Annotated in this window: 54 protein-coding genes, 1 tRNA gene and 1 pseudogene (2 of these 56 only partly in view); 31 read left to right on the top strand and 25 right to left on the bottom strand. The window is 60.5% G+C overall.

All coding sequences use genetic code 11. From position 1 onward, the window contains the following. Positions 1–299, top strand: partial view of a methylated-DNA--[protein]-cysteine S-methyltransferase gene (locus CAURI_RS13575; protein WP_010187580.1) — the 3' portion only. The gene continues 205 nt to the left of window position 1, outside the view; 299 of the gene's 504 nt are visible here — the last part of the coding sequence; its start codon lies beyond the left edge, outside the window; the stop codon is at positions 297–299. Between the two features lie 24 nt (positions 300–323). Further along, positions 324–941 (top strand): DNA-3-methyladenine glycosylase I, encoded by a 618-nt coding sequence (locus CAURI_RS04420; RefSeq protein ID WP_012714944.1) that lies wholly within the window; start codon positions 324–326, stop codon positions 939–941. 40 nt (positions 942–981) lie between these two features. On the opposite strand, the gene sepX is transcribed toward CAURI_RS04420, so the two are convergent. From sepX to CAURI_RS04400, 4 genes are all read right to left on the bottom strand, one after another. Then, positions 982–2,217, bottom strand: a complete 1,236-nt coding sequence (gene sepX / locus CAURI_RS04415; protein ID WP_010187590.1) for a divisome protein SepX/GlpR — start codon at positions 2,215–2,217, stop codon at positions 982–984. 168 nt (positions 2,218–2,385) lie between these two features. Next, positions 2,386–3,102: a GNAT family N-acetyltransferase gene (locus CAURI_RS04410; protein WP_012714943.1), complete on the bottom strand. Its 717-nt coding sequence runs from the start codon at positions 3,100–3,102 to the stop codon at positions 2,386–2,388. Positions 3,103–3,120: 18 nt separating this feature from the next. Then, on the bottom strand, positions 3,121–4,413 hold the full coding sequence (glp, locus tag CAURI_RS04405; protein ID WP_010187592.1) for a molybdotransferase-like divisome protein Glp: 1,293 nt from the start codon (positions 4,411–4,413) through the stop codon (positions 3,121–3,123). 88 nt (positions 4,414–4,501) lie between these two features. Further along, positions 4,502–5,431, bottom strand: coding sequence for a UTP--glucose-1-phosphate uridylyltransferase (locus CAURI_RS04400; RefSeq protein ID WP_010187594.1), 930 nt, complete (start codon positions 5,429–5,431; stop codon positions 4,502–4,504). A 70-nt stretch (positions 5,432–5,501) separates the two neighbouring features. Here CAURI_RS04400 and CAURI_RS04395 point away from each other — a divergent pair, with 70 nt between their 5' ends. From CAURI_RS04395 to mscL, 3 genes are all read left to right on the top strand, one after another. After that, complete coding sequence (locus CAURI_RS04395) at positions 5,502–6,068, top strand: 5-formyltetrahydrofolate cyclo-ligase (protein WP_012714941.1); 567 nt, start codon at positions 5,502–5,504, stop codon at positions 6,066–6,068. A gap of 91 nt (positions 6,069–6,159) precedes the next feature. Continuing rightward, positions 6,160–6,804 carry an SAF domain-containing protein gene (locus CAURI_RS04390; protein ID WP_010187598.1) on the top strand — a complete coding sequence of 215 codons (645 nt, stop codon included), beginning with the start codon at positions 6,160–6,162 and terminating at the stop codon, positions 6,802–6,804. A gap of 373 nt (positions 6,805–7,177) precedes the next feature. Next, positions 7,178–7,606 (top strand): large conductance mechanosensitive channel protein MscL, encoded by a 429-nt coding sequence (gene mscL, locus CAURI_RS04385; RefSeq protein WP_010187600.1) that lies wholly within the window; start codon positions 7,178–7,180, stop codon positions 7,604–7,606. Between the two features lie 97 nt (positions 7,607–7,703). Here the strand turns inward: mscL and CAURI_RS04380 are convergent, their stop codons facing one another. The 7 genes from CAURI_RS04380 to CAURI_RS04350 all read right to left on the bottom strand — a co-directional run bounded on the left by CAURI_RS04380 (position 7,704) and on the right by CAURI_RS04350 (position 13,265). Next, positions 7,704–7,964, bottom strand: coding sequence for a hypothetical protein (locus tag CAURI_RS04380; RefSeq protein ID WP_012714940.1), 261 nt, complete (start codon positions 7,962–7,964; stop codon positions 7,704–7,706). Further along, positions 7,964–8,557, bottom strand: a complete 594-nt coding sequence (locus CAURI_RS04375) for a MogA/MoaB family molybdenum cofactor biosynthesis protein (protein WP_010187605.1) — start codon at positions 8,555–8,557, stop codon at positions 7,964–7,966. Before CAURI_RS04375 ends, CAURI_RS04380 begins: the two co-directional genes overlap by 1 nt. Positions 8,558–8,666: 109 nt before the next feature. Then, positions 8,667–10,133: a S1C family serine protease gene (locus tag CAURI_RS04370; RefSeq protein ID WP_029158867.1), complete on the bottom strand. Its 1,467-nt coding sequence runs from the start codon at positions 10,131–10,133 to the stop codon at positions 8,667–8,669. A gap of 111 nt (positions 10,134–10,244) precedes the next feature. Continuing rightward, positions 10,245–11,693, bottom strand: a complete 1,449-nt coding sequence (locus CAURI_RS04365) for a sensor histidine kinase (protein WP_100067409.1) — start codon at positions 11,691–11,693, stop codon at positions 10,245–10,247. A 158-nt stretch (positions 11,694–11,851) separates the two neighbouring features. Then, complete coding sequence (locus CAURI_RS04360; protein WP_010187613.1) at positions 11,852–12,550, bottom strand: response regulator transcription factor; 699 nt, start codon at positions 12,548–12,550, stop codon at positions 11,852–11,854. A gap of 256 nt (positions 12,551–12,806) precedes the next feature. Next, positions 12,807–12,980, bottom strand: coding sequence for a 50S ribosomal protein L32 (gene rpmF / locus CAURI_RS04355; protein WP_010187615.1), 174 nt, complete (start codon positions 12,978–12,980; stop codon positions 12,807–12,809). A 15-nt stretch (positions 12,981–12,995) separates the two neighbouring features. Continuing rightward, the gene (locus CAURI_RS04350) at positions 12,996–13,265 is read right to left on the bottom strand and encodes a type B 50S ribosomal protein L31 (RefSeq protein ID WP_005530151.1); all 270 of its coding nucleotides are present in this window, start codon (positions 13,263–13,265) and stop codon (positions 12,996–12,998) included. Between the two features lie 538 nt (positions 13,266–13,803). On the opposite strand from CAURI_RS04350, the gene rpmB reads away from it, so the two are divergent. From rpmB to CAURI_RS04320, 6 genes are all read left to right on the top strand, one after another. Then, positions 13,804–14,040, top strand: coding sequence for a 50S ribosomal protein L28 (gene rpmB, locus CAURI_RS04345; RefSeq protein WP_010187623.1), 237 nt, complete (start codon positions 13,804–13,806; stop codon positions 14,038–14,040). A 2-nt stretch (positions 14,041–14,042) separates the two neighbouring features. Continuing rightward, positions 14,043–14,207 (top strand): 50S ribosomal protein L33, encoded by a 165-nt coding sequence (gene rpmG, locus CAURI_RS04340; RefSeq protein WP_010187624.1) that lies wholly within the window; start codon positions 14,043–14,045, stop codon positions 14,205–14,207. A gap of 3 nt (positions 14,208–14,210) precedes the next feature. Continuing rightward, on the top strand, positions 14,211–14,516 hold the full coding sequence (rpsN, locus tag CAURI_RS04335) for a 30S ribosomal protein S14 (RefSeq protein WP_010187625.1): 306 nt from the start codon (positions 14,211–14,213) through the stop codon (positions 14,514–14,516). A 15-nt stretch (positions 14,517–14,531) separates the two neighbouring features. After that, a complete protein-coding gene (gene rpsR, locus CAURI_RS04330) occupies positions 14,532–14,786 on the top strand; it encodes a 30S ribosomal protein S18 (RefSeq protein ID WP_010187626.1) in 255 nt (84 codons plus the stop codon). 240 nt (positions 14,787–15,026) lie between these two features. Continuing rightward, complete coding sequence (locus CAURI_RS04325) at positions 15,027–15,821, top strand: hypothetical protein (RefSeq protein WP_010187627.1); 795 nt, start codon at positions 15,027–15,029, stop codon at positions 15,819–15,821. A gap of 88 nt (positions 15,822–15,909) precedes the next feature. Further along, complete coding sequence (locus CAURI_RS04320; RefSeq protein WP_010187629.1) at positions 15,910–16,626, top strand: TetR/AcrR family transcriptional regulator; 717 nt, start codon at positions 15,910–15,912, stop codon at positions 16,624–16,626. 17 nt (positions 16,627–16,643) lie between these two features. Here the strand turns inward: CAURI_RS04320 and CAURI_RS04315 are convergent, their stop codons facing one another. Next, positions 16,644–17,324 (bottom strand): DNA-binding response regulator, encoded by a 681-nt coding sequence (locus CAURI_RS04315; protein ID WP_236660838.1) that lies wholly within the window; start codon positions 17,322–17,324, stop codon positions 16,644–16,646. 134 nt (positions 17,325–17,458) lie between these two features. After that, positions 17,459–18,781 (bottom strand): serine/threonine protein kinase, encoded by a 1,323-nt coding sequence (locus tag CAURI_RS04310; protein ID WP_010187633.1) that lies wholly within the window; start codon positions 18,779–18,781, stop codon positions 17,459–17,461. Between the two features lie 144 nt (positions 18,782–18,925). Here CAURI_RS04310 and CAURI_RS04305 point away from each other — a divergent pair, with 144 nt between their 5' ends. Beyond that, a complete protein-coding gene (locus CAURI_RS04305) occupies positions 18,926–19,594 on the top strand; it encodes a hypothetical protein (protein WP_010187635.1) in 669 nt (222 codons plus the stop codon). Between the two features lie 23 nt (positions 19,595–19,617). Here CAURI_RS04305 and CAURI_RS04300 read toward each other — a convergent pair whose 3' ends face one another. Beyond that, on the bottom strand, positions 19,618–20,544 hold the full coding sequence (locus CAURI_RS04300) for a serine hydrolase (protein ID WP_012714937.1): 927 nt from the start codon (positions 20,542–20,544) through the stop codon (positions 19,618–19,620). A gap of 32 nt (positions 20,545–20,576) precedes the next feature. Further along, entirely contained in the window at positions 20,577–21,500 is a 924-nt protein-coding gene (locus tag CAURI_RS04295) for a hypothetical protein (protein WP_010187640.1), read from the bottom strand. Between the two features lie 271 nt (positions 21,501–21,771). Between CAURI_RS04295 and CAURI_RS04290 the strand changes: the two genes are divergently transcribed. Further along, complete coding sequence (locus CAURI_RS04290; protein ID WP_010187642.1) at positions 21,772–22,605, top strand: flagellar basal body-associated FliL family protein; 834 nt, start codon at positions 21,772–21,774, stop codon at positions 22,603–22,605. Between the two features lie 225 nt (positions 22,606–22,830). Here the strand turns inward: CAURI_RS04290 and purH are convergent, their stop codons facing one another. The 3 genes from purH to CAURI_RS04275 are packed head-to-tail and all read right to left on the bottom strand — an operon-like array spanning position 22,831 to position 26,780. Next, a complete protein-coding gene (gene purH / locus CAURI_RS04285; protein ID WP_010187644.1) occupies positions 22,831–24,363 on the bottom strand; it encodes a bifunctional phosphoribosylaminoimidazolecarboxamide formyltransferase/IMP cyclohydrolase in 1,533 nt (510 codons plus the stop codon). Positions 24,364–24,402: 39 nt separating this feature from the next. Next, on the bottom strand, positions 24,403–25,008 hold the full coding sequence (purN, locus tag CAURI_RS04280; RefSeq protein WP_010187645.1) for a phosphoribosylglycinamide formyltransferase: 606 nt from the start codon (positions 25,006–25,008) through the stop codon (positions 24,403–24,405). A 41-nt stretch (positions 25,009–25,049) separates the two neighbouring features. Next, entirely contained in the window at positions 25,050–26,780 is a 1,731-nt protein-coding gene (locus tag CAURI_RS04275; RefSeq protein ID WP_012714936.1) for a cell division protein PerM, read from the bottom strand. 375 nt (positions 26,781–27,155) lie between these two features. Here CAURI_RS04275 and CAURI_RS04270 point away from each other — a divergent pair, with 375 nt between their 5' ends. The 5 genes from CAURI_RS04270 to CAURI_RS04250 all read left to right on the top strand — a co-directional run bounded on the left by CAURI_RS04270 (position 27,156) and on the right by CAURI_RS04250 (position 33,257). Then, entirely contained in the window at positions 27,156–27,908 is a 753-nt protein-coding gene (locus CAURI_RS04270) for a M23 family metallopeptidase (RefSeq protein ID WP_010187647.1), read from the top strand. Between the two features lie 253 nt (positions 27,909–28,161). Continuing rightward, the gene (locus CAURI_RS04265; RefSeq protein ID WP_010187648.1) at positions 28,162–28,704 is read left to right on the top strand and encodes a PadR family transcriptional regulator; all 543 of its coding nucleotides are present in this window, start codon (positions 28,162–28,164) and stop codon (positions 28,702–28,704) included. After that, positions 28,701–29,417 (top strand): ABC transporter ATP-binding protein, encoded by a 717-nt coding sequence (locus CAURI_RS04260; protein WP_010187649.1) that lies wholly within the window; start codon positions 28,701–28,703, stop codon positions 29,415–29,417. Before CAURI_RS04265 ends, CAURI_RS04260 begins: the two co-directional genes overlap by 4 nt. Position 29,418: 1 nt before the next feature. Beyond that, on the top strand, positions 29,419–32,115 hold the full coding sequence (locus CAURI_RS04255) for an FtsX-like permease family protein (protein ID WP_010187651.1): 2,697 nt from the start codon (positions 29,419–29,421) through the stop codon (positions 32,113–32,115). A gap of 386 nt (positions 32,116–32,501) precedes the next feature. Next, a complete protein-coding gene (locus CAURI_RS04250; RefSeq protein ID WP_010187653.1) occupies positions 32,502–33,257 on the top strand; it encodes a M23 family metallopeptidase in 756 nt (251 codons plus the stop codon). A gap of 4 nt (positions 33,258–33,261) precedes the next feature. On the opposite strand, the gene pcrA is transcribed toward CAURI_RS04250, so the two are convergent. Then, positions 33,262–35,787, bottom strand: coding sequence for a DNA helicase PcrA (pcrA, locus tag CAURI_RS04245; RefSeq protein WP_010187655.1), 2,526 nt, complete (start codon positions 35,785–35,787; stop codon positions 33,262–33,264). Positions 35,788–35,909: 122 nt separating this feature from the next. Here pcrA and CAURI_RS04240 point away from each other — a divergent pair, with 122 nt between their 5' ends. The 3 genes from CAURI_RS04240 to pgi all read left to right on the top strand — a co-directional run bounded on the left by CAURI_RS04240 (position 35,910) and on the right by pgi (position 38,969). Next, on the top strand, positions 35,910–36,272 hold the full coding sequence (locus CAURI_RS04240; protein WP_010187658.1) for a chorismate mutase: 363 nt from the start codon (positions 35,910–35,912) through the stop codon (positions 36,270–36,272). 67 nt (positions 36,273–36,339) lie between these two features. Continuing rightward, complete coding sequence (locus CAURI_RS04235) at positions 36,340–37,233, top strand: trypsin-like serine protease (RefSeq protein ID WP_010187659.1); 894 nt, start codon at positions 36,340–36,342, stop codon at positions 37,231–37,233. Positions 37,234–37,334: 101 nt separating this feature from the next. Continuing rightward, entirely contained in the window at positions 37,335–38,969 is a 1,635-nt protein-coding gene (gene pgi, locus CAURI_RS04230) for a glucose-6-phosphate isomerase (RefSeq protein WP_010187661.1), read from the top strand. Positions 38,970–39,132: 163 nt separating this feature from the next. On the opposite strand, the gene CAURI_RS04225 is transcribed toward pgi, so the two are convergent. From CAURI_RS04225 to CAURI_RS04205, 5 genes are all read right to left on the bottom strand, one after another. After that, entirely contained in the window at positions 39,133–40,200 is a 1,068-nt protein-coding gene (locus CAURI_RS04225; protein ID WP_236660839.1) for an HNH endonuclease signature motif containing protein, read from the bottom strand. 52 nt (positions 40,201–40,252) lie between these two features. Next, on the bottom strand, positions 40,253–40,666 hold the full coding sequence (locus CAURI_RS04220) for a YccF domain-containing protein (protein ID WP_010187667.1): 414 nt from the start codon (positions 40,664–40,666) through the stop codon (positions 40,253–40,255). 10 nt (positions 40,667–40,676) lie between these two features. Further along, on the bottom strand, positions 40,677–41,498 hold the full coding sequence (locus CAURI_RS04215; protein WP_010187668.1) for a DNA-formamidopyrimidine glycosylase family protein: 822 nt from the start codon (positions 41,496–41,498) through the stop codon (positions 40,677–40,679). A 27-nt stretch (positions 41,499–41,525) separates the two neighbouring features. Further along, positions 41,526–42,794: an alpha-hydroxy acid oxidase gene (locus CAURI_RS04210; protein ID WP_010187669.1), complete on the bottom strand. Its 1,269-nt coding sequence runs from the start codon at positions 42,792–42,794 to the stop codon at positions 41,526–41,528. A gap of 87 nt (positions 42,795–42,881) precedes the next feature. After that, positions 42,882–47,825 carry an Lhr family ATP-dependent helicase gene (locus tag CAURI_RS04205; protein ID WP_012714933.1) on the bottom strand — a complete coding sequence of 1,648 codons (4,944 nt, stop codon included), beginning with the start codon at positions 47,823–47,825 and terminating at the stop codon, positions 42,882–42,884. Between the two features lie 34 nt (positions 47,826–47,859). Between CAURI_RS04205 and CAURI_RS04200 the strand changes: the two genes are divergently transcribed. The 5 genes from CAURI_RS04200 to CAURI_RS04180 all read left to right on the top strand — a co-directional run bounded on the left by CAURI_RS04200 (position 47,860) and on the right by CAURI_RS04180 (position 50,442). After that, the gene (locus CAURI_RS04200; protein WP_012714932.1) at positions 47,860–48,618 is read left to right on the top strand and encodes a 3'(2'),5'-bisphosphate nucleotidase CysQ; all 759 of its coding nucleotides are present in this window, start codon (positions 47,860–47,862) and stop codon (positions 48,616–48,618) included. Positions 48,619–48,653: 35 nt separating this feature from the next. Then, positions 48,654–49,460: a thymidylate synthase gene (locus CAURI_RS04195; RefSeq protein WP_010187679.1), complete on the top strand. Its 807-nt coding sequence runs from the start codon at positions 48,654–48,656 to the stop codon at positions 49,458–49,460. After that, positions 49,460–50,005, top strand: coding sequence for a dihydrofolate reductase (locus CAURI_RS04190; RefSeq protein WP_010187686.1), 546 nt, complete (start codon positions 49,460–49,462; stop codon positions 50,003–50,005). The genes CAURI_RS04195 and CAURI_RS04190 overlap by 1 nt, the downstream gene beginning before the upstream one ends. Beyond that, positions 50,005–50,298: a mycoredoxin gene (locus CAURI_RS04185; protein ID WP_010187687.1), complete on the top strand. Its 294-nt coding sequence runs from the start codon at positions 50,005–50,007 to the stop codon at positions 50,296–50,298. Before CAURI_RS04190 ends, CAURI_RS04185 begins: the two co-directional genes overlap by 1 nt. A 71-nt stretch (positions 50,299–50,369) precedes the next feature. Continuing rightward, positions 50,370–50,442, top strand: a tRNA-Arg gene (locus CAURI_RS04180). Positions 50,443–50,463: 21 nt separating this feature from the next. Here the strand turns inward: CAURI_RS04180 and CAURI_RS13570 are convergent. Then, positions 50,464–50,741: pseudogene (locus CAURI_RS13570) on the bottom strand (IS481 family transposase); the annotation flags it as partial. 140 nt (positions 50,742–50,881) lie between these two features. On the opposite strand from CAURI_RS13570, the gene CAURI_RS04170 reads away from it, so the two are divergent. The 5 genes in view from CAURI_RS04170 to CAURI_RS04150 are tightly spaced (at most 7 nt apart) and all read left to right on the top strand, a layout consistent with a single transcriptional unit that may run on beyond the window. Next, the gene (locus tag CAURI_RS04170; RefSeq protein WP_012714931.1) at positions 50,882–51,517 is read left to right on the top strand and encodes an MptD family putative ECF transporter S component; all 636 of its coding nucleotides are present in this window, start codon (positions 50,882–50,884) and stop codon (positions 51,515–51,517) included. After that, positions 51,514–52,239, top strand: coding sequence for an energy-coupling factor transporter transmembrane component T family protein (locus CAURI_RS04165; protein ID WP_010187692.1), 726 nt, complete (start codon positions 51,514–51,516; stop codon positions 52,237–52,239). Before CAURI_RS04170 ends, CAURI_RS04165 begins: the two co-directional genes overlap by 4 nt. Continuing rightward, complete coding sequence (locus CAURI_RS04160; protein WP_012714930.1) at positions 52,236–53,705, top strand: ABC transporter ATP-binding protein; 1,470 nt, start codon at positions 52,236–52,238, stop codon at positions 53,703–53,705. Before CAURI_RS04165 ends, CAURI_RS04160 begins: the two co-directional genes overlap by 4 nt. Positions 53,706–53,712: 7 nt before the next feature. Next, positions 53,713–55,461 (top strand): ABC transporter ATP-binding protein, encoded by a 1,749-nt coding sequence (locus tag CAURI_RS04155; RefSeq protein ID WP_012714929.1) that lies wholly within the window; start codon positions 53,713–53,715, stop codon positions 55,459–55,461. After that, a protein-coding gene (locus tag CAURI_RS04150) for an ABC transporter ATP-binding protein (protein ID WP_029158873.1) crosses the window boundary here: on the top strand, positions 55,454–56,306 show its 5' portion. The gene runs 920 nt beyond the window's last position; only the first 853 of its 1,773 coding nucleotides appear in the window; its start codon is at positions 55,454–55,456; its stop codon lies beyond the right edge, outside the window. The genes CAURI_RS04155 and CAURI_RS04150 overlap by 8 nt, the downstream gene beginning before the upstream one ends.

Here is a 56,306-nt window from a genome sequence, read left to right as displayed (position 1 = left end):
CGCGGCGAGACTTCGAGCTGCTTCTCGACGTCCCTCCTTCTCCTGAAACCTTCCGCGACCGAGCACAGCGCGCGCTTCGTGATATCCCCTTCGGTGAGCACTGGACCTATTCACGCCTTGCCGCTGCGGCTGGGAGCCCCCAAGCTGCTCGCGCCGCAGGCAGTGCCTGTGCCAGCAACCCTCTGCCGATCGTGGTGCCCTGCCACCGGGTCGTACCAGCAAGCGGCGGTCTGGGGTCTTACCGCGGGGGAGTTGCTGCAAAACGGCTACTGCTGGAGCACGAAGCGGGGAACCAATGAGTAAGTTTTAGAGTCTAAAAAGGCATGACTAGTACACAAATGGCAAACGATACGAGACTTGTTTATGACGCGACAGGGCTTGGCCGCCCGGCGTGGGCAATGACTTCCCCACTGCTCAAGGAGTATTACGACACCGAATGGGGCATGCCTGTCCACGAAGAATCCGCGCTGCTGGAACGCCTCTGCCTGGAAGGCTTCCAGGCGGGGCTGAGCTGGGAGCTCGTACTGCGCAAGCGTGATGCTTTCCGCACTGCTTTCGTGGGATTTGATGCGGACCTTCTGGCCAGCTTTGGTGAGGAGGAAGTCGAGCGTTTAATGAACAATCCAGGAATTATTCGCAACCGCCTCAAAATCAACGCGGTGCTCGCTAACGCACGAGCCACGGTGGCCTTGCGCGAGCAGGGCGGGTTGGACGAATTCCTATGGAGCTTCTTGCCTGAAGAAACCATCGCGCCGGAAAGCGAAGAAGATATCCCGAAATACACAAAAGAAGCCTTGGACATGTCCAAGGCTTTGAAGAAGGCCGGGTTCAAGTTCGTCGGCCCAGTGACCTGCTTTTCCCTCATGACGGCCATCGGGATGGTGGATGCCCACCTTCTGGGCTCACATCGCCGCGGGAGCTCGGGAGTGTGGTCGGCCTAGCGCTCAGCGCGCTTAGGCACAAGACACACTCGCGTGCCACTTAACCGACTCGCCGTGCCGCGAGATCATCACGCCGCTGGCGCGGGGAAGGATGGGGGCCGTCGAAACCACCGTCGGAATCATCCTCCGAGTACACCGGAAGGTAATCAAAATCCGGGCTTTCATCATCGATTTCCAAGATGAGGGCGCCCGGCCGGCGCAGGTTTGGCGGCAGCGACTCAGCAGGATTTTCCGCGTTGCGCACACCCAGGCGCGCACGGCGCAGGTGGTAGACGCGGCGACGAAGTAGCTCCTGCTCGCGGCGTACCTGGGCGCGCAGCGCCACCAGGTAGACCGTGGTCACAACACCAGCGATGCCCGCCAACCACCAGGTCCAACCGCCCACGACGATGCCCAGGCATACCGTTGCGACCACTGCCACGGCTAGGCCAATGAGCGTGCGCTGGCGGCGCTGGTAACGCGTGGCCGAAGCCTCCTTCTCCTTCACAGGATCCCAGCCGCCGCGGCCAAGACGGCGCTGCGCAAAGGCAAGCTCTTCCGCGGAGAGCTCGGTATCGCTGCCATTGGTTTCAGCGTCCGCAGAGTTCGTTTCTGCGACATCAATGCTCTCGCCGTCAACCGCTGTGGTCTCTTCCGGCTCCGGAGCATCATCAGCGCCGTCTGTTTCCTCGGCGTTAAAGTCCTCCGGCGTCTGGCCCAGAGAGTCAATAGCTCCCGGGTACATCAAATCGACCGGAGAGGTATAGGCGTCATCCAAGCCGTAGGCATCCTCTGCGACACTAGCGTTGGCTGGAACCGTGAAAACCTCGGCAGCGTTCGATTCAACGCTCTCGATGTCATTATCGAGGTCGTGCTCTTTGTTGGCATCATGCTCAGGTTCCGCTGCTAGCTCGAAATCCTCTTCCGCATCTTCAGCCTCAACAACTTCGCCGTCAATAGTGTCGGCGACATCTGGCTGCTCGGCAGCATCAGTCGCAGCGGTCTCAACAGGGCCGGATTGTGAATCCTCGCTGACTCCTTCGGCCTCGACCAGCTCGTAGTCTGCCTCCTCAGCACCAGCCTGCGCCTCTGCCTGGGAACTCATGCGGATATCTTCCTTACCCAAGCGCGGCTTGCGACGGCCCGGCACGGAGCCGGAATCGCCTTCGAAGAGCACGCGGGTCTCTTCAAAGGCCTCACCTGTATGGCTCATCGGGCGTTGCGAACGCAAAAGCAACGGGGCGAGGATGAAGAGCCACAACACGATTACGAGAATGATCGGCACGGCAGTCATCATGCGGCTGTGTCCCACTTTCAGGGGTCGACGAAAAAGGGAATATAACTAGGCCCCTACTCTAGCCGCCCAGCCCTGGCCTGTGGGCATCAACGAGCCCATAAATTACAAGGTTGTTACTTAAGTGAAAGCAGAGGTAGTTGACCAAAATATCGACCGGTTCAGCATTGGCTAAGCACCGCTGAGGCGGCCCGTCGCGCGCAAGCGCTCGACCGCCCCGGACGCAAAATCCTCACGGTTCAGTGCCAAGAAGTGGTGATCCCTCCACGCACCGTCGATATGCAGGTTCCGGCGCAGGAAGCCCTCATCCCGAAACCCGTTGCTGTGCAGTACCTTGCCGGAAGCAGGATTCTCCGGCAGATAGGTGGCCGTCACACGATGCAGCCCTACACGGTAAAAAGCATGGTCCACGCCGAGAGCACAGGCAGCAGTAGCCACGCCAGCTCCGTGCACCGCGGAATGAACCCAATAGCCAATCCAGCATTCGCTGACCCCTCCATGCTGGATATTGCCTATGGTCAGCTGACCCCGGAACTGCCCATCGACGTCAATAACGAGCGGCACCACCGTTCCAGCGCGGGCAGAATCACGCAGAAATATCAGGTGATTCCACCATGCCGACTGCGAATGTGCCGCATCCCACGACGTCGGCAGAGTCGGCTCTACCGGTTTAAGGAAGTCCCTATCCCCGATGCGCTGGCGCCGCCAAGACTCACCGTCCCGGCGCAGCAGGGGGCGCAGGCGCACTGTCGCCCCGCGCGGGAAGACACGAGACTCTCGCAACCGGACCGCAGGCGTAGCTTCTGGCCATCCAGGATGGTCGGGGTTAACCTCACCGCTGGCGGGAGTGGAAAAGCGCCCCGCTGCGGTACCGAAAGGATCAAGCATGATGTCGGCGGTGGCCAGCTAGCTGCGTTGGGTCAGGAACAGGACGTCCACCACGTCTCCAGGGCGGATCTCTGTCACTTCCTCCGGGATGCGGATCATCGCGTTGGCCTCGGATAGTCCGGCGAGCAAATGCGCCGGCGCGCCAGCCGCGCCGCCCAGCCCTTCCACCAGATAGTCGGAGGTGTCTGCATCCCGCATGAGACGGGCACGAATATAGCCGCGGCGCCCCGGGCGGGACTCCATGTGGTTGAGCACGCGTGCGCGCACCACGCGACGCTGACCGCTGCGCTTGCCCAGGGAGAGCCGGATCAGCGGGCGCACAAAGACCTCAAAAATAACCAGCGCGGACACCGGGTTCGAGGGCAGCAAGAAGGTCGGGATGCGTTCCTCACCTAATAGCCCGAAGCCTTGGACCGAACCGGGGTGCATGGCCACGCGGGAGGTGTCCACATCCCCTAGCTCATCGAGGACCTCGCGGATCTCCTCCGAACCCGCACCACCCACGGCACCGGAAATCACCAGCACCTCACTGCGCGCCAGGTAGGTCTCCAAGGCCTCCCGCACGCGGCGCGGCTCACCGGCAGCAATGCCCACGCGGTGCACGTCCGCCCCGGCCTCCTTTGCGGCCGCCGCGAGCGAATAAGAGTTCACGTCGAAGACCTGGCCCAAGCCAGGCTCGCGGTCGACGTCGACAAGCTCCTTGCCATAGGACACGATGGTCACGCGCGGGCGCGGATAGGCCAGCACCTTCGAGCGTCCGACTGCCGCAAGCAGGCCAATTTGTGCTGGCCCCAAGATAGTTCCGGAAGACACGGCAACATCCCCGGGCTGAATGTCATCGCCCACGCGGCGCACGAAGTCTCCCGAACGCACTGGCCGGTGTGAGGTCACGCGCTTGCGGCCGCGATCGGTCCATTCGAGGGGAAGGACGGCGTCGGCAAGCGTGGGCAAAGGCGCGCCAGTATATACCCGCACCGCCTGCTTAGGCTGCAAGCGCAAAGGCTGGCGCGAGCCTGCAGGAACCTCTCCCACCACCGGAAGCGAGCGCTCAACCTCTGTCTCCGAGGCAGGAGCATCCGCATCCTCAGCGTCGTGGCGAGTGCGCGCCTTGAGGGCCTTCTCTCCCCCGACGTCCACAGCGCGCACGGCATAGCCGTCAATGGCTGCTTGCGGAAAGCCTGGAAGCGGCTGGTTTGCCTGCACCTCCTCCGCGCACTTGAGACCTAGGGCATTCGCGATGGCGATGCGTACCGGCTCAGGAGTCATCGCTGCATCAAGAATGAACGCCATCTGGTCATCGACCGAACGCATGTACCGCCTACCTTTGCTCTGGGGTATGTGGGGCCTAAAGGGATGGAAGTTACTGGAGTAGAGCTTAGCGCGCTGGGCGTGCGAAAACTTAGTCCTTCAGTCCGTTTTCTTCTTCGTAGTCCTCCACAATCTTCTTAATCGCCTTGTAGAGCGCGGGACCGTATTTCTCATCGCGCAGACCAAAGTCCACGTTGGCCGGGATATAGCCGCCCGGGTTACCCAGGTCGTGGCGCTTGCCTTGGTGGACTACGACGTGAACGGGGTGGCCTTCCTTAATGAGGAGCTCGATGGCATCGGTCAACTGCAGCTCCCCACCTTTACCTGGTTTGATGCGGCGAAGGGCGTCAAAAATCTTCCTGTCGAGCAGGTAGCGCCCAGTGGCCACGAGGTTCGAAGGTGCATCAGCTGGATCCGGCTTCTCCACCATGCCCACGACCTTCTTCACGCCCGGCGCGTTGGTGTCCTCGACATCAAACACGCCGTAGTTATAGGTCTCCTCGCGCGAGACTTCAAAAGCACACAGAACGCTGCCACCCAGGGCGGCGCGAACACGGGCCATCTCGCCCATGACGGTAGCGGGCAGGACGATGTCATCCGGCAACATGACGGCGAAGAATTCTTCGTCATCCTCCAGCACGGATTCCGCCAAGCCCACTGCGTGCCCCAGACCCAAGGGCTTTTCCTGCTCTACGGAAATTGGGTGAATCAACTGAGCAGCGCGCTTAACCTTGGCCACCTGCTCGTCTTTGCCGCGGGCGTCAAGGGTTTCAACTAGATCAGGAAACTCCTCGAAGTGCCGCATCACTTCTTGTTTGTTCGGTGCGGTAATCACCGCGAGGCGCTGGGCGCCCACGGAAGCGGCCTCTTCTGCAATAAGCTCAATACCCGGCGTATCAACGACGGGGAGCAGCTCCTTCGGCACGGTCTTGGTGGCTGGCAAAAAGCGGGTGCCCATGCCAGCAGCGGGGACAACGACCGTGGCGATCCCAGTATGGGAATCCTCGTGTGCAATAGTCATAAGTTCCACTTTACAATGCAGCCCCCGCGCTCCCGTGCTGCGCTACGCCGTCCCGCTATGATTAAAGCCTATGACGACCTCCCCCAAGGACGCCTTAAGATCCTCACTCCTTAACGCCCGCCGCGAACGCACCTCTGAACAGCGTGCTGACGACAACGCCGCGTGGTGTGCTGGTGTAAGAGAGCTCCTGACTCCCGCGATGCGGATTGCCGCCTACCACCCACTGGGCGCAGAGCCCGGCGGCCCCAACTTCGTAGAGACCGTGGCAGCGCTCTGCAAGGAAGTCTACCTGCCCATTTCCGGAAAAAACGGCGAGCTTTTGTGGACGCTGTATGTCGGGCCGGAGGCCATGCGCCCGGGGGCGCTGGGGATTGCGGAGCCTGTCGGGCAACGCCACAGTAGCGATATCTTGGCGCAACTCGATCTCATCTTGGCGCCCGCGATGGCGGTGAGTGAATCTGGCATGCGTCTCGGGAAAGGCGCCGGCTATTATGACCGCGCGCTAACACCGCTGCCCACGGGACACCCACCCGTCGTCGCGCTGGTTCATTCCACCGAGGTCCGTGAGGTTCCTTTCGAGGAGCACGACCGGCCAGTCGATGGCATCCTCACCGAGCGCGGAATGCGCTGGCTATAGCCAGCACCCTTGTCTCGCACGCTTCGTTGGCCTGCGCGCTTTCCATTGGCTTTTCGGGAACCATACGGCACCGCATGCAGTCTAAAAAATCATGAGCTTTCTTCACGTTCTGCGCACCCCAGGGCATCAACGAAGCGTTATCCTGCGCCGCGTAACCGCCGCGGTCTTGCTCGTGGCCGCAGCGGCGAGCGCACTCGCCTCTACCCGCGAGCAGCCTCGCGTGGTGGTTATGGCGCGTGACGTCGCCGCCGGGGAAACGCTAGCGCTGAGCGATGTCTCCGTGGCACGCGTCCCCTCCTCTGCTCTGCCCGCCACGGCGTTGGGGAGCAACCCGGACGATGCAGTAGGGCGTGTTCTGGTGGCAGCGGCTAGCACCGGTGAGATCCTCACCAGCACTCGGCTCCTCAGCTCGGATCTCATCGCGGATTTCGGGATGGAGGACGGCCACCTCATCCCCCTTACTCTGGCTGAGCCGGAAATTGCCCGAAACCTCCATCACGGCGATACAGTCAATATCGTCAGCACGGACGATGGCAGCGATGACATTTCTGCTCCCACTCGCGGCTCGACAATTGCGCGGGGTGCACGCGTCGTATCGGTGGGCACTGGCGAAGATGATGCGCGCACGCACACACTCCTCGTCGCCCTCCCTGCTGAGGCGGCCGAAGCCGTCGCGGCCGCTTCTCTTGCACAGCCGCTCACGGTCGTCATCGTGGGCGATCGTGCCCACAGTTAGCGTGAGCTGTGAGAATCGACGCGTTTTTATAAAAAGGTTGTTAGAGAATGTTGCCATGACACGCAAACTCTGCCTACTATATCCACATCCACTCAGGCGCTATAGTTTTTGCGTCATTCCTGCCCCATATTTTGGCGGCAACGCATGCCTTGAACGCTCAACAGTGGTCTTCTCTACTCCAGTAATTCCCCGCTTCTTGTTTAGTAAGCACTCCTACGTTTCAAGCCAAGATTCCCTCTCTACCCGGCCCCTTCTGGTTCCATTCCTGCTGGGCGCCATCCACTTGAACAACACGAGAACGCTCACCACGCGCACTGCAACGCAGGCGCGAGACTGAAGAAGCACGTACTTCCGCAGAAAAGGACACATTTCCATGCTCAAGGGCTTTAAAGATTTCATTATGCGCGGCAACGTCATCGAGCTGGCCGTAGCCGTCATCATCGGTGGAGCTTTCACCGCGATCGTTACCTCCGTCACCGATAGCCTTATCCAGCCGCTGATCAACTCCTTCGGTTCCCCGGAGGTTGCCGGCTTGGGCTTCCAGATCACCGACAACCCGAAGACCTTCGTTGACTTCGGCGCCGTAATCACCGCAATCATCAACTTCCTGATCATTGCCGCCGTGGTCTACTTCGGCATCATCGCCCCGATCAACGCCATCACCGAGCGCGCCAAGCGCCGCCAGGGTGTGGACCCGGAGGAGCCGGCTCCGACCACCGAGCAGCTGCTCGCCGAGATCCGCGACCTGATCGCTGCCGAGAACGGTGGCACCACCACCAACAAGCCGGGCTCCAACTTCTAAGTCAGAAGCGCCTAGCTTAAATCCCGCAGAGCCGGCATTGTGCCAAAGCTCTGCGGGATTTTCTTATTACTCTTTACATATCGCCCATTCCTCTGTGCTACTGCGTGGTGCCAAAATGCGGCGGCATATTCTCTCGGTAGAAGGCCTCACCGGTGGCATCATCGTCACCGCCGGGGCCCTGTGTGTCCCCGTCGAAATTCACGGTGCGCAGTTCGTCGCTACCCGCAGCAGCTGAAGCAGGCGTATGCGATGCCGGCCCGCTGGGGACATCGAAGCTGCGGTCATAATTCTCGGCGGTCGACGGGCGCTGCACTCGACGACGTCGCGGACGCGGGGAGCGTGGCGTGGGTTCGGTCATTAGACGCTGGATTTCTGCAGCTGATCAACGAGGTGATGCACCAACGGCGTCAAAGTGGCCATGCCATCGCGCACCGCCGCGCGGGACGACGCGACGTTAACGATGACCGTTGACCCAGACACTCCCGAAATACCGCGGGAGGTGCACGCATCCACCGCGCCACAAGCCTGGCCGGAAGAGCGCAACGCTTGCGCTACGCCCGGAACCATTTGGTCCAGCACCGCGCGGGTTGCCTCCGGGGTCTTATCACGCGGGCCGACTCCCGTGCCGCCAATCGTGAGCACCAGGTCTACTCCCCCGACCACGCCGGTTTCGATAGCCTGCCGGATCTTGGACTTCTTCGAGCGGACGATCACTGCACCGTCAACGGTGAACTCGGCTTCAGCCAGCAATTCACCGGCCAAGCGCGATGTGTCCTGGGCCGCTTCATCCGGGTGATCGGTGACGATCACAACGAGCGCGCGGCGCGGCGCTTGAACGCTTTGCTCTTGTTCGCTGGCAATGAGGAAGGCGTCATCGGGTTCGGTAACATCATCGAGTTCGCGTGAGGCATCGCGCCCCAACAGCTCGGTTGCGTCGGTGTTGTCTGCCACGGAGGTTCTCCTTAAAGGTGGGACGGAATCTTCCGGAAGTAGTTTCTTGAAAAGGTGTCAGGGTGCGAGGTTCACGCGGTGCTGGCGCACCGCCCAAGTATTTGTAAACTTACTCGCTTGCCAGCGTTACCTCTACCTTTCTCGCATCTTCACTGTCGCGACTCTTCACCTCGAGAGTGACGGTTGCACCAAACTCCTGGGAACGGGTTGCCGCGATCAGGGCATCAGAGCTTTCAATGAGGCGCTCATTAACGCGGGTGACCACGTCACCGGACTTCAGCCCTGCCTTATCAGCCGGGCTATCAGGTTCCACGTCGACGATTTCTGCGCCTTGGGTCTCGCTCTGCGCGCGAACCTTAACGCCCAAGGTGGGGTGCTTGACCCTGCCGTTATTGATGAGCTCATCGGCCATGCGCTTGGCAAAGTTCGAAGGAATTGCAAATCCCAAACCAATGGAACCGCCTTCGGAACTCGAGCCCCTCGACAGCGAGGCAATCATCGAGTTCATGCCAATGATGTTGCCCTCCATGTCCACCAAGGGGCCACCGGAGTTACCGGGGTTTACGGCTGCGTCGGTCTGAATAGCGTCGATCAGCGAGGACTCCCCGCCTTCCTGCGAGGCACGAACAGGGCGGTTCTTGGCTGACACAATTCCCGACGTTACCGTTGCGTTGAGCCCCAGCGGGGAACCAACGGCGACTACTTCTTGCCCCACTGCAGCAGCGTCCGAATCCCCAAACTGAAGGTAGGGCAGGTCATTGGCATCATCAATCTTGATGACGCCAACATCCGTCGTCGCATCCGACGCAACAAATGTAGCGCTATGACGCGAGCCGTCATTCATTGTCACCTCTAGGCGCCCTCCTTGGTCCGCACCGGCAACCACGTGGTGGTTGGTCAGCACATAGCCATCCGGGGAAATGATGGATCCGGAGCCCTCAGCACCACCCGAGCGGGTTATGGAGTAAATGGAGACCACTGCCGGGAGAACCTTCGACGCTACTTCTTCCACAGAGCCATCAGCCGGCTCTTGGCCGGTGCTATTTGCCACTGGCTGACGTTCCAATACTTCGTTAACGGTCGAAGTAGAAGACTTGTCCTTGCCCGCCGCGCCGACCACCGCACCGGTGACACCGCCAGCAGCGACGGCTGCGACGAGCATCATTGCCAGCGCAGTGCCCAGACCTACTTTGCGCTTATTCTTCTGATCGCGGCCCGGCTGCACGCCGTGCACGCCCGCCCCTTGTTGTCCTGCATAAGGCTGCGTCGGATTCTGCAACTGCTGGCTGCTCTGATTGGGTTGGCCGAAGCCGTAGCTCGCTCCGCCATAAGGCGCTTGCGCGCCGTAGGGAGCCTGGGAGGGTTGAGCACCAAATAAAGATCGGTTCCCCTGCCCCTGCTGGCCCCCATAAGGTGCCGGCCTGCCAGACTCCCACGAGTTAGTGCGCGGTTGATTCCAACCATTCGATTCGCTTCCCGCCGAAGATGCCTCGCCGCGCTGTTGTGCCTGCCCCCGCCCATCAGAGTTCTGCGGGTTATCCATGGGATTATCCATGTTCGAATTCCTCATATTCATGTCAGGTAGTGTGCTCTTTCAAGCTGGTGCGCATCTGTCTCTGCTCTGCCAGTGTGCTAGGAAAAGCTGTACGTTTCCTGTGCGTGCTGAACTGGGGTGATCCACCGCACGTTAACCTTGATTGAACCACCGCTCGGCAAAGATTCTGCCGCGGTCATTGTGGTTCTCCGAATGATCTCCGGAAGTCTCCTGCGGCTGTCCCGTCGCTTGTTGCGCAGTGGTCGAATCGAACTGAAACTCATTCGGATGCTCTTCCAGACCGTCCACCATGGCATCACCCTCGGTGGGATGCCCCGGCAGGATGACTTCCATGCGCGTTCCCCCATCTGCAGATTCCTTGATGGTGATGTCACCGTTGTGCCGCTCGATCACGGATTTCACGATGGCTAACCCCAACCCAGATCCCGGCATCGCTCGGGCCTCCGCGGAACGGTAGAAGCGCTCAAAGACCTTGTCGCGTTCCTCCGGGGCAATACCCGGGCCCGAGTCATCGACGCGCAGGCGCACCTTATCCTCGGCTACCTGCCGCATCGATACGCGCACGGTGCCCGTCGCCGGAGACCACTTCGCGGCATTGTCCATGAGATTAAGCGTGGCGCGGCCCAAGGCAAATGGATCCCCGTCGAGGACCCACGGGATAAACCGCACGCGGAAGTCGACGTCGGGGCGGCGGCGCTTAGCTCGGTTGAGAGAATGCTCCAAAACCTCGTGCAGCTCCACCGGCTCGGGTTCCTTTTCGGTGGCATCTTCACGCGCCAAATCCACGAGGTCACCAATCAAAGTCGACAGCTCGGACATCTGCGCCATCACGTCTTCTTCCAAATCGCGCCGGTCCTCTTCACTGATACCGAAACCGCCACCGGACTTGTTCAGCATCATGAGGAGCTCAATGGTGGTCCGCATGGACGTCAGCGGCGTTTTGAGCTCGTGTCCGGCATCGGCCACGAATTGTGATTGCTGCACACGCGCGTGTTGGAGTGCGGACAGCATTCGGTTGAAGGACACCGTCAGCTGCGACATCTCATCGTTGCTCTCTACTGCAATCGGGCGCAGATCATTGGTTTGCGTCACATAATCAGCCGCGCGCTTCAAACGAGCGATGGGTTCCATACCAGTCTTGGACACCACCAGGCCGGCAAAGACGGACAGCAAAACGCCAAAGGCCACGATGATAAGCAAAGCTGAGCCCACCGCGGAGACAATGTCTTCGGTAGGCCCCAAGTCCTTGGCCAGGACTACCGTCGCACCGCCTTCTTGGTACTTGGCCAGTACGCGCTCCCCTCCCAAAGTGCGGATGGAGCTTTCCATGGTGTCCCCATCCGACTTGAAGTCACCACCCACGGGCAATGCATCACCGTAGGAAAACGCAACCGCAGGCGGAGAGATGGAGACCCGAGTCGAGGGGTTATAGAGCTTAAATGTCGCGATCTCTTGATCGATATTCTCTACAAAGGCCGGGTCCTGAGCTTGCTGCATCAGCACATCCGCTTGTTGCATGATCTGCTTATCGACGCTCGCCGTCATCGACGCTGCAACCAACCAGTAGGTCACAAAAGTCATTACTGCTACCGCAACGGCAACAACGACACCGGTAACTAGAGAAAGGCGCCACCGAAGCGGCGCCCGCGAAGCCCAGCCGCGACGACCTGAGAGGCCCAACCGCGCAGTGGTATCTAGGGCTTCAGAAGGCACCGCGTCGGGCGCGGGCCTCCGCAGAATCACGCGATAGCCTCCCTCATGACGTAGCCAACGCCACGCACGGTGTGGATAAGACGCGGCTCGCCACTTTCTTCAGTCTTCTTACGGAGATAACCGATGTAGACCTCAAGAGCGTTTCCGGAGGTCGGGAAATCATAGCCCCATACCTCTTCCAGGATGGTATTGCGGGAGAGCACCTTGCGGGGGTTCTCCATGAGCAGGCGCAGCAGGGCAAACTCAGTGCGGGTCAGAGAAATCTGACGCTCGCCGCGGGTCACCTCACGCGTATCGGCATCGAGCTTGAGGTCCTCAAAGCTCAACTGAGTTTCGACCGGCTGCTTCTTAGCTATCGACTCCGCAGCGGCGCGGCGGACCAAGGAACGCACGCGGGCTAGCAACTCTTCCAGAGCGAAGGGCTTGGGCAGATAGTCATCGGCGCCGGCGTCAAGACCCGCAACGCGGTCAGACACTCCGTCGCGAGCCGTCAATACCAGAATGGGGCGGTCCCAACCTTCGCTGCGCAGGGTGCGGCAGACCTCCAGACCGTCCATGTTCGGCATCATCACATCGAGGATGAGAAGCTCTGGGTGCTCACTGTGCACCATCTCGACAGCCTGTACGCCATCAGCGGCCAATATGACCTCGTAGCCATTAAACTTCAGAGAGCGGCGGAGCGATTCGCGTACAGCCTGCTCGTCATCGACGACAAGAATTTTCATAATCTCAATTATGTCCTATCGGGGTCGTATTCACGAAGTAGAACCCAGTTTGTCGCCCCCTAATATTCACCCGTTAAGCACCACAATGGCCTACACGCGCGCCAAACAATTGGCCTACGCTGCACAAACCGTGGACACGACAACAAAAGGAAAAATTTCTCGCATATTAAAAATCCCCGCGAACTCACATAAAAATGTGAATTCGCGGGGCAACAGTCACGACCCTAAGACCTCAACGCTACAAGCGCCTCAGAACTTAGAACTGCTCGACGTCTACCAGGCCAAGCTTGGCAGCCTTAACCAGGCGGCGCGGAATGCGCACGGTCTGGCCGTCGATGGTGACTTCCTGGAGGGCGACATTGTCAGCCTTCCACTGGGAACGGCGAGAGTGGGTGTTCGCGCGGGACTTCTTAAACTTAGGAGTTGCCATCTTCTTCTATCCTCCTTACGCGTTCTTCTTCTTGCGGCGAGCCATTGCACCGAAGCGCTGGTTGAACTTCTCAACACGGCCAGCGGTATCCATAACGCGCTGCGCACCGGTCCAGAACGGGTGGGACTCAGCGGTCACGTCAACGACGATGAGCGGGTACTCGTTGCCGTCTTCCCACTCAACGGTGCGATCGGAGGTAGCGGTGGACTTGGTCAGGAAGGAGTGGCCGGTACCGGCGTCCTTAAAGACCACCGGGTGGTAATCCGGGTGGATGTCTTTCTTCATATGTCGATTCCCTCAGGGTTGAACTACGGGTCGGTTCCTTCCGCAACGCTTCCCTATTCGCACTATCGCGCGCCGTCGCTATGACGGCGCCCGATGACAACTGGGAGCGTGAAAGGATCGTGCCCGAGTTGGGTCTCTATACTTACAAAATTGTGCGGCTCGCGCCGACAACTCGAAATATCCTACAGGCCAGCGGCATTAAAATCGAAATCGCCGCAGGACGCAGCCCGCAGGGTGGGGTGTGAAAATCCCCCTCCTACTCCCCCGCCTGTACCTTTACCACGGAACAGCGGTCGGTTACACACAGATATCAAGCGCCAAAGCCCGCCAATATTTCAGCGGTGATTAGGTTCTACAGTCCGTGGCATGTAAGATTTCCCCTTGCTGTTGTCAAAGTAATCGTTTTACGCCCTCATCAACTGGTGTTCAACGGATATACGCCTCCTGCTCAACCTCACTTTTCGAGCGCCGCGCCTCACCGCGGAATAGGTACTCCGTTAGTCGCTTTCGATGTGGGCGGCTAGGAGAAAGAAGACCCATGTCGGCTATTTGCCAGGTAACGGGCCGCAAGCCGGAATTCGGCAAGCAGGTCTCGCACTCGCACCGCCGCACCTCGCGCCGTTGGAACCCCAACGTGCAGCGTCGTCGGTACTACCTGCCCTCTGAGGGCCGTACCATCACCCTGACCGTTTCCACCAAGGGCATGAAGATCATCGACCGCGATGGCATCGAGTCCGTCGTGGCTAAGATTCGCGCACGTGGGGAGAAGATCTAAAGATGGCACGTAATGACATCCGTCCAATCATCAAACTGAAGTCCACTGCGGGCACCGGTTACACCTACGTGACCCGTAAGAACAAGCGCAACAACCCGGATCGCATCACCTTGAAGAAGTTCGATCCGATCGTCCGCAAGCACGTCGAATTCCGCGAGGAGCGATAATTTATGGCTAAGAAGTCAAAGATCGCCAAGAACGAGCAGCGCAAGGAAATCGTCGCCCGCTACGCGGAGCGTCGCGCTGAGCTCAAGGCAATCATCAAGAACCCGAACACCCCGGACGAAGAGCGCCTCGAGGCGCAGTTCGAGCTGAACCGTCAGCCGCGCGACGCCGCCCGCGTCCGCGTCCGTAACCGCGACTCCGCTGATGGACGTCCGCGCGGTTACCTCCGCAAGTTCGGTCTGTCCCGTGTCCGTATGCGCGGCATGGCTCACCGTGGTGAGCTGCCGGGCGTTCGCAAGTCCAGCTGGTAAAGGGGTACCCATACAATGGCTGTCAAGCGTAATAATCACAAGAAGTTCCGTATGGAGCAGACCCGCCGCCCGAAGAAGAACCCGCTCAAGGCCGAGGGCATTGAGAAGGTTGACTACAAGGAGATCAAGACCCTGCGTCTGTTCATCTCCGACCGCGGCAAGATCCGCTCCCGTCGCGTCACCGGTCTGACCCCGCAGCAGCAGCGTCAGGTTGCTACTGCCGTCAAGAACGCACGCGAAATGGCTCTCCTGCCGTTCACGTCCCGCTAAACACTAGCTGGTTTCAACAGCGCACTTTTGCCGCTGTACTCGTGACACACTAGGACAGGACAAAAGAGCTTTTAGCCGCCGCCTACCTCCCCTGTTAAAAGGGGAAAGTAGGCGGCGGCTTTCGTTTTCCTACCAGCAACCTTGTGCGCCCGTATCCACCCTGCCATGTTCAGTGCGAGCGGACAGAGTGATAGATTGAAGGGCTAGAACGCCCCTGATGGAAAGGGAAATAAGGACCTTATGCCACTGCACGAATCTCTCACCGATCTCAGTGAACTCGCCACCCATTGTCATGCCCCTGCCCATGCCCGTGGCCTGCTGGAGGAGGCGCAGGACCTGCTGCGCAACGCCACGGCCCACCGCGGAGATGGAGTTGAGCTCGCTGCCTGGTTTTCTCGCGTGGTCACCGATATTGTCCGTTCTCCCGGTCTGGCGAGCCCTGTGCGGCTCACCGGCGCCGCTGCCCGCGGCGATCTTCTCCCCTCGCTCCCCATTACGTGGCTGGGCAAGGACGACCAGCTGGAGCAGATCATCACTGAAGCCGGCCTCCCCTGTGGCGCGGTGCAAGACCTAGCATCGGCGCATGCGGATGCCGGCCTCCCCCTTGGCGCGGGCGGCGAGGAGGAACTCTACGCCGCGGCAGTGTCGCAGCGGCCGGCACCGCTGAAACTCGTCGACGGTCTCCCCGACCGCTCTGCCGACGTGTCCATTCGCCTCTCCTTGCTCGCACCGGTGTCTGCCATCGCCCGCTGGGCAGCACCTGCGCCCCGCCCCACCCCAGACCGCCTTGCCATCGGCGTCGAGCGTGAACTTCTTACCTCCGCTGAAGCGGAGGGCCTGAGCCTAGCTTGGGGCACGGGCATCGCCCTAGAGTTGGGCCGGTGGTATGAGGGCGTCGATCAGCACAGCGTTGTGCTGGCTGATTTGCCGCCTTTGGACCGCACCGCCTACGGTTCGGCGTGCCGCACTGTCTCTGCTGCTATCGAATCCATCGTGACTAGGCACGGTAGTGTGGTTAGCTGTAGTGAAGACTAAGCTGTGACGATCGTCGTTCGCGGCGGGGTGTAGGATTACTAACTTGTCGTCAGTTATTACATGAATTTTATCGAAGGGAGTCCGCCTCATGGCAGGGAGCGTTGGCAGGCCACGGAAGAATAGTCCGCGCCGCCGGGGAAACACCGCGCGCGAGGAAATCCTGGATGCTTCATCCGAGCTCTTCACCACCCAGGGCTTCGCGACAACCTCCACGCACCAGATTGCCGATGCCGTCGGCATCCGGCAGGCCTCTCTGTACTACCACTTTCCTTCGAAGACGGATATCTTCCTCACTCTGCTCAATTCCACCATCGAGCCTTCGCTCGAACTCGCGGATGAGCTCGCAGCCTCAGACGCTGCACCGGCACAACGATTATGGTCACTAGTGGCCGCAGAGTCCCGCCTGCTGTTGACCTCGGCGTGGAATGTAGGCCGTCTGTATCAACTGCCGGTGGCGAACTCCCCGGAGTTCGGCGAATATCACGAGCAGCGCGACCGATTGAAGGAACACTTCCGCACTGCCGCAGCGGGGATTGTGGGCGAGGATGATCCGCGCCTCGAGCTCCCCTTCCACATCGCGCTTTCGGTCATCGAAATGCGCCCCAACGATGGCAACGCGCCATTTGATGCTTCGCAGCGCGTGCCGGAGCAGTCTGCCATGCTTGCCGACGCCGCCCTCGCAGTCCTCGGCGCCACCCCGCCTGAGAACGCCGAAGCGACCACGTTGGAGCTTCTCAAGAACCGCAACGACTCTATTTCCTCCGCTGCCGCTGCCGCGGCCGACCGGAAGAAGTCGTCTCGCTAACGGCCATAGCGTATGGCCTAGCGGCCGTGCCGGATGGCATAGTGCGCTAGGAAAGTCTTATAGGGCTTATATGCCTTTTCACCGTCTGCTCGGAGGTTATCCACAAGGCGGTCCATCTTGTGATTCGTCTTCTTTTCCGTCCACCCCAACTCCTCGGCGATCTCGCGGACCGAAGGGATATCAGCATCGGTCGAGCCCGGCTTCTTGAGGTAGCTGGCTAGCAGGCGCAGCAGCTCTTCTTGTTCATCATTGGGAACGTGGCGGGTGCGCGTGCGCTCCTCATCGACATCCTGCTCGCGTTTTGTGCGCCGCGAGTAGTTGCTGTTTTCCACGTCGATATACAACTCGTAGGGGCATTCGGGGGTCTCAAAGGTAATCCGCGACGGCCCCGGTGGTACAGCCGCTACTGAGCGAGGGCCCAAGTCGATGCGCGAAAACCCCGTGACACCGCGCAGCTCGATGCGCAATGGGATATGGCTGCCCACGTTGCAAATCATCCAGCCCTGTCCGCCGTACCACAGCTGAAACAGCTGGCGGTGCAGGCTGAGGTCCTCCTCGCCTACCCGGAAGTCACCGGCGCGGCCGACAATGACTTCTTGGCCCGGGGACATGACCATCACGCCGCCGATCAAATCATCAATACGCAGCCGCGGCCCCTGAGGAGCGTTCTGCTGTGGGAGTGGCTGTTGCGGGCTCATAGACACCTCCGTAGGGCTGGGAAACGTGCGCACATCGCCATTCATCTCGGCGAGGCGCCTTCAAACAATGTCTTTCAGTGTAGCGGCTCTCACTTTGGTTCCGCTCGCAAAGTTACTGTCCCACCCCGCTAGCGCTAGGCCACGATAGCCCACGTCACCACGAAGATGAGGATGATGACAACGACGGTCACCGTAATGATGAGGGCGTTTGAATTATCCTTCGCAGGCGGCTTGTGGTTTGCTCGCTGCGACGTGGAACGGCGTTGTACGGTGGACCCTGGCATCGCCGGCGTAACCGGTGCGGAGGGTGAGACAGTCCCCGAGGAGGCGATCGGGTTCGAAGGCGAGACGAAGCCAGTAGGCCTTGCTCGCTCCACGGACCCGAAGGACGCGGAGGGTTCCGGCCAGCGTTGGGAGGGTTGAGGATGCTGGCCAAACTGGCTCGGCTGACCGGCGCTTCCGGCATTTCGCGGCTGCTCCGGCCGTGGCGAAGGCTGCGGCGTGGGCGCGATACGCGGAGCATCGGCGGCGGGGGCCGCCGCACGCTGGGCGGGGCGGGTCTGGGAGACGTCGCCAAGCGCGGCAATGAAGTCCTTGGCCCGCGCATAGCGCTGCATGGGCACGCTGTTGAGCGCTTTGTTCAGTACGGTCTGCACTTCCGACACCACTCGGCTTGTGTCCCCTGCCAGGAGTTCGGCGAAGGCATCACTAGACAGATCCGGGATGCGCCGCTGCCCTTCCCACTCGCTGCGCGGCATCGTGTCCTTGAGGTGATGAAGAGTGAGCATCTCGAAGGCGATGAGCGCCAAGGAGTAGTCATCCGCGCGCGCCGACATATCATCATCGCCATAAGCATTGCCATTGTTCTCCGGGGCCAAGTACTTCTCAGTACCCACAATGTGACCGATTTTGGTCAGGCGCGATTGGCCCTCCTCAATGCTGATTCCGAAGTCACTCAGCACAGCCGGCGGCAAGCTGCCGGGGTTCTTGCGCAGCAGAATATTAGCGGGCTTGATGTCCCGATGCACCCACCCGGGATGCAACTCATGGTGCATATAATCCAGCGCCGAGGCAATTGGTTTGAGGTAATACACAACCTCAGCCACGCTAAATCCCCGGCCTTGGTGGGCCCGCTCACGGATAGCATGCCCCAAGGTTTTGCCGTCTATGAAGGCCATAACCATCACGTCATCTCCGCGCGGGGTGGACTCCTTGGAATAAAACTGAACTACCCCTGGGTGGCTGCCGATCTTGGTGAGTGCCTTCATTTCATTATGGAAACGGGCGCGGGAGGCTTCATCACGGACATCATCCAGCAGCACCTTGACGGCGAGTTCACGGGAAAGGTCCGGATCCGTGGCATGAAAGACCTGCCCCATGCCGCCTTCACCCAGCAGGTACACGTTGGTGTAGCGCTTCTGCTGGGTCAGCCATTGCACGAAGTAGGAATTAGTCACTGCCCCATTGGACCATATGCACTGGGCAGCATGATGTTGCCATGTCCCATCGCCCCCAAATGGAGGGTACTTAAGCGCGGTTCCGTCCAGTGCTGCAAGGCCGGTTATGCTACGTGTTGTTCTCTACCGTTTTCCAAGGACCCTATGACGACCCCAGGATTTGGCACTAACCATCACGAGCATAAGACCCCTACGCCGGTGTCGGGCCAGTCTCACCAGCCCCAATCGGAGCAGCGCAACCTCGTTCCGATCATCTGCGCGATCGCAATTCTTATTGCGCTGGTGATTGCAGGCCTCGTAATCTGGTACGACGTCCGCTCCACCAGCCAACAAACGCCCAACACCAGCGACACCTCGGAGCAGACAGCCCCTCAGGAGGAGGCTGCCGCCCCGGAGGAGACTGCTACACAGGAAGATGGAGAAGCAGACGAAGCAGAAGCACCGAGCGAGCAGGCTCCAGGAACATCAGTGAGTGCCGGGGCTGCCGACGTCCCAGAGGGGCTCACTGCTGCCGGATGGTCCGATTACCCTGAGGCACGCTGCCAACAGGGTGAGGATATGATCTTCGCCGCCCATGGCACCGATCCCGATTCACACATCGTGATCTGTGAGAAACAGGACTCTCTCTTCTACCGCGGTGTCTGGTCCAGCGGCGCTGCCTTTGGCCCGGCGCGCGGTGAAGGTGACTCCTTCAGCGCCACGATTCTTGATCCAACCAGCGGGGACGACACCGGCTCCGTGCTGAACATTCGCGGCACGGACTATGACATCGACGGCGAGGCCGGCGAATTCGAGGACTATTGGCCGCGCTAGCGCCTTTACATCGCTCGTGCTTCTTAAACAGCGCCCTGCTGGCATCGCGCATCGGGCCAGTCGACCTCTGCGGTGGCCAGTTGTTTGACCACACGGCTCAGCATCTGCTGCGCTTCGCCGTAATCGCCGGAAGGCGCTGCGGCATAGATCGCCACCGCCACCGTGTGCCCGCCTAGGGTGATTAATCCCATCTGGCGGGCTTCATAGGAGCCCTCCTCGGCCGGCCCCCAGCCGCCTTTCATCACCGCGCCTTCTAAAGCCCGAAGACCATAGTTCTGCGCGGGATCCGGCTGTCCCATGGCTGCAAGGATCGGATCCGCGCCTTCGTGGCACCCCAGCGCGGCGATGAATTCTGCTTGCTCAGACACCGACCACTGTGTTTGGCCGAAGGCGCTAAAACCGGGGCGCGGTGGCGTAGCGGGGACCTCAGTTGTGCCAATGATGGCCTGGGTGGCTTGTGCGGCTTGTTCTCCCCCGCCGAGGGCCTCCCAGAGAGAATCGGCCGCGGCGTTATCGGAATAGGTGATCGCCCGGGATACGGTATCGGGATCCGCCACCCCAGCGCGTTCGGCGGCGATGGCCAACGGGACTTTCACGGTGGACCACGCAGGCAGCGGGCCGGTGTTGCCAGCCGCTGCGACGGTTCCTGAGCCGGCCACCGCGATCCCGGTACCGGGGTTGTCTGCAGCGATGGCGTCGACAGCTTCCTGAAGGTCGGTAGCATTAATCACGGTTGGTTCCTTGTCGAGGGCTGAATCAGCGGCGGGTCCATCAGATACCTCTGCCCCGGAATCAGGCAGCGTGGGCTGTGGGCTGCTCGCCGGAGTGCTGGTCTCAGGTGTGGAGACATCACCAATGGTGCAGGCGCTTAGCGACGCCCCCGCAATCCCCACCAGCGCTGCTAGTACTGCCATCCGGCGCCGCAGCTGTGCGGGGCTGTGACGTCGCATTGCTACCTGTTTCATTGTTGACCGCCTGAGCATTAGAGGATGAGCACAACCGCGTTGTTGCCGCCGGTACAGGTGACAAATTCACCGTTGTCGGAACAATCCATGGTGTAGGTGATCTCGGTGACTGGGCTGTAGGCCTTAATGGTGGCATCAAACTCGTGGGTTTCCACGTAGTGCTTGACGTACTCATCGCGCACAACGTTGGCGAAGGATTCCGTCGTTACCACTGTTCCACGGTAGACACTGTTGAAGTTGCCACCCGGTTCGTTGTTGCGCGCGGCGTCGTTCGCCGGAATCGCCCCCTCCGGCAAGTCCGGGTACTCGGGGCGCTTGTGAGACTGCGAGGTCGTCGTGGTCTGTTCTGTCGTTTCTTCAGAGTTCTCCTCGCTCCCCGCGCTCTCTGCGTCTTCCTGTGCACTCTCATTCTGCTCGGTGAGTTGCGCGGTGGTCAGGGGCGAGCCGGCTTGAGAATGTGAGTCGGCATGTTTGAAGAAAAAAATGTAGGCCAGCGCGGCCATAACGAGGACGACCGCCAGGATCAGCACGGCGATAAGCACAAACTTGCCGGAGTTGGAGGAGCTGCCACGTCCGCTGCTCTCCTGAGAATAGCCAGCGGGGTACCCTGCTGGCTGCTGGTCATACTGTCCGCTACCGTCCTGCGGCACCTGCTGGGACGCGAAGTGCTGCGTCTGGAACTGCTGTTGCTGGCCGTACTGGCCTGATGCACCGGAGGCGGCAAAAGGGTTCGAGTAATTGCGCTCGCCGGAGTGCGCATAACTCTGATTGTTTCCCGTGTTCTGCGGGTAGCTCTGGGGCGGCAGGGGACGCTGTTGCGTTAGCGGCGCTTCAAAGTCCGCGGTTTCCGGGTGGGTATCTTTACGGGAAGGCTGCGGCTGGCCGCTATTTCCCTGCGGGTACTGTGCGCCGAATCCATGGTTGCGATCTGAGTCAGTCACCGAAGCCTCCGTAGATCTAGACGTTCTGGTTATGCCGTATAGGCGTTTTCTATCTTTCTTATCTTTGCACAGCTACCACGATTGCGGTGAGGTTCGTGCATCGTGCTTCATTCACGACGCCGTGTTTCCACGACTTTTCTGATTCTGATGGGGAGTATTCCCACGAGTTTGCATCTCTGCCCGCGCGGACAGCGGTGGAGGGTTTAGATTATTAGAGGTATCTCAAAGCTCTATCTCCCCTGTGCACGGAAAGGTTGTTATTCTCCCAGCCATGACGTTTCCTACCGGCCCTTCGGGCACTCCGCCACGCAATTCCGGTTCCTCCGGCTTCGGTTCACCCGCTCCGGGGTTTGGCCACCCCGGCGCCCCCGGCGGTGCTAACGGCCCACACCAGTCCGGCCCGGGCGGTTCTCCGAGCGGGTTCGGCAACACTCCGCCGTTTGGTGGGCAATCTGCTAGCCCCAGCTCACAGCCTTTCGGCGGGAGCGCTCCAACTCCGCCGAGTCCACCTCAACCCACCACGTACACCGCTCCACAACCGCCGAAGGGCACAGGTCGTTTCAGCGGTGCCATCGCCGCGCTGATTGCTCTGCTCGTCATCCTCGCGGTCATTCTCGGCGTCGGTGCATGGTTTATCTGGGGACGCGAGTCGTCCGGCTCAAGCCACACCGCTGCATCCTCCGAACCGACCTCAACAGCTACGCTTCCGGGAACTCCTCTTGCCACCAGCGGCCGTATCGATACTGACCTGGAGGCTGACGGCGTGGTCATTGCCCGCACCTTCTTCCCGGATTCCTATGTCTCGCGCTCCGGCAGCACTAACATCGCTGATGTGCAGCTGGCCGAAAGCCATAGCCAACTCAACGCGGTCTTTGGTTTCAGCGATGACCGGGAGAATACTGATGTTGCCAGCGCCACCGTTACCGTCAACGGAGCTGACGGTGCTGAGCTGGCTTCCTTCGAGGTCCCGGCAGAGGAGGCTCTCGAGATGCCCATCAACATCGCAGACCACCAAGCCCTGCGCTTTACTTTTACGTATAAGGACGCCAACGGCAATCCTGCGGACAACACTGGCTTCGCGGTGGCTTCCCTCCACGCGCAGTAGCGCACACCCGACGGCCCCTCGCGCGGTAGCGCCAAAGCTGCCCTAGTTGCCAAAGTTATAGCCTCTGACTGCAGTGGCGGCGCATAACTTCGTCGTTTAGGGCAGTTACTGCCCTCTAGGGAAAGCTGCCATATATACGAAAGCCGCCTCCTTCCCCGCGCGGCGAAACAGCAACGGCGAAGAGAGACGGCTGCGCGCTGCCTACGGCAGCGGGCTATCCAGGATTTAGTGGAAGAAGTGGCGGGTTCCCGTGAAGTACATGGTCACCCCTGCCTTCTTAGCGGCCTCGATGACTTCCTCATCGCGGATGGAACCACCTGGCTGCACCACGGCCTTCACGCCGGCTTCAAGGAGAACCTCCAGGCCATCGGCAAACGGGAAGAAAGCATCGGAAGCAGCAAAGGAACCTTCGGCGCGGTTGGCGCCGTCGGCCAGCGTGTTAGCACGCTCCACCGCGAGCTTGGCGGAATCGACGCGGTTGACCTGGCCCATACCGACACCCACGGTGGCGTTGTCCTTGGCCAGCAGGATGGCGTTGGACTTCACCGCGCGCACGGAACGCCAAGCGAATTCGAGCTGCGCCAAGTCGGACTCGTTCAACGCCTCACCCGCAGCCAGCGTCCAATTGGCCGGGTTATCGCCCTCTGCCTGGTAGGTATCCGGCTCTTGGGTGAGCATGCCACCGGAGATGTACTTAACTTCCTCCTTGGGCGCTTCATGCTCTGCCTGCAGCACGCGCAGGTTCTTCTTGGCTTTGAGAACTTCGATGGCGCCCTCCTCGTAAGACGGAGCCACAATGACCTCAGTGAAGATCTCCTTGACCTGCTCGGCCATCTCGACGGTGACCTCGCGGTTCACCGCGATGACTCCGCCGAAGGCAGACATTGGATCGCAGGCGTGTGCTGCGCGGTGGGCAGCCGCGATGGACTCCTCAGACACCGCGATGCCGCACGGGTTGGCGTGCTTGATGATGGCCACGCACGGGCGCTCATGATCCCAGGCAGCGCGCCAGGCGGCGTCAGCATCCTGGTAGTTGTTGTAGCTCATCTCCTTGCCGTTGAACTGCTTCGCATTGGCCAAACCAGTGGTACCGATGCGGGTCACGGTCGCGGACTGGTGGGAATTCTCGCCGTAGCGCAGCGGAGTGGTCACGTCACCGTCGCTGAGCTGATCGACGAACCATGCGGACACCGCGGCGTCGTAATCAGCGGTGTGCAGGAAGGCATCGCGGGCGAGGCCGCGACGCTCTTCCAAGGTGAAGCCACCGTTGGCCACAGCGTCAGCCACATCACCGTAGCGGGCTGGATCCACGACGACTGCGACGGACGGATGATTCTTCGCGGCAGCGCGCACCATGGATGGACCACCGATATCGATCTGCTCCACGCAGCCATCAAAGTCCGCGCCGGAAGCCACAGTCTCGCGGAAGGGGTACAGGTTGACTACGACGAGCTGGAAGGGCTCTACCTCCAGCTCCTCCAATTGCTTCAGGTGGTCCTCCTTGCGGGTATCCGCGAGGATTCCTGCATGCACGCGCGGGTGCAGGGTCTTTACGCGGCCTTCGAGGCACTCCGGGAAGCCGGTGAGCTTCTCGACGGGCGTGACATCAATGCCCAAGTCCGCGATCTTCTTCGCGGTGGAACCGGTGGAAACGATCTCCACGCCAGCGTTATCAAGTGCCCGGGCAAGGTCTTCCAGACCGGTCTTGTCATAAACGCTAATTAGCGCGCGCTTGATGTTCTTAGGATCTTCGCTCATGGTACGGGGACTTAAGCCTTCCTTGCGGTAATGAGATAGTTAGAGCTGAATGCTGAGCGTCTCGCCCTCCACGCGCATCGCGCGGAGAACATCGACGATAAGTTCTCTTTCGACCACTTTGATGCGCTCGTGCAAACTGGCTTCATCATCCTCTGGCAGGACCCGGACGGGTTCCTGGGCAATGATGGAGCCGGTATCGACACCAGCATCAACGAAATGGACAGTCGAGCCTGTGACTTTGGCGCCATAAGCCAGCGCATCGCGCACGCCATGCGCGCCTTTGAAGGCAGGCAAGAGCGCAGGGTGAGTATTGATGGTGCGACCTTCGAAGCGATCCAGAAAATCCTTACCCAGGATCTTCATAAAACCTGCGGAAACAACAACGTCTGGTTGCGCAGTATCCACTGCGGCAACCAGACGCTTATTCCAATCGGTGCGGTCAGCACCCATCTCTACGACCTCGGTGGCAATTCCCGCCGCCTGCGCGCGCTCAATGCCTTGGCAAGGCACGTCCGCGATGACTTTCACGACGCTGTAGTGCTCATCCTGGCCATCCAAGATGGCCTGCAATAAAGAGCCGGTTCCAGAAACCAGAACCACGACGTTGAGGCGGGCAGTAGCAGCGGGCTGATGCGGTGTAGTCACGCGCTACAGCCTAGCCGCTACCGCTGCGAACCGGGGAATTTTCACTCTTTAACGGAACCTTCAGGCTCTTCGCTCTCCTCTGTTTCTGGAGCGCGCTCCGCATCGCCGTCTTCATCCGCTACTGCTTCGTCCTCGACTTCAGCTTGGGTGTCGACGTCAACATCGCCCGTTTCCACGATTTCTGCATCACTCACATCAGCCTCAGGCACAGCCTCCGTCTCAGCGTCAGCCTCTACTTCGGGATCGGCTTCCTCCGTGTCAGTCTTCGCCTCGACATCAGCCTCGTCCTCGGTGTCGGCGTCTATGTCGGTATCGGTGTCGGTATCGACACCGATGTCGTCGTCAAGCGCTGCCTGTTCCTGCTCGTGCTCTTCCTGAGCGGCGCTGGTGGAGTCCTCAGTGACCTCCTCAACGTCCTCAGCTGCAGCCGAAGCTTCCGGCTCAGTAACCGGGGCGGTGGCGCGGCGCGCACGCCACGCCGTCACTGCCTGTGCGGCGGCAAAAGCACATCCCACGACGAGGCACCACAGGGAGCTCAAGCCCACTGCGGTCCAGACCTCAGGGCCTGTGTATCCATACACTCCCAACGTTCCGGAAACACCGTAGATTGCCACGAGGGCGGTCACTGCCACCGTGATGGTTGCAACGAGCACGACCTGGAAAGACACCAGGGCGCGGCGACGAGCAAATGCCGCCACGGCTGCGATTGCTGGGACCACCAACAACACCGCGAACCAAGGGCTAATGGAAGGCGGAACCGCGGCGGCCAAAGGTAGCGGAGGAAGCGGAACTACATGGCCGCTAAAGAGGCTCACACTGGTTCCCTCACCAATGTGCATCTCCGAGCCGCTCAGCACTGCGCCGGCTGCCACCGCGGCGTTGGGCAGGTACACAATGCTTACTAGAAACAGGCCGATTGTTCCCAGCGCATTGAGCACCGGATAGCTGGCAAGCATCTCGGCCTGGCGCGACCAACCGAATCCCCACAGAACCACCACGAGGACGAGCCCAGCCGCAACCAGGTATCCGAGGTAGCTCAGGCCGATGCGGGCGGCGTCGACGAACACGCGCGGAATGCCGCTGCGCTTGGCCAAGGCCTTCCACAAGCGAGGCCCCATGCCACCAATTAGGGCAACCGCATGAAGCAGAAGCATGCGGGGAAGAACGCGATAGAGCTCCGGAGGAGAAACATCATAGACTTTCCCGGCATCCCACAACATCAACCACGCAATGAAAGTCAGGACGAGTGGCACCACCAGCACGCAGGCGCTCAAGACAAGCAGGTCGTTGATGCTCACCCTATCCTTCACCGCCGCGCGCACACGGCGACCCACCAACCAGGCCAAGAGCAGTGCAGGTAGGGCTGGAACGAAGCCCACATCAATTCCACCAGCGCGGATAGGCGCAAGGTTGAACACCATCCAAGCCTCCCCGACGATGGTGTTCAGCCACGCCGACGGGGAGCTGGTGAGAAGAAGTGCTGCGATGGCGACCACCAGGATGCCGAGGACAACAACGAGGTGCGGAACACCGACGACGATGAGCATGCGACGGATGCGCCCGCGCAGTGTTGTTGGGGCCTGTGCGCGGCGGGCACGTGCCTTGTCTGACTCGATTCCTTTAATACGCTGCGCAGGATCCCGGCGATCCCGCCGGTGCCCGCGCTCAGAGTGCTCAGCACCATCACCGCGTCCACGCACGTGCGCGCGTGGACGGGCAGACGACCTAGACTGGGGACTCGTGTTCTTATTCATCGGCGTCCACTTTGCCACGGGCACCTCCCCCACCGGGGGTGGCGCGACGAGGTCTGATTTAAAAGGTCGCGCACACCCCCGAACGGATACTCTTTATCAGCTATATCCTTAGCTGCATCCGCCCATGAGAACTACCCACGCGCACATCGCTACCGGAGATCGAAAGCACCGCCAGGGATTCACTTCATTCACAGGAATCAGCTACCGCATCAAAACAAGCAAATCTTTCGACGTATCAAGAAGAAAACCGCAATCCGGGTTGCTCCGCTCTCGCCGAGACGCTACTGTTACATCTCGTTGGTAACAGGAAGGTCACAATCGGATAACCAACCAGGTTTAGATGTAACGATTGTTCTGGCTGGACGATAGTGAATTAGGACGGAAGTAGAGTTCATGCGAAGCAAGACTCAGCGAAGCGCAGGTCGCCACCGCAAGATCACCACCTCGCAGACCACGAAAGGGCGCTTGGCGGTAATGACCGTCGCCGCAGGCGCCGTATCCACCGCAGGTGTTGGCGGCGCCGCAGCCGGCACCATTCAATCCGCTGGCACTGGTGAGACCAAGGCACAGTCCATCGACTACACCTTGCAGGCAGATACCGATCCGCTCAAGGACGCACAGGCCGCCGTTGAGGATGCCGCACCACAGATCCTCTCCATCGCTGAAACCAAGCCGGTCGCTGACCTGGCTACCCAGCTCGACAAGGCCATTCAGGCCGCCGATGCGCGCGCAGCTGCTGACGAAGCCAACCGTGCACCGTCCGTTGCTCGCCCGGCAGAAGGTACTTTCACCTCTGGCTTCGGCCCCCGCTGGGGCTCCTTCCACTCCGGCATCGACATTGCCAATGCCGTAGGCACCCCAATCCTCTCCGTTATGGACGGCACCGTCATCGATTCCGGCCCGGCTTCCGGCTACGGCCAGTGGATCCGCATCAAGCACGATGACGGCTCCATGAGCGTCTACGGACACATGCAGACCCTCGACGTCGCTGTGGGCGAGCGCGTCCACGCCGGCCAGAAGATCGCCGGCATGGGCTCTTTGGGCTTCTCCACCGGCTCCCACCTGCACTTTGAAATTCACCCCACCGGTGAGGGCGCTGTGGACCCGATTCCGTGGCTTGCAGAGCGCGGCGTCAACATTTCTTAAGCCCTACCCAACCTAACCTTCCAACAACTTTTAGGCGGCATAGAGCACTTTTGCTCTGTGCCGCTTTTTACATCTCAACCACCCCACCCTTGCCTTCGAGCACGCTCCACCACCTACTCCACACCGGACAAGCGGGCGGGGGTACTGAAAGATTCCTTTCCCAAAAACTCTTGACCACCCCAAACGTTACCCGGTAACTTACCGGGTATGTACCGATCGTATTCTCCCTCTTTCCTCCGCGCAGGAGGTGACCATGTCCGTCAAACACTCCGTGCTTGCTCTGCTGAGTGAAGAACCCGCCACAGCTAGCCACATAAAAACGCGCTTTGCCGAGACCTTCGACAACCTCTGGCCGCTCAACATGGGTCAAGTTGCCCAGACCTTAAGCCGCTTGGAACGCGATGGCCTTATCGCCACCGACGGTAAGCTCACCGGCCCCACCGGGCGCCGCGCCACCAGCTATGCCATAACCCCAATTGGCCGCGAAGAGCTCTCACAGTGGTGGATGTCCACCCTGCACAACGACGCCATCGAGCGCGATGAACTCGTGCTCAAAGTGTCGCTTGCAGCGCGACGCTCCGACGTCGACGTCATTGCCGTGCTCGACGCCCAGCGCTTTGCCACCGTCCGCCAGCTGCGTGAGCTCAACCGCCAAGCCTCGGAACTGCCCGCAGAGCGCAGCGCCCAGCGCTTGGCTGTTGAGCGCCAAATCTTCGACCTGGAATCTCTCTCACGCTGGCTCGACCGCGTGGAATCCCTAGCCAACCCAACCGCCACCGAGGAGGCCCCGCGATGACCCCCGACTCTATCCCCACGTCCCAGCACATGCCTTTCCCGCTCGAACTCGAGAACATCACCTGCGTCTTCGGTAGTGGCGCCCGCCAGGTCACCGCCCTGGATTCCGTCAACCTGCAGCTGAAACCGGGTGAACTCGTCGCGGTCATGGGCCCTTCTGGTTCCGGCAAGTCCACGCTGCTCAACGTCGCGGGGCTGTTACAGCCACCGACGTCGGGACCCGTGCTTCTCGACGGTGCCGATGCATCCCAGCTCTCCAAAGCCAAGGCCGCCATCGCCCGCCGCCGCCACTTGGGGCTCGTGTTTCAGCACTTCAACCTGGTGTCTTCCCTCACCGTGGGCGAGAACGTGTCCCTCCCCCTTGAGCTGGACGGGCTCTCGCCTGCGCAATGCCGTGAAGCTGCAGAGGAAGCGCTCAGTGAGGTCGGTCTCGACGGCACCATCGACCGCTTCCCGGAAGAAATCTCCGGTGGCCAAGCCCAGCGCGTGGCGATTGCCCGCGCGCTCATTGGACCGCGCAAGGTGCTTTTGGCGGATGAGCCTACCGGTGCCTTGGATACCTCAACGGGTGAGGAGATCATGAAGGTTTTGCGCGCACGTATCGACGCCGGCGCCTCAGGCATACTGGTCACTCACGAGCCGCGTTTCGCCGGCTGGGCTGACCGTGTTGTCATGGTTCGCGACGGGCGCCTCACCGGCGAGGAGGTACGTTAGTATGTCCGGCATTAATGCCGCCACCCGCCCGACGAGGCGCGATCTCAAGCTTCATCCATGGCGCACTTTGGCTGCCGTGATGCTCATTGCGTTACCGGTGGCCCTTGTCATCGGAATGGCACTCTTTGATAATTCCTCTGGTCGGCTCTCCGCGGCCTTGAGCTCACCCGAGCGAACCCTGCAGATCAGCGCCGAGCACCCGGAGATTAGTTATGAAGACGTGCCAGGTCTGGCTGCCGACGTGCTTCCTGGAGGCCTCAGCGTCAGCCCGGTCACCGCTTTTTCTAGCACGTCACTAATCCATAATGGGAAGTCAGCCAGCTCCTGGGTAGATCAGTTCGACGCAGAGAATCCGCCGGAGCCCGCACAGGAGGCCGTCGATAAGTTCAATCTTGGCCCCAACCAGGCAGTTCTATCGCGCTCTACCGCACACAAGCTCGACGCCTCCGTTGGAGACGTCATCACCGTGCGCACCAGTGCTCTGAGCGGCGACCACCAAGTCACGGTCGCGGCTATTGCTCCCGAAAACTATGACTTTGTCACCTCCCCCACCCTCAATGACGCTCTCAGCGACCCGTCCTTTCAGATAAACACCTCCTGGGTCATCGTGGGTGATACAACGCTGACCAAAGAGGATGCCGACCGCGCCCATGAGGCCGGGCTGGAAATCTGGGCACCGGAGCTGCGAGATACGGACCGACCCGATTCTGAGTCGGATTCCTTTGGCGGAATCCTGAGCAGCATTCTTTTCGTGCTCTTCTTCTTCGGCCTCTACGCCATCGCCGGATTGCTCATCCTTTTCCTTCTCGCGCCCGTCTTCACGCTGGCTACCGGACGCAATACGCGCCTGTACGCGCTGATGTCGAGCCAGGGTGCATTACCACGCCACATCATGTTCGCAGTGATGGCCTATGGCCTGCTGATGGGACTAATCGGCGCCACCATCGGTGCAATCGTTGGCCTAACGGTCTCGTGGGTATGGTGGACAGCCCGCTATCCGGACTTTGCTGCACGCCCGCCCTTCCTAGCGATTGCTCTCGCGTGGCTCGTGGCGGTGGCAGGCTGTGTCATTGTCTCCATCGTTCCCGCGTGGTTGGCGCAACGTGGCGCCCTGTCCACAGCAATTCAAGGCGCCGCCCCCGACCGCCTCCTGCGCTTCAGGCGGTGGATGGCCATCGGCCCAGCATTCTTGCTTCTGCTCGTGCTCTTCAGCTTCAGCCCATGGGGCGGGTATATCCCCACGGTGCTAGCTCTCTTCGGAGTCATCGCGGTCGCCGCGTCTGCCCCCGCTTTGGTCTTCCTATGTTCCCTGCTATCTCGTCGCGGCCCCCTCGCGTTGCGTCTGGCTGGACGCGGCCTGACCCGGCGCAGCATGCACGCCTTGCCGACGTCCATCGCTCTCGTCTCAGTTGCCTTCGTCGCCTCCCTGTTTGGCGTGGGCATCATGACGGATAGCGCAAAGTCCACTGCCGAAGAAAAACTCGTCATGCCACCTACTTCTGCGCTGATCGAGGAGACGACCTTTGACCAACCAGCGCAGGTTTCTACGCCAGAAGAACGCGCGGCGATAGAGGCAATCCAGCAGACCACCACCGCCCGCTCCTATCCCTTCTATGCTTTCCCCTCGTGGACGACGTCTTTCAGCCTTCCGGAGGATGACACTTTTTACGAGCTCACCACCGAATTTGATTACCAGTGCGAGCAGGTCGATTTCAGCAAGCCGGTTGAGAGGGCTGTGTTCGTGGATAATCAGGGGCGGCGCACCGATGATTCCGAAGAGGCTCGCCAGGAGTGTGCGCACGAGTTGATGACGTCATTTCCTTATAATCCGTTGATCTATCAAAGCAGGATGGTTCAAACCGATTCTTCCCAGCTTGAGCTCTGGCAATTCGACTCGGAGGAAGATCGCCGCGCGGCGGCACAGACGTTGGATGTCGGCGGCATCGTGCTCCCCCACAGCAGCCACGTCGGCAATAACACGCGCGGCACGGCGACCGTAAAAACCTACAACCGCATTGACAGCCCAGAACCGAGCGGAACGCAGGACGCGGATCTGCCGGTTGTGGAGGCACTGCCTACCGCGGCCCGCGATGTGGTCTTGATTAGCCAGCAGGCAGCAGAGAAGCTGAACATGGAGCCCTTCTACGTGGGCCAAGCCCTCGCGTTCGACGAACCACCGAGCGAGTCAGAGCGCGAAGAGCTGCGAGACCTGACAGCGAGCGCTTCGCAGTCGCAATACTCGCTAAGCTTCGCAGTCTCTACTCCCGAAAGTTTCCGCTACTACCTAGGCCTCGGAATGGGGATCGTCTGCCTCATCGTGCTGACGCTCATCATTGCCAACGCAGCGAGCAGCATGCGCCAGGAAAGCACCGTGCTGCAATCCATCGGCGCCCACCCTTCACTGATGGCCAAGGTAGCGGCGTGGCAGACCTGGATGCTGGCCACCGTAAGCATGTTTTTCGGCGTGATTGCCGGTCATCTCGGCACGTACTTCTTTGCCGATAGTTCTGGATTCGTTTTCTCGACGCCACCTTATGGTCTGCGCCCGCAGGACTACTTCACCCCGGATTGGTGGCAATTCCTCGCCGTGCTTATCGTGCCGCTTCTGGCCGCCGCACTGGCGGCTGCGGTCAATCGCAGCGACAAGACGGGACCGCTGACCGCACGGGATCGCAGCGAATCACGTTCGCTGACATAGCCCTCGTGGCCCACCGTTCCCCGACCGAGCCTTCGGCCGGGGAACAACTCTTTTCACACCCCCCAACCCCTACCCCCATTCTTTAAACCTCTACTTTACCCCTGTAACAATTTTCACTTCTTTCACACATGTAACACGCTGGGCTGTTCGATAGTTTTTCGAACAATCCCTGTATTTACCTGCATTTTTAGACGTTGCGCAGGGTGATAGCTCGGGATAGTTTGTATCTCGTTGCCACAGAGCCTCAGCACGCGGCCGCACCCGCGCCGGCGTGTCGCAGGCTTCAAGGCGCATAACGGCTGTATGGCCGTGCCCTATCGCTCACAAGCTTCCTGCCGCTGACGCCGGCGGAAGCGAGCCACAGCAGGACTTAAGGACGTGAAGTTATGAAGCGCACGCTCAGCGCACTCGCCGCCGTGGCGGTCACCACCGCTACCGTGACGGCCCCAGCGTTCGCCGCCGAACCGGCAGCAAGCGTGGATGTCTCCGACGGGTCCTCCCAGGGCCCAACCGCCGGCGACATCGAAGTCAAGGAAGACTCCAAGGCCGACCTCTTCAAAGCATTCTCCGGGCTAATCGTTTCCACGGCCGGAGCCCTCAACGGGGCCTCCACCCCGGAAATCAACTCCACGCAGGACGGCTTCGATATCGTCCTCGATCCCTCCAGCATTCCTGGTCTCGCCGAGGCCTTCGCCCCACAGGGCGATCACTCCGGTCTCACCCCTATGCGCGGCCAGGATGCCAACGGTAATACCGTGGTCTTTCCGACCTCCGGTACTTTCACCTCTGGCTTTGGCCCACGGTGGGGTTCCTTCCACAACGGCATCGATGTAGCGAACCCAGTCGGCACGCCCATCTACGCCGTCATGGACGGAGAGGTCATCTCCTCCGGCGCAGCCCAGGGCTTCGGCAACTGGATCCGCATCCAGCACGACGACGGCACCATCACCGTCTACGGCCACATGCCCGGCGATCAGCTCTTGGTCAACGTCGGTGACCGAGTCACGGCCGGCGACCAGATCTCCGTCATCGGCAACGAGGGCCACTCCACCGGCCCACACCTGCACTTCGAAGTGCACCCGGGCGGCGGCGCGGCCGTTGATCCGGTGGATTGGTTCAGCGAGCGCGGCATCCTCATCTAAAGCTTTAAAGCTTTTCCATCGGCACACCGCCGATGAGCATGAGGCGGACCTTGCCCGCTGAACCGAAGTCCACGGTGACCGTCGCCCGCGCGCCGGTACCGGAGGCTTCGATGACCGTGCCCAGCCCGTACTTCGCGTGGTTGACACGGTCCCCCACAACTAAATTGAGATGGTTATTCTTCGGCATCGATGTTGCCGGAGCTGGCTTGCGCGAGCGCTGCGAAGGGGAAGACGCAGCGCCCCGCGAGCCATAGCCGCCCCCACGGGAACCAAAGAACCCGCTATCTGAGCCGAAGGTTCGCCCGTATTGATAGGAATCATCTCCACCCCACGCGCTGGACAGCGAGCTGTCTGGTTCTTCACGGCGCCAGTCGATGAGGTCCTCTGGGACCTCGGCGAGGAAGCGGCTGGCCGGGTTCGTCACCGGGTTACCCCAGGACGAGCGGAGAATAGCGCGCGTGAGGTAGAGCTGTTCCCTAGCGCGTGTAATACCTACGTAAGCAAGGCGGCGCTCCTCACTGAGCTCCTTCGGGTCCCCCAGGGAGCGCATGTGCGGGAATTGGCCATCCTCCCAGCCGGTGAGGAAGACAACGGGGAACTCTAGGCCCTTCGCGGTGTGCAGGGTCATCAACGTGACTACCCCAGACTCATGATCCGGAATCTGGTCAGCATCCGCCACCAGCGAAACCTTTTCAAGGAAGGCTTGAAGCGAGCCCGGCGCGGCTTCACCTTCCGAGAGCTCCGGGGCTTCCTCTGCATCTGCACCCAAGAAAGCCATCTCATTGGCCGCCTCAGAGCTGAACTCGCGCGCCACCGACACCAACTCGTTGAGGTTGTCGAGGCGTGCCCCGTCTTGCGGGTCATTAGAGTTTTCAAGCTCCGCGCGGTAGCCGGTGGCGTCAAGAAGCGCGTTGAGCAACTCCCCCAAATCCGGTTGACCCGTCACTTCGTTGACCATGCCCGGAATCTGCGCGCGCACGCCCTCCATCATCTCGTTAAATTTGCTTACGGCATTCACTGCCCGTGTGCCAAGCCCGGCAACCTTGCCCGCTGCCGCATCGCGGAGAGCAGCCCCAAAGCTAACACCAAGGTTCTCCGCGTGCAGAGCAATCTGTGCCTGTGCCTTGTCACCAATAGCGCGCTTCGGCACGTTGATAATGCGGCGCAAGCTCACCGTGTCATCCGGATTATCCATGATGCGCAGGTAGGCCACCAGGTCCCGGATCTCGCGGCGTTCGTAGAAACGCGTGCCACCGACCACCTTGTACGGGATGCCCGAGCGCACGAAAATATCCTCCAACGCGCGGGAGGCATTGTTGGTGCGGTACATCACCGCAATATCCGAATAGGCCGTGCCTTTATCCGCCAAGGAATCAATTTCCGAGGCGATATACCGCGCCTCGTCGTGCTCATTATCCGCCACGTAGCCGACAATTTGCTCACCCTGACCGTGGGCGGTCCACAGGTTCTTCTCGCGGCGACCCTCATTCTTCGCAATGACCGCATTCGCCGCGTTCAGGATGGTCTGCGTCGAACGGTAGTTTTGCTCAAGCAGAATCGTGTGCGCCTGCGGGTAGTCCCGCTCGAACTCCTGAATATTCCTGATGGTGGCTCCACGGAAGGCATAAATTGACTGATCAGAATCACCCACCACGCATAGTTCCGGGGCATCCGGCGGCAGCTCGCCCCGGCCCACCAAGGCCGAGACAAGCGCGTACTGCGCGTGGTTGGTGTCCTGGTATTCGTCGATAAGCACATGCTTAAAGCGGCGGCGATAAAACTCCACTACCTGCGGGTGCTGGTTAAAGATGCGCACCACTTCCCCGATGAGGTCATCGAAGTCCACCGAGTTCGCGGCACGCAGGCGGCGCTGATATTCCTCGTACACGCTCGCCACGGTGATCTCGAAAGGATTCTTCGTCCTCTCTGCCTCTGCGCGCGCCTGCTCCGGAGAGATGAGCTCATTCTTGCGGTTGGAAATCTGATTCGCCAGAACACGTGCCGAGTATTTCTTGAGATCCAGCTGCATGTCCTTGGCGATCATGGTGAGCAGCCGACGCGCATCATCGCCGTCATAGATGGTGAAATTGGTATTCAACCCCGGCACCAGTTGGGCGTTATTGCGCAAGATGCGCACGCAAATGGAGTGAAAGGTAGACACCCACATTCGTTCTGCCACAGGCCCGACAAGCTGGCCCACGCGCTCCTTCATCTCCGCGGCTGCCTTATTAGTAAAGGTAATGGCGAGGATCTGCCACGGAGCCACCCCGCGCTCGCGCATGAGATATGCAATGCGGCGGGTCAACACGGCGGTCTTGCCCGAACCCGCGCCGGCCACGATGAGCAACGGTGAGCCCGAATGCGTCACGGCCTCTTCTTGTTGTGGGTTTAATCCCTCCAGCAACGGATCAGAAGCCTGACCGGAAGGGGTATCCGCGTTGGGTCCGGGCACGGGGGAAAAACCACCGGCGGAGGCGTCGGTGGAAGGAGCGGAAGAAGAACGGGGCCTAAACGGAGAATTGTTATTCATAATGCTCTCCAACCTACTAGCACCACCGGACATTGCCTTCCCACACCACTTCCTACCGGCGAAGACCGACGTCACGACTCATAATTCCCCTTTGCTCGAACGTGGTGGCACAATCTGAAGACATGAGCGCTTCACAATCTGGCCCCCCTGGCTCGGGCTTGGGCCCCGAACACCAAGACCCCAACGTCGTGGACAACGGCCTCGATATTCGTATGCCCTCGGGCACCGATGATCCACTGAGCGATGCCGAGATTCAGCGCTACCGCGAAGAAATCAACCGCCTCGACCGCGTTATTCTCGACGCCATCAAGCGCCGCACCGATATTTCCCGCACCATTGGTAAGACGCGCATGAGCTCAGGTGGTACCCGTTTGGTGCATACCCGCGAAATCGCTATCCTCAACGAATTCCGCAGCGAGTTGGGCGAGGAAGGCCCCGCCATTGCCTCTGCCCTGCTGCGATTGGGACGCGGCAAGCTTGGCTAGCTGAGCGGCCCGCGGAATAATCCCCAACGCACGCGCCTCACGCTAGGTCGTGAGCTACTCTCTCCTCATGCGCTTTTTCTCTCGTCTCGCTCCAACTCTCGCCGCAGCTACTTCCGCCTTCGCGCTGACCGCCTGCAGCGGTTCTTCCTCCCACGTCGCTACCATCACCACCACAACCCTGAACCTTCCTGCCATCGGTGATTCCGGCCGCGCACAGAACTCCGGAACAAATAGGGGTTCGGAAGAAGTCCTCGACAGCGATTCTCTCTGGGATAACACCACTGAAATCCCCCAGGCGGAACGCCCCGATCCCCGCGTGGATCTGGCCCAACCGGAGGCAGCTGAGTACTTCATGACGGCTGGTGTTCTCACTCCGGGGGTCGCAATTTACAACGCAGACAGCAGCGGACGATGCTCCGCTGGTCATTTCGTTGGCGACGGCGAGCGCCTCTTTATCCTCACCGCCGGCCACTGCGGGGATCAAGGCGACACCTTTTTCTACAAGGATCGCGCTGGAGACAACGTGAAGATCGGCGAGATGGTGTTAGAGGCCCGCAATACCAATACGGACAGGATTAACTCAGCCGACATCGCGCTCATCGAGGTCTCCAACCCAGCCGCCCAAGTCTCGACGTCACCTGCTCTGAACGCGCCTTTGGCAGGATGGATGCCCCTTGAGGACGTTGCTTTGACGAAGCCCACAATTTGCCGCGCCGGCTCCACGCGAGGAGTCTCCTGTGGCAACTTCATCGACCGCCACGAGGATCAAGGGCTGTTTACTTTCGGCAATGACAGCGCCCCGGGAGATAGTGGCGGACCAGTCTATGCTTCCATCGACGGCAAGCTCTGGGCCGTTGGTGTGCTGTCCTTCGGCAACGACCAGGATCCCTCTGACGTCGAAGTGGGCGCCATGGAGATCGGAAACACGATGAAGCAATTCGATTTAAAGCTCTACGCCTAGTTCATCGCAGTGCAGCCTTCTGCTTCGGCAGCGAAGGGATTTCTGGACTACGGTGGACACAGTAAGTTTCATGTCTGCTACCTGCCAGAAAGGCTTTTGCAATGGACATCACCGCTCAGCCGCAGTGGGCCGCGCTCACCTCGCTTTTTGAGAGCAAAAAGGACCTCAACCTGCGTGAGCTTTTTGCCAACTCCACTTCCCGCGCCGCAGATTTTTCTTTCGATGCTGCGGGCCTGCACGTGGATCTGTCAAAGAATCTCATCGATGAGGAAGTCCTCAACGCACTGGTGGACCTCGCCCGCGCCGCCGACGTCGAGGGACGCCGCGATGCCATGTTCGCCGGCGAGCATCTCAACAACACTGAGGACCGCGCCGTGCTGCACACCGCGCTGCGCCTGCCTGTTGAAAAAGATTTGAGCGTGGACGGCCAGGACGTCGCTGCCGACGTCCACGAAACTTTAGGCCGCATGCGCGACTTCGCCACCGCGCTGCGCTCCGGCACGTGGCTGGGACATACGGGCCACACCATCAAGAAGGTGGTCAACATCGGCATCGGCGGCTCCGACTTGGGCCCGGCCATGGCCGCGAAGGCCCTGCGCTCCTACGAAGTAGCGGGCATTAGCGCAGAGTTCGTCTCCAACGTCGACCCGGCAGATCTCGCCGCAACTCTCGACGGCCTCGACGCAGGCTCCACCCTCTTCATCGTCGCTTCCAAGACCTTCACCACTCAGGAAACCCTGGCCAACGCTCACGCCGCGCGCCGCTGGCTGATTGAGCAGTTTGATGGTGACGAGTCGGCCGTCGCCAAGCACTTCGTTGCGGTCTCCACCAACGCGGAGAAGGTCGCGGAGTTCGGCATCGACACCCAGAACATGTTCGGGTTCTGGAACTGGGTGGGCGGACGCTACTCCGTCGATTCCGCCATCGGCCTGTCCCTGATGTGCACCATCGGCCCCCTGGACTTCATGCGTTTCCTCGAAGGCTTCCACGCCATGGATGAGCACTTCCGCACCGCTCCTCTGGAGCAGAACGTGCCGGCTCTGATGGGCCTGCTCGGCGTGTGGTACTCCAACTTCTTCGGTGCGCAGACCCACGCGGTGCTGCCTTACTCCGAGGACCTCGGCCGCTTCCCTGCCTACCTGCAGCAGCTCACCATGGAATCCAACGGCAAGTCCGTGCGCCGTGATGGCACCGCAGTCAGCGCCGGGACCGGTGAAATCTACTGGGGTGAGCCGGGCACCAACGGCCAGCACGCTTTCTTCCAGCTCATGCACCAGGGCACCAAGCTCATCCCGGCGGACTTCATCGGCTTTGCCCGCCCGAAGGAGGACTTCCCCACTGCCGACGGCACCGGCTCGATGCATGACCTGCTCATGGGTAACTTCTTCGCGCAGACCAAGGTTCTGGCCTTTGGCAAGACCGCTGAGGAAATCGCCGCTGAGGGCGTGGACGACGCCCTCGTGCCGCACAAGGTTATGCCGGGCAACCGCCCGTCCACCACCATTCTGGCGGAGGAGCTCACCCCGCAGACCCTCGGCGCGCTCATCGCACTCTACGAGCACATCGTCTTCACCCAGGGCATCATCTGGGATATCAACTCCTTCGACCAGTGGGGCGTGGAGCTGGGCAAGCAGCAAGCTAATGACCTAGCACCAGCAGTCTCCGGCAAGGAGGAAGCCGCATCCGGCGACGTTTCCACCGATGCTCTCATCAGCTGGTACCGCAACCACCGTTAAGCACTGCTTGGCGACGTCCCCCGGCCGAACGGTCGGGGGTTCACGCGTTTTCAAGCGCTGATCGGAAGCTCGGATCGCCAACGCCGCGGAGGCCCTTGTGGGCGTCCGCGTGGTGTTTTACCTTCCTGCGGGCATCCGCGTGTCTTTTGTGTTGCGTGGCGGTTTAGCTGTCGGGCGGTCCAAGTCCGTGCTGCGCGGTTTGATAGGCAACCTGGGCGGTGATTGGTTCTCCCCAGGGTGGGATGTAGTCCACATCACCGCGCAGTCGGAAGACATAGCCGGCCCCGGTGGGTTTCTCTGGGTCATCATCGTTAATGCCGTTGTGATAAGCACACAGCATCGTCAGATTCGGCGGGTCGGTGGTACCTCCTGCTTTCCACGGAATGAGGTGGTGCACCTGGGCATAATCAGCAGGCTTATTACATCCTTTCCTGGCACAGGTGGGATGCTCAGCACTAGCCATCATGCGCTGCTCAAACCCGGCTAGGCGTTTCATGCGGTGCAGCCACACCGGCCCGATGGTGGGGTGGATGAGGGTGACGTAGCCGATCTCGGCAAACTTGTAGTTCAAAAACTCCGTGCCGGTCATTCGGCCACCATTGGTTAGTTCGAGCACGATGTCATCGCCGTCGCCGCTAACAATCTTGTCGAGCTTGTCCAAGGTCACCACCACGCTGGTGAATACGGCTGGTTTGGTTCCGCCGTGGGACTTGGTGAAGAAGACGTGATTGGCTGCTTCCAGCAGGTTGTCCTGGTTGATGGATTCCAGCACGCCGCGCATCTCGGTCACGGTCATGGGGTCATCGGTAATGGTCAGCGAGTGTGGACCGTCAGCGCGATAGGTCATGCGCACACCAGGTGTGGGCACGCGTTTGGGCTTGAGCTCTTTTAAGCGCTTGGCCGCCACGGCTGGGATGTTGTGTGCTGGGGTACCGGCAAGCTTGACCCTTAGGTTCCAGGCATGCAGCTGATTCTTCAGTTTCTTGGTATAGGACTCGATGAGGCTGAGTGTGGCCAGATCATGGCGTTGTTCGGCAGCTCGGGCTCGAGCTTGTCGTTGCTTACCCGTGAATTTCGTGGCGCCGAAGTAAATGTGGTTCAGGCGTGCCAGTTCGGCGGCGTCAGCAGGCGAAGCGCCGAGTGCGCGTAAACGTTTCTCGCCTCCTACCGCCAGCTCCACCAAAGAAATCCCCGAGTTGCGGTAGGAGAAATAGGTCTCTAAATCCCCCATGACCCAGAACACTAAAGCACCCTGACCACCCCCGCAACCGGAGAGAGAATCGTTAAAGCTTGATCATCGACTCCCAGCCGAAGGGGATCTCATCTGAGTCGACAATCTTGCGGCCGAACGGGAAGCATGTCACCGGGATCATCTTCAGGTTGGCCAGAGCCACCGGGATGCCCACGATGGTCACTGCCTGCGCCGCTGCAGTGGTGACGTGGCCGATGGCCAGCCACAGGCCAGCGACAAGGAACCAGACAACGTTAGAGAACCGAGACATGCCACCGGTACCTTTGACCGGTTGAATGACGGAGCGCCCAAAGGGCCACAGCGCGAAATTCGCCATACGCATCGAGGCCACACCGGCAGGAATCGTCACGACGGGGATGCAGGCCAGGATGCCGAGGAGGAAGTAGCCCAGTGCGAGGACAAGGCCACCAGTTGCCAACCAGATGATGTTCAAAATGATCTTCATGCATCCCAGCCTAGCGACGCGGCTGGCAGTGCGGGCACCACCAGATGACGCGCTCCAACTCTCCTTCATCGCCGCCGGCGTCCACACCACCCAGCGTGGATTTCTCAATGAGCGTGCCGCAGCGCCGGCAGCGCTGACGGTTGCGTCCGAAGACATAGGTGGTCTCCCCTGCCCTTTTCACGCCGGTGGTCACACGTACCGGCGAGTCTCGGTTGGCCCAGATGAGGCGACGGGAGATGGTGAGGATCTGGGGGACGTCGACAAGCGCTACAGGTGTTGCTGGATGAACGCCGGCCAGGAAGCAGACCTCGGCGCGGTATTCGTTGCCCAAGCCTGCCACGTTGCGCTGGTCCAGGAGGGCCGCGCCGATGCTGCGCTCGGGGCGCGACTCAATGCGGTGCACAGCCTCCTCAAAGCCGCCTTCCAACCACTCAGGCGCGAGGATGTCGGGGCCTAGGTGCGCCATGTGCTGCTCAAACTCGCGGGATGGAAAGACCTCGACCAGCCCTAGCCAGTGCCCCACCAACTCAATATCGCGCGGGGTATTCTCCATCTGCAGCACCACGCGCGCGCTGTGGCCGGGCTTGCGCCAGCGGTCCCCGGCATAGTGGATGGCCCACGTGCCTTCCATCTTGAGGTGGGTATGAAGGATGAGCTCACCCCCGAAGTCCATGAAGAGGTGCTTGCCATAGGGCCAGACCTCCTCGCACACCAGCCCGTCGAAACGCACGGTGGCATAGCGCGGCACGCGCAGGGAGGAGGAGGTTACGCGCCGGCCTTCCATGAACTGCAGCCGATTCGACAGCTGCAGTACGGAATCACCCTCGGGCACAGCAGAACCTCCTCACCAAACGGGTGCCTACTCTACCGGCGTGTTCCTTCCTTCACCGAATGCCAGCGCACCCGGCTCCCACGGGGTGACCACGTGCTGGCGGGAAAGGTCTTCGATCTTCTTCACGCCGAGCAGCTGGAGGGTGTTCTTGAACTCCTCCGCGAGCAGCTCAATGACGCGGTCGACGCCTTCCTTGCCGCCGGCCATCAGCCCGTAGAGGTAGGCGCGGCCGATGAGGACGAAATCCGCACCCAGAGACAGCGCAATGGCGATGTCGACGCCGGACATAATGCCGGAGTCGTAGATGATCTCCACGTCCGGGCCTACCTCCGCGCGCACGGCCTCAAGGGCTTGGAGGGTGTTGACCACGCGGTCGAGCTGGCGCCCGCCGTGGGAGGAGACCACGATGCCGTCGGCGCCAAGGTCGATGACCTTGCGGGCGTCCTCGGGGTTGACGATTCCCTTGACGAAGAGCTTGCCCGTCCACTGCTTGCGAATCCACGCTAGGTCCTCGAAGTTGAGGCCTGGGTCAAACATGGTGTTGACCAGCTCGCCTAGTGTGCCGGTGGTCGAGGTCAGGGAGGCAAAGGTGACCGGGTCCGTGGTGAGGAAGTTGAACCACCACTCGGGGCGCCACGCGGCGTCGAAGACGGTGCCGGCGGTCAGGCGCGGCGGGATGCGCATGCCGTTACGGGTATCGCGCAGACGCTGGCCCGCCACGGGCGTATCCACGGTGACCACGAGGGTGTCATAGCCGTTGGCGGCAGCGCGTTCGATGAGTTCCTGGCAGGCGGAGTGATCCTTCCACAGGTAGAGCTGGAACCAGCGGCGCCCGCTATTGCCTTGCGACGCTGCGACCTCCTCGACCGAGCGCGTGCCCATCGTGGACAAGGTGAATGGGATTCCCGCATCGCGGGCAGCCTGGCTGCCGGCGTCTTCGCCCTCGGCATGCATGAAGCGGGTAAAGCCGGTTGGCGCGATGCCGAAAGGCAGGGCCGCGGGCTCGCCGGCGATCTCGGTGCTCAAGGAGATGTCGTTCGCACCGTTGAGCACGTTGGGCATGAGGCGCACATCACGGAAGAAGTCGCGGGACTCTCGGTAGCTGACCTCGTCGCGGGCTGCACCATCGACGTAGTCGAAGGCCGCCTTCGGGGTGCGGCGCTTGGCAATCTTGCGCAGATCCCACACATCAGCGGCCTCTGCCAGGCGTGCTGCCCGGCGGTCGAGGTTGGGTGCTTCGAACCGCATGAGGTTCTTGAGCTCGGACACGTTGGGCAGTTGGCGCTTTAGCCGCATGGAAACAAGACTCCTTTTCTATTGGGCTATCAGCTTTTGAGGTTAGACCCATGAAAAGCCCGTGGGCTAAATGAAGGTGAATATCATTCAGCGGCGTCGACGGCGCGGGCGGAAACCACCTGGGCTTCCCGGCGTAGTCGATGGGCCACCAGACTCAGTGGAATCCTCCGGATCATCGAAGGACAGCTCCTCCATCGCCTCGACGGCGCGGCGCCCACCGCGACGTGCGGGACGGTAAGGTTCAGCGGAGCGCGCGGCTTCTCCAGATTGACCGTGCTGTCCTGCACGGCCGGAAGAGGCGGTGTGGGCAGAGCCAGTAATCCGCACGCCCTTCGGGGTCAGCGCCGCGCCCAGTGCGCGCAGCTCACCGCCAAGCTTTGACTCGAAGATGGGCCGCCCGTTCGCCTTCTCAACGACCAGCTTGTTCAAGCGCCCGGCGGCCACCAGCTCGTTGAGGCCTGCAAGCACTGCGGCTAGTACCTCGGTGCGCTCGATGCCCTCGGGCAAAGCGTTGAAGAACGTAGTCAACGTCTTCCCGCCCCGGGTCAGGTGGGCTACGGGCAGGCCATCCATGAGCACCACCAAGGCACCCGCGGCGCGGGTGGGGCGGGCCGCAGATTCGCCGGCGTCGGTAGTGGGCCAGGGCAGCGCCGCACCGTAGGGGTTGGCAGGGTCGGTCGCGGCCAGAACATACGTCTGCGGCTCGCGGGTTCCGGAGGGCCAGCCGGTGACGTCCGGCGAATCATCCACGCCGCGCAAGCGGTCGATGACCGCGGGCGTGGAGAACTGCGCCGCCCCCAAGCCCTCAATGACATAGCCGCGCATGGCCTTGCCGGATTCCTCAAAACCGGAGAGCACCTTATAAGCCAGGGCGAAACCACCCAGGACGTCCTCGGCCACCACAGAGCCACGGGTAAGCACACCGTAGCGGTCCAGCCAGGCCTCGCCGTGCGCGATGGAACGCGACGTCGCATCCGTGGCGGCGGCAACGGCCAGCGACCACCGCCCCACCACGTCGGGCGCGGTCGGCGCACTGGAGACATTGTGTGCTTGTGCAAAGGACGTGCGCCCCATGCGCAGACGCGAGCGCGATGGCCTGCGCCGCGCGCGATGCGCCGCACGCCCGGCGGGACCGCCTGCGGCCAGGTGGGCCCGGATAGGAGCGAAGGAATCGGGGCTGACCAGACCTGCCTCCACCAGACCCCAGAGGGCCTCGCGAACCTCTTCTGCGGTGCCGCTGAGCTGCGGTTGAATATCGGAGATAAGGTAGCTGCCGCCGCCCTGCAAGGCCTCGAGCAGCTGGGTCTGCAGCATGGACACGCCAGCCTCCTCCGCAGAAACCTGCGGGGCGAGCTGCGCGGCATAGTCCGCCGGCAACAGCATGATCCAGGGGTCGTTGGAGCCGGCCTTGCCTGCGCCCACGATGAGAACCTCGCCGCTGGCGGTGAGCTCATCGAGCATCGTCGGCGAATAATCCCCTACGCGCGCAGGCAAGATGAGACTCTCCCAGGCCGAAGCAGGCAGGCGCACCCCGGCCAGCTGCTCAATGACGGCGAAGACGCCGTCCACCCCGCGCAGCACGGGGCGCCGGCCTACTGCCGCCACCTGCTGCCAGTCCGGAAGGAAGCGCCCGAAGGCCGCGGGCGAGACCGGCTGTGTGGCCGCCCGCGCTGCCGCCAGCGAGCGCGAGCGGATGACCTTGAGCACCTCCGCCGCGCAGTACTCCTGCTCCTCCACGCCCTGCCGGTAGTGCCCAGCCAGGATGGAGTCCAGACCGTTCAGCGTCGAGTGCGCCACCGCGGCCGAGAGACCAAAAGCTTCTTGCACATCGCGCGCCACAAACGGCCCGCGCGTGCGCGCCCAGCGGCTGACTAACTGATCCAGGGCGTCGGTAATCGTGGCCTGCTGGGCGGGGATGCCGGGTGGAACGGGGATGCCCAGGCCGTCGCGAAGCAACGGTGCATCAAGCGCTTGCGCCACGTGCTCGCGGCCGTTGGTGCGCACCCGCATGATCCGCGCGCCAAGAGAATCGAGTGCGCTCAATGGCACCGTGGCGTGCGCGCCGAACTCCTCGACCGGGATGGGGCCCAGCACGCGCAGCAGGTCCGCGACCTCCTCGGTGGTCCGCGCCTGGCGTTCTACAGTGGTGCGCTGCAGCTGGGCGTGGACTTCAGCAATGACTTCAGCGGAGAGAAGCTCGCGCAGCTCCACCGTCCCCAGAAGCTTCGCCAACAACGCCGGGTCCAGCGCCAGGGCCGCCGCGCGCTTTTCCGCCAGGGGCGAATCCCCCTCGTACATGAACGCGCCGGTGTAGTTGAACAGCAGCGAGGACGCGAACGGCGAAGGCTGCTCCGTGGTGACCTCCGCGATGCGAATGCGACGGTGCGCCAGCTCCCGCATGACCTCCGTGAGCGCCGGCAGGTCGTAGACATCCTGCACGCACTCGCGCACGGCCTCCAGGATGATGGGGAAAGAGGGGTAGTTGCGGGCGACGTCGAGAAGCTGCTCCGCGCGCTGGCGCTGCTGCCACAAAGGCGCGCGCTTGCCCGGGTTGCGCCGCGGCAAAAGCAGCGCTCGCGCCGCGCACTCCCGGAAACGAGAAGCAAAGAGCGCGGAGTTTCCCACCTGTTCGGTGACGATGTCCGCGATCTCATCGGCGTCGAAAAGAAAGAGCGAAGCATCCGGGTCCTGCTCCCCCTGCGGCAGGCGCAGCACGATACCGTCATCGCCCGCCACGGCCTGCGCATCCATCCCGGTGCGCTCCGCCACGCGCTGACCCACCGCCAGCGCCCACGCCGCATTCACCGGCCTGCCAAACGGGGTGTGCAGCAGCACGCGCCAATCCCCCAGCTCATCCGTGAAGCGCTCCAGCAGAAGCGTCTTCTCATCCGGGATGAGCCCGGTGGCCTCGTTCTGCTCGTGCAGGTAGGCCGCGATATTGCGCCGCGCGTTCTCATCTGCGTCGCGCACCACGGAGGGGTCCGCGTGCGCCTCACGCCGGAATGCGCCCAGCGCCTTGCCCAGCTCATAGGGCCGCCCCGCGGAGTCACCGTTCCAGAAAGGCAAACGCCCCGTGTGCCCCGGCGCGGGAGTTACCAACACCTGGTCGCGCGTAATCTCCTCCACGCGCCAGCTCGTCGCGCCGAGCGTAAAGATATCCCCCACCCGGGTTTCATAGACCATTTCCTCATCGAGCTCGCCCACGCGGCGCGGCGCGGAACCGGCCTCACCAGTTCCCACCAGGAACACCCCAAACATGCCGCGGTCCGGGATGGTGCCGCCGTTGGTCACCGCCACGCGCTGCGCGCCGGGGCGCGGAGTCAGTACGCCCGTCACGCGGTCATAGACCACCCGCGGTTTCAGCTCCGCAAAATCCGTCGAGGGGTACACGCCACTGACCAGATCCAGCACGGAGTCGAAGACCTCGCGCGCCAGGTCCTTATAGGGCCAGGCGCGGCGCACGGTGTCATACCATTCGTCGGCCTCGAGCCCCTCGCTCGTGCCCGCGCTTGCCGACGCCACCACCGCCGCCACCGTCTGCTGTGCCAAGACATCCAACGGATTGCGCGGGGCGTGCATCTCCTCGATGAGACCCTCCTCCATGCGGGCGACGGTGAGAGCTGATTGCACGAGGTCCGCGCGGTGCTTGGGATAGAAGGAACCGCGAGAGACCGCACCGACCGAGTGCCCGGCGCGGCCCACGCGCTGCAGACCGGAGGCCACCGAGGGCGGGGACTCCACCTGCACCACCAGTTCCACCGCACCCATGTCGATGCCTAGCTCCAGGGAGCTCGTGGCCACCACGGCCTTGAGCGTGCCTTCTTTGAGCATGGTTTCCGTCAACGCTCGCTCGTCCTTGGATACCGAACCGTGGTGCGCACGAGCGATGACGGCAGGGGCCTTGCCGGCGACGTCCACTTGTTTCATCAGCTGGGCCGGATCGCGCCGGGTCGCTGGGCTCAAGGACTCTGGATCGTGTTCTTGGGCGTAGAGCTCGTTGAGCCGGCTGGTGAGCCGCTCGGCGGTGCGGCGTGAGTTGACGAAGACGAGGGTGGAGCGCTGCTCCATGATTTCGGCGTAAAGCTCTTCTTCGATGAAGGGCCAGATGGACTTCGCCGTGGGCAGGGCGGAGTCTCCTGCCCCGCCTTCTTCCTTGCGCTGCGCATGCACGCGCATCGCATCCTGGGGGCCTTCGGTGATGCCAAGGGGGTCGTCGACAGTCGCCTCCCCGATGGGCGAGCCCTGCTCCGGAGTGGGCAGGTCCGACATGTCCTCGACCGGCACGTGGACGTCGAGCTGCCATCGCTTCTTCGCCGGTGGCGCGATGATGTCCACGGGACGGTCGCTGCCCAAGAAGTTCGCGACAGCACTCAGCGGGCGCACCGTCGCCGAGAGTCCAATGCGCTGAAACTCCCCTGCGATGAGCCCAAGGCGCTCCAAAGTCAGCGCCAGGTGCACGCCGCGCTTGGTGCCGGCCAAGGCATGGATCTCATCGATGATGACGGTATCCACGGTCTTCAAAATCCCCGCCGCCTTGGAGGTGAGCATGAGGTAGGCCGATTCCGGCGTGGTGATGAGGATGTCCGGTGGCTTGCGCACCTGGCGGGCGCGCCCAGCCTGCGGGGTATCGCCTGAGCGCACGCCGACGGTAATATCCGGCACCTCCAGGCCCAACCGCTCAGCGGTCCGCGCAATGCCGTTGAGCGGGGCGCGCAGATTGTTCTCGACGTCCACGCCCAAGGCCTTGAGCGGTGAGATATACAGCACTCTCACGCCGTCATGAGCGCCCTCGCGGGAAGGTTCATTGCTCAGTGGCAGCGCAGTCTGGCCTTCGCGTTCCACCAAAGAATTCAGCGCCCACAGAAAGGCCGCGAGCGTCTTACCAGAGCCGGTCGGTGCCACAACCAGCGCATTCGCACCACCGGAAATCGCCTCCCATGCCTGCTCTTGGACGGGGGTGGGGGCGGCGAAAACGTCCTGGAACCACCCGGCCACCTGTGGGCGGAACTTCGCCAGAACGTTTTTAGACATGCCCTACTGTATCGCGCGCGCTAATCTGGTCACTATGACCGTTGAGATTTCTGATTCCCGTCTAACCAACTCCCTCGCCGATGGCTGCGGCGAAATACTCAAAGGCGTGCGCAACGGTGGCCTGCTGCGCGGCTTGGCGCTGGGTGATGCCGGCGATGAGGCCGCTCAGGAGTGGATCTCCCGCGTCCTTGAGCAGCACCGTCCCAAGGACGGCGTCCTGTCGGAAGAGGCTGCCGATGACTTAAGCCGTTTGAAGAAGGACCGCGTGTGGATCATTGACCCGCTCGACGGCACGAAGGAGTTTGCTACCGGCCGCCAGGACTGGGCCGTCCACATCGCTCTGGTCGAAAACGGCACCCCCATCCACGCGGCCGTCGGCATGCCGGACATGGGCGTGACCTTTAAGTCCTCCGACGTGCGCGCGGTAACCGGCCCGCTGTCAAAGAAGTTCGTGGTTTCCCGCAACCGTCCGCCGAAGGTGGCGGATTACGTCGCGGAGAAGATGAGCTTTGAGACCGTCGGCGTGGGCTCCGCAGGTGCGAAGGCGATCCACGTGCTCTTGGGCGACTATGACGGCTACATCCATGCCGGCGGCCAGTACGAGTGGGACCAAGCCGCCCCGGTGGGCGTGGCTTTGGCCGCGGGCCTGCACTGTTCACGCCTGGATGGCTCCCCCATCAAGTTCAATAACGAGGACACCTTCATCCCGGATCTTTTGATCTGCCGCCCGGAGCTGGCAGAGGAGATTCTGGAACACGCCGCCGCCTACGCGGAGGCCAACGGCGGGTACTAACCCCACGCGCGTGGCACGGGCGCAAGAGCGCTATCATGGCGACCATGATTGAGACTCCGTACGAGGACCTCCTGCGCCGCGTCCTGGAAGAAGGCGCTCCCAAAGGCGACCGCACTGGCACCGGCACCCTCTCCCTGTTCGGTGCCCAGCTTCGCTATAACCTGGCGGAGTCTTTTCCCCTGCTGACCACCAAGAAGGTCTACTTCCACGGCGTGATTGGTGAGCTGCTGTGGTTCCTGCGCGGTGACTCCAACGTGAAGTGGCTGCAGGAGAACAAGGTTCGCATCTGGAACGAGTGGGCCGATGAGGACGGTGAGCTAGGCCCCGTCTACGGCGTGCAATGGCGCTCGTGGCCCACACCGGATGGCCAGCACATCGACCAGATTCAGGTCGCGCTGGACACGCTCAAGAACAACCCGGATTCCCGCCGCAACTTGGTCTCCGCGTGGAACGTCTCTGAGTTGGACAAGATGGCGCTCATGCCCTGCCACTTGCTTTTCCAGCTTTATGTCGCCGACGGCAAGTTGTCCATGCAGGTTTACCAGCGCTCGGCGGACATGTTCCTCGGCGTTCCCTTCAACTTAGCCTCCTACGCGGCGCTGACTCACATGTTTGCGCAGCAAGCAGGTTTAGAGGTAGGCGAGCTCATCTGGACCGGCGGAGATTGCCACATCTACAACGACCACATCGAGCAGGTTAAGGAACAGCTCTCCCGTCAGCCCCGCGAGTACCCACAGCTCAAACTCCACAAGGCTGAGAGCCTCTTTGACTATGACTTCGATGATTTTGAGGTCATCGGCTACGACCCCCACCCCACCATCAAGGCGCAGGTGTCCGTTTAATGCTGGGCGCAATCTGGGCCCAGTCCCTCGACGGGGTCATTGGTGACGGCGTGGTCATGCCCTGGCACGTGCCGGAGGACCTCAAGCATTTCAAGGAAGTGACCATGGGCGCGCCCGTCATCATGGGCCGTAAGACGTGGGAATCCCTCACCCCCAAGTTCCGCCCACTTCCGGGCAGGGACAACATCGTGCTGTCCCGCCGCGAGCCCGGCGAGTGGTCTGCGGGCGCCACCGTGGTGGACAACCTCGACGCCGCACTTCACGCCACGCTTGACGACGCCTGGATCATCGGCGGCGGCCAGCTCTATAGCTCCGCCCTCGACCGCGTGGATACAATCGAGCTCACCCTCATGGGTGTACAAGTCGGCGATGCCTACGGCGCAGATGCCGTCCTGGCCCCGAGCGTTCCGGAGGAATTCAGCCTATCTGCCGATAGTGACTGGCTGACCTCCGAATCAGGCCACCTCACCATTCCCGGCCAGCCGCCCAGCGAGCTGCCGATGAAATACCGTTTCCTCACCTACGACAGAAAGGCTGCTGCTTAATGAGCACCAACGTTGCCACTCCCGAAACCACTGAGCACGTCACCATCTTCTTCGCCGATTGGTGCCCGTTCTGTGCCAAGCTGATCAAAAACCTGGACCGCACCGAAACCCCATACGAGCTCGTCAACGTCGAAGCGGATTCCCCCGACACCGCCGACATCAACGCCTGGATCGAGTCCGTCAACGACGGCAACCGCATCGTGCCCACCGTCCTCTACTCCGACGGCACCCACGCCACCAACCCTTCCGCCAGCGAGGTCCGCGCCAAGTACGCGGAGCTGGCCGGCGAATAAACGAAAGGCGACGCATTTAACGCCGCCCCACGCGGGGCTGCTAGTCTTACCTAGGTGCGCAACGCACCCCCGCCCCAGTAGCTCAGGGGATAGAGCACGGCTCTCCTAAAGCCGGTGTCGGAAGTTCGAATCTTCTCTGGGGCACGCTGTGAAGTCTCGAGACATCGTTCCGGTCGGTGTCTCGAGATTTTTTAGTTGCCCCGACTGGGGTTGAGTTCGTTGTCTTTCTAGTTGTAGTAGATCTTTTCTTCGGTGAGTGTGTAGGCGGCGATTTGTGCCCCAGTGATGGCTATTTTGACGTCGACGTGGTTGTCGATGCAGACCATGGTGATTGGTTCCCCGCCCCATCTGCGTCCGATGTAGAGGCGGCGTAGTTTGCCTCCCCATCGCAGGGTTGTCTTGCCGTTGGTGCCGATTTTGTCGGTACTTAGTCGGTAGTCGTGGTCTGGTTTGATGTCTACTTATCTGCATTCACCCCCATTAAGGGTGAATCTTCAGATCAAAACTTGAAATGTTTTATAAACAGTATTACCTAACTTAGGTAAGCCTTACCTTTCCTGCTGTTCATAAATCGAGGTTTACTATGACCCAACAGTCCTCTACGCCCGCACGGAGTGCAAGCTCATCCAGTGGGTCGACGGCACGTTTAAACACCAGAGATCTCATCAACGCTGGCATCTTTGCTGCACTTTACTTTGTAATCACCTTTGTAAGCGGAATGATTGGATTCGCAGGACCACAATTCATGTTTATTGGATGGTTCATCGCGGCAATCGCAAACGGAATCGTGCTAGCGCTTTATGCCGCCCGCACGCCCAAAATGGGTGCTTTCACCCTCGTCGGTGGTATTAACGGACTAGCATTCATGCTCACCGGACACTACTTCTGGACCCTGCTGGGAAGCATAATTCTAGGGTTTATCGCGGATTTGATTATTACAAAAAGCCACCTCAGTATTGCCAAATCCTTCCCTATTGCCTACAGCGTCTTCTGTGTCTGGATTTCTATGCCTTTTATCCCGCTAATTCTGGATACGGACTCCTACTACGTCGATATCGCAGACCAAATGGGTCAAGAATATGCCGATGCCATGTCGGATATCTTCCAGCCATGGACCATTGGAGTACTGGCCATTTGTGCGCTCATCGTCGGCTTTATCGGAGGAAAGGTCGGAGTTCGCGTCAGCCGCAAACACTTTGAAAGCGCTGGTCTCCTGTGAGCCTGCAAAAACAGGGCGTGCTTCATCGATCTTCGATCGATCCACGGACCGTGCTGCTTTCTGTTCTAGTAATCAATGCGGTAGCTCTCAGCCACGGCCACCTACCGACACTGCTGATTTCTATCGCTTTCAGCTCCATCGCACTAGCTACAGTAAAGCCACACTATGGTCTTATTTGCCTGTTCGCTTTTGCATTATCCTATCTAGGGTACTGGGGCCTATTACAGCTTCCTGGCTCCACATTTTTCGCTTTTTCAGCGGCAATTTTTTCGTGGCTAAGCCGTTTTGTCATCAGCATGTCCATCGGCACATTCGGCTTGCTCACTCTCACACCATCCACGTTGACCTCAGCACTGCGGGACCTGCGTTTACCAGGCTGGGCCACCATTCCACCGGCGGTATTCCTGCGCGTTTTGCCGATCATCGTGGCAGAAGCCAAAGCCATCCGCGATGCCATGGTCCTTCGGGGTCTCCAGCCTGGAGTAAAAAGCTGGATCACACAGCCCACACAATCGTCCGCGATGTTGATCATCCCCTTATTAGGTGCCGTCGTCCGCGCTGGTGATGAGCTCGCTGCCTCTGCTCTTGTCCGGGGATTGGGAGGACCCGCACGCCCAACCACCACCGCCGATCTTTCCTTCAAGCTTGTCGATGCAACTGCACTAGCTGGGTTGGGCCTCGTTGTTGCCTCTGTCTGGCTTCCCACGGAGGTCCACTTATGAACGAACGCAGTATCGCAACCAGTGTAGACGCCCACAACGTTTCTTTTACATATCCATTGGGAGCTCGGCCAGGTATTCAAGGTGTATCTGATGTGTCTTTTTCTGTCTCTCCAGGACAGTGTCTACTGATTACCGGTGATTCCGGATCGGGAAAGTCCACGGTACTCAAGTTGATCAACGGACTCATCCCCCATTTCAATCCAGGAGAGCTACTAGGCACCATCACTATTATAAAGGATGACCAGGCTTTTACCCCTGCGGAAGAACCGCTGTCCCGAGCCATCGAGTTCAGCGCCTCAGTATTCCAGAATCCAAGGACACAATTTTTCACTGAAAGCGTCAATGCAGAATTGGCCTTCGGGCTAGAAAACCTTGGTGTAGATCCCAAAGAAATTGAGTCGAGGATTCAATCAGCGGTCGAGCTACTAGGCATTAACGATCTTCGGGGCCGGCGATTCAAAGAATTATCCGGTGGGCAGTTACAAACCGTGGCATGCGCATGCGCGCTTGTGTCCCCGGGCAGTCTCGTGCTTCTCGATGAACCCACGTCCAATCTCTCTATGGAAAGCATCGATATTCTTGCACGCGTGCTACACCGCTTGAAGGAATTAGGCACAACGATCATTATCGCTGATCACCGTCTCTTTTTCTTAAAAGATATCGCTGACCAAGTTATTTACTTGACTCAGGGAAAAATAACGCGGAGTTTCCGCGCTCAGGAGTTTTATGCCTTAGACGAACCCGAACGCAAACAATTGGGGCTACGCAGCTTACACCATGTTCCCCTGCCCGCGAGCGTGCCGGTACCACCCACGCTCGAAAACGCCGATCCCCAGCGGAGCGGACTCGAGCTAAGCAACATCTGTTTTTCTTATGGCGCACATGAGGTATTAAACATTGACCACGCATTTTTCCCCAGCGGCGAAGTCACCGCCTTAATCGGGCCCAACGGCGCTGGAAAAACCACCCTCGCCAGGATCATTTGTGGTCTTGCTTCTCCCAAACGCGGCGGTAGTCTCCGTTTGAACAGCAAACGAGTAGGAGCGGCTGCCCGCAGACGTGCCGCGTACATGGTGATGCAAGATGTTGGCCGCCAATTATTCGCAGCCACCACCGAAGAAGAAGTCACGCTCGGACTGGCAAAGAAGAAGCGGGACCACATCGATGTCAATGAGATTCTCCATCGCCTCGATCTGGCAGGAATGGCCCAACGGCATCCGCAGTCTCTGTCCGGTGGGCAACGGCAACGCTTAGCCATAGCTTCAGCCCAAGCCGAGCAAGCAGCGATCTACATCTTCGATGAACCTACCTCTGGCGTGGGCTGGCGCCAACTGCAATCCATCTCTGCGCTACTTCGATCTCTTGCAGCAAGCGGAGCAGTGGTCATCGTCATCACCCATGACCACGAATTCATCCAAGAATCAGTCACCAGAATCATCGATATGACTGACATCAACAAGAATTGAGAAAGAAATGTCTGAACTAAAACAAAGTTCCACAGAATCAAGCGGAACCCACGCACCAGAATCACACGGTGCGTCACCGGAAGAAGAGGCTCGCGCAAAACTAAAAGCCGGCCAGGTCGCTCTAAAAAAACTACTGGCCCCAGTGCAAACAACCATCTACTTCGCACAGTTTCTCGCGCTTATATCCTCGGTACTCGCCGTAGCACCCTACGTCGCGTTGGTGGCACTGGGAAATGCTCTAATCGACGGCAATACTGATGACGTCGCGTCCATTGTGAAATGGCTACTTGCTGCATTTTTGGGCCAGCTATTCTTCTATTTCCTTGCCCTTGCAATCACCCACTTCGCTGATGCAAAGTTGGTGGGGATTAACCGGCGCCGAATTATTACCGCTATTGCGAAAGCACCACTCTCGTGGTTTAGCCAGACTAATTCCGGCAAAGTCCGCAAAGCCGTCGAGGACGATACGTTAACTCTGCACACCCTGACAGCCCATGCTCCTGTAGAGAAGGTCGCCGCGATCTTTACGCCCCTCGCGCTTCTGGTTTATGCCTTTATCTTGGATTGGCGCCTTGGTCTACTTTCTATTGCCACTGTGCCCATTTTCCTAGCAATCCAAGCATATTCAATGAAAGATATGGGCACAAAAACTGCGGAAATGGATAATTATCTGGGTGAGGTCTCTGCGACTGCGGTGGAGTTCTCCGAAGGTATTTCCGTCGTCAAGGCTTTCGGCACCGTTGGCAAAGCCCACGCTCGATATCGCGAAGCTGCCCAAAAATTCGCGGAATTCTATTACGAGTGGGTACGTCCGCTTCTGCGTGTTTCCGCAATCTCAGAGTCTGTGGTGGCGGTTCCTGTCCTCATCCTTATCAATCTAGGAGTCGGTTCCCTGCTGATAGCTGGTGGCTATGTCACGGTCGCTGAAGTCATCGCAACAACGTTAATTGCGCTGGTGCTCCCGGGCACGATTCAAACCGTCGGCCAAATGATGTGGTCTTACCAGCTCGCTGGCAATGCGGCGTTGCGCCTTGATGAAGTCATGACAATTTCCCATGTGAAAGAAGGCCAAAAGAGCCTCGACGCCAATAGTCAAGACATGGAGGTGGAGTTCCATAAGGTCAGCTTTAGCTACGCCCCAGACACACCAGTCCTCCAAGACTTTTCTGCGCAACTAAATGCAGGCACTGTCACGGCATTGATTGGCCCCTCCGGGTCTGGCAAATCCACAGCAGCAACGATGTTGGCGCGTTTCCAGGATCCAGATTCGGGCACAATCACTATCAACAACGTGGATATCCGTGATCTCACTTTCGACAGTTTGTACCGCACTGTGGCTTTCGTCTTACAAGATCCTCACTTACTGCGTATGAGTATTCGGGAAAACATTCGCCTTGCACGCCCAGAAGCCCGCGATGAAGAGATCTGGCAAGCCGCAGAGGCTGCGCACATAGCTGCTGATATTCGCGCTTTACCGGCTGGGCTCGACACCGTTGTTGGTGAGGACACCTCTTTATCCGGTGGACAACAGCAACGCATTTCTATTGCCCGGGCAATCATTACCAATGCCCCAATCTTGATCCTGGATGAAGCTACTGCGGCAACTGATCCTGACTGCGAAGCAGAAATTCAAGCAGCTCTAGCCACACTCGTCAGAGGCAAGACCGTCTTAGTCATCGCCCACAAGCCGGAGTCCATCCAAGGAGCAGACCAAATAATCTGCCTCAAGCCTATGAAGGATAATTCTCATGTCTAATGCCACTACGCCTGTTAGTTCGCGTCTTCGTGATCCGCTACTCACTCGCAGTGTCAAAAAGCTGCAAAGTCCTGTAGGCCATAAGCTCAATAAAAGGTATGCTTGTCTATCGCTTATCGTTGGCGTGCTTGATGGCCTCGCCGTTCTCACGCTCGTGCCACTTACAAAGGCACTCGATGGGGATACGACGATCGCACCATGGATGTGGACGCTTTTGGCAATTGCGCTCGTAGCTTTTGCGCTACGATTTTTCGCAACCATGGCCTCTTACCACACGGCCTTGGATTTCATCCGAGCCGCGCACACGACTGTGGGCGATAAATTAGCAACGCTACCGCTCGGCTGGTTCGTACCGGCTAATACCGGCGGCCTATCTCGCCTCGTTTCAGATCGCTTTATGGTGGCGGCCGAGACCATTGCGCATATTCAAGGAACGATATACCGCGATAGCGCGGCACTTGTCACCTTGTTAGTAGGAGCGTGTTTCTGGAACCCGAAGCTGGGCTTGGTCCTTCTTATCATCGCACCATTGGCGCTCGTGGTGATGCAGTTGGCTGCATGGATTCGTGAGAAAGCATCGAACCGCGCACTGGGGCCGAGTAAAGAGCTCTCCCAGCGCATCGTAGAATTTGCTAACCGTCAACCAGCCCTGCGCGCGGCAGGACAATCACAAGTTTTTGCGCCACTAGAGCAAGCGCTAGAAATCGACCATAAAGCACGAATACGCGAGCTATGGGTATCCACATTAGCTTTGCTACTCAACGGCATAGTAGTGCAGATCTTCATTGTGGCTCTCATTATGGTCTCCGCGGATCTTGCCGTTGAAGGCGCCCTATCGCCACTAG

The sequence above is a fragment of the Corynebacterium aurimucosum ATCC 700975 genome (assembly GCF_000022905.1).
GTDB lineage: Bacteria > Actinomycetota > Actinomycetes > Mycobacteriales > Mycobacteriaceae > Corynebacterium > Corynebacterium aurimucosum_F.
This window is presented reverse-complemented; position numbering and strand designations above follow the sequence as displayed.

Excerpts from the sequence above, each read along its gene's own strand:
- CAURI_RS04235 (WP_010187659.1), top strand. The coding sequence starts at position 36,340 with ATGCGCTTTTTCTCTCGTCTCGCTCCAACTCTCGCCGCAGCTACTTCC.
- rpmB (WP_010187623.1), top strand. The coding sequence starts at position 13,804 with ATGTCGGCTATTTGCCAGGTAACGGGCCGCAAGCCGGAATTCGGCAAG.
- CAURI_RS04390 (WP_010187598.1), top strand. The coding sequence starts at position 6,160 with ATGAGCTTTCTTCACGTTCTGCGCACCCCAGGGCATCAACGAAGCGTT.
- CAURI_RS04410 (WP_012714943.1), bottom strand. The coding sequence starts at position 3,102 with ATGCTTGATCCTTTCGGTACCGCAGCGGGGCGCTTTTCCACTCCCGCC.
- CAURI_RS04305 (WP_010187635.1), top strand. The coding sequence starts at position 18,926 with ATGACGACCCCAGGATTTGGCACTAACCATCACGAGCATAAGACCCCT.
- CAURI_RS04420 (WP_012714944.1), top strand. The coding sequence starts at position 324 with ATGACTAGTACACAAATGGCAAACGATACGAGACTTGTTTATGACGCG.
- rpmG (WP_010187624.1), top strand. The coding sequence starts at position 14,043 with ATGGCACGTAATGACATCCGTCCAATCATCAAACTGAAGTCCACTGCG.
- CAURI_RS04315 (WP_236660838.1), bottom strand. The coding sequence starts at position 17,324 with ATGAGCCCGCAACAGCCACTCCCACAGCAGAACGCTCCTCAGGGGCCG.
- CAURI_RS04210 (WP_010187669.1), bottom strand. The coding sequence starts at position 42,794 with ATGCGGCTAAAGCGCCAACTGCCCAACGTGTCCGAGCTCAAGAACCTC.
- purH (WP_010187644.1), bottom strand. The coding sequence starts at position 24,363 with ATGAGCGAAGATCCTAAGAACATCAAGCGCGCGCTAATTAGCGTTTAT.
- CAURI_RS04270 (WP_010187647.1), top strand. The coding sequence starts at position 27,156 with ATGCGAAGCAAGACTCAGCGAAGCGCAGGTCGCCACCGCAAGATCACC.
- CAURI_RS04380 (WP_012714940.1), bottom strand. The coding sequence starts at position 7,964 with ATGACCGAACCCACGCCACGCTCCCCGCGTCCGCGACGTCGTCGAGTG.
- CAURI_RS04395 (WP_012714941.1), top strand. The coding sequence starts at position 5,502 with ATGACGACCTCCCCCAAGGACGCCTTAAGATCCTCACTCCTTAACGCC.
- rpmF (WP_010187615.1), bottom strand. The coding sequence starts at position 12,980 with ATGGCAACTCCTAAGTTTAAGAAGTCCCGCGCGAACACCCACTCTCGC.
- CAURI_RS04290 (WP_010187642.1), top strand. The coding sequence starts at position 21,772 with ATGACGTTTCCTACCGGCCCTTCGGGCACTCCGCCACGCAATTCCGGT.
- CAURI_RS04250 (WP_010187653.1), top strand. The coding sequence starts at position 32,502 with ATGAAGCGCACGCTCAGCGCACTCGCCGCCGTGGCGGTCACCACCGCT.
- CAURI_RS04370 (WP_029158867.1), bottom strand. The coding sequence starts at position 10,133 with ATGAATATGAGGAATTCGAACATGGATAATCCCATGGATAACCCGCAG.
- CAURI_RS04300 (WP_012714937.1), bottom strand. The coding sequence starts at position 20,544 with ATGCGACGTCACAGCCCCGCACAGCTGCGGCGCCGGATGGCAGTACTA.
- CAURI_RS04200 (WP_012714932.1), top strand. The coding sequence starts at position 47,860 with ATGACCGTTGAGATTTCTGATTCCCGTCTAACCAACTCCCTCGCCGAT.
- CAURI_RS04255 (WP_010187651.1), top strand. The coding sequence starts at position 29,419 with ATGTCCGGCATTAATGCCGCCACCCGCCCGACGAGGCGCGATCTCAAG.
- CAURI_RS04320 (WP_010187629.1), top strand. The coding sequence starts at position 15,910 with ATGGCAGGGAGCGTTGGCAGGCCACGGAAGAATAGTCCGCGCCGCCGG.
- CAURI_RS04365 (WP_100067409.1), bottom strand. The coding sequence starts at position 11,693 with ATGACTTTTGTGACCTACTGGTTGGTTGCAGCGTCGATGACGGCGAGC.
- CAURI_RS04170 (WP_012714931.1), top strand. The coding sequence starts at position 50,882 with ATGACCCAACAGTCCTCTACGCCCGCACGGAGTGCAAGCTCATCCAGT.
- sepX (WP_010187590.1), bottom strand. The coding sequence starts at position 2,217 with ATGATGACTGCCGTGCCGATCATTCTCGTAATCGTGTTGTGGCTCTTC.
- CAURI_RS04155 (WP_012714929.1), top strand. The coding sequence starts at position 53,713 with ATGTCTGAACTAAAACAAAGTTCCACAGAATCAAGCGGAACCCACGCA.
- CAURI_RS04195 (WP_010187679.1), top strand. The coding sequence starts at position 48,654 with ATGGCGACCATGATTGAGACTCCGTACGAGGACCTCCTGCGCCGCGTC.
- glp (WP_010187592.1), bottom strand. The coding sequence starts at position 4,413 with ATGCGTTCGGTCGATGACCAGATGGCGTTCATTCTTGATGCAGCGATG.
- CAURI_RS04220 (WP_010187667.1), bottom strand. The coding sequence starts at position 40,666 with ATGAAGATCATTTTGAACATCATCTGGTTGGCAACTGGTGGCCTTGTC.
- CAURI_RS04190 (WP_010187686.1), top strand. The coding sequence starts at position 49,460 with ATGCTGGGCGCAATCTGGGCCCAGTCCCTCGACGGGGTCATTGGTGAC.
- CAURI_RS04360 (WP_010187613.1), bottom strand. The coding sequence starts at position 12,550 with ATGAAAATTCTTGTCGTCGATGACGAGCAGGCTGTACGCGAATCGCTC.
- CAURI_RS04350 (WP_005530151.1), bottom strand. The coding sequence starts at position 13,265 with ATGAAGAAAGACATCCACCCGGATTACCACCCGGTGGTCTTTAAGGAC.
- CAURI_RS04325 (WP_010187627.1), top strand. The coding sequence starts at position 15,027 with ATGCCACTGCACGAATCTCTCACCGATCTCAGTGAACTCGCCACCCAT.
- CAURI_RS04160 (WP_012714930.1), top strand. The coding sequence starts at position 52,236 with ATGAACGAACGCAGTATCGCAACCAGTGTAGACGCCCACAACGTTTCT.
- pcrA (WP_010187655.1), bottom strand. The coding sequence starts at position 35,787 with ATGAATAACAATTCTCCGTTTAGGCCCCGTTCTTCTTCCGCTCCTTCC.
- CAURI_RS04265 (WP_010187648.1), top strand. The coding sequence starts at position 28,162 with ATGTCCGTCAAACACTCCGTGCTTGCTCTGCTGAGTGAAGAACCCGCC.
- rpsR (WP_010187626.1), top strand. The coding sequence starts at position 14,532 with ATGGCTGTCAAGCGTAATAATCACAAGAAGTTCCGTATGGAGCAGACC.
- CAURI_RS04205 (WP_012714933.1), bottom strand. The coding sequence starts at position 47,825 with ATGTCTAAAAACGTTCTGGCGAAGTTCCGCCCACAGGTGGCCGGGTGG.
- CAURI_RS04240 (WP_010187658.1), top strand. The coding sequence starts at position 35,910 with ATGAGCGCTTCACAATCTGGCCCCCCTGGCTCGGGCTTGGGCCCCGAA.
- mscL (WP_010187600.1), top strand. The coding sequence starts at position 7,178 with ATGCTCAAGGGCTTTAAAGATTTCATTATGCGCGGCAACGTCATCGAG.
- CAURI_RS04185 (WP_010187687.1), top strand. The coding sequence starts at position 50,005 with ATGAGCACCAACGTTGCCACTCCCGAAACCACTGAGCACGTCACCATC.
- rpsN (WP_010187625.1), top strand. The coding sequence starts at position 14,211 with ATGGCTAAGAAGTCAAAGATCGCCAAGAACGAGCAGCGCAAGGAAATC.
- CAURI_RS04225 (WP_236660839.1), bottom strand. The coding sequence starts at position 40,200 with ATGGGGGATTTAGAGACCTATTTCTCCTACCGCAACTCGGGGATTTCT.
- CAURI_RS04260 (WP_010187649.1), top strand. The coding sequence starts at position 28,701 with ATGACCCCCGACTCTATCCCCACGTCCCAGCACATGCCTTTCCCGCTC.
- pgi (WP_010187661.1), top strand. The coding sequence starts at position 37,335 with ATGGACATCACCGCTCAGCCGCAGTGGGCCGCGCTCACCTCGCTTTTT.
- CAURI_RS04400 (WP_010187594.1), bottom strand. The coding sequence starts at position 5,431 with ATGACTATTGCACACGAGGATTCCCATACTGGGATCGCCACGGTCGTT.